Source organism: Rhodococcus sp. MEB032 (assembly GCF_030208925.1).
Taxonomy (GTDB): Bacteria; Actinomycetota; Actinomycetes; order Mycobacteriales; family Mycobacteriaceae; genus Rhodococcus_F; species Rhodococcus_F qingshengii.
The window spans coordinates 115344-172879 of the sequence record NZ_JARVSY010000024.1 but is presented as its reverse complement, the minus strand read 5'-3'; the positions used below and the strand labels follow the sequence as shown (position 1 = coordinate 172879).

The 57536-nt window shown below is 63.9% G+C and carries 51 protein-coding genes, 2 tRNA genes and 1 pseudogene (2 of these 54 cut by a window edge); 36 read left to right on the top strand and 18 right to left on the bottom strand.

What is annotated here, in order from left to right; genetic code table 11:
• Positions 1 to 1288: pseudogene (gene glgX, locus QRN54_RS22835) on the bottom strand (glycogen debranching protein GlgX) (its annotated part extends 755 nt beyond the left edge of the window); the annotation flags it as partial.
• 51 nt (positions 1289 to 1339) lie between these two features.
• Between glgX and QRN54_RS22830 the strand changes: the two are divergent.
• The 5 genes from QRN54_RS22830 to QRN54_RS22810 are packed head-to-tail and all read left to right on the top strand — an operon-like array spanning position 1340 to position 6055.
• Positions 1340 to 2161 (top strand): ABC transporter ATP-binding protein, encoded by an 822-nt coding sequence (locus QRN54_RS22830; RefSeq protein WP_003944728.1) that lies wholly within the window; start codon positions 1340 to 1342, stop codon positions 2159 to 2161.
• 56 nt (positions 2162 to 2217) lie between these two features.
• Positions 2218 to 3036 carry an NUDIX hydrolase gene (locus QRN54_RS22825; RefSeq protein ID WP_003944751.1) on the top strand — a complete coding sequence of 273 codons (819 nt, stop codon included), beginning with the start codon at positions 2218 to 2220 and terminating at the stop codon, positions 3034 to 3036.
• Between the two features lie 10 nt (positions 3037 to 3046).
• A complete protein-coding gene (locus QRN54_RS22820; RefSeq protein ID WP_003944701.1) occupies positions 3047 to 3826 on the top strand; it encodes an enoyl-CoA hydratase/isomerase family protein in 780 nt (259 codons plus the stop codon).
• Positions 3827 to 3879: 53 nt separating this feature from the next.
• A complete protein-coding gene (locus QRN54_RS22815) occupies positions 3880 to 4896 on the top strand; it encodes a class I SAM-dependent methyltransferase (RefSeq protein WP_003944733.1) in 1017 nt (338 codons plus the stop codon).
• Position 4897: 1 nt separating this feature from the next.
• A complete protein-coding gene (locus QRN54_RS22810) occupies positions 4898 to 6055 on the top strand; it encodes a THUMP-like domain-containing protein (protein ID WP_234551334.1) in 1158 nt (385 codons plus the stop codon).
• 1 nt (position 6056) lies between these two features.
• Here the strand turns inward: QRN54_RS22810 and QRN54_RS22805 are convergent, their stop codons facing one another.
• Positions 6057 to 7364 carry an outer membrane protein assembly factor BamB family protein gene (locus QRN54_RS22805; protein ID WP_285183109.1) on the bottom strand — a complete coding sequence of 436 codons (1308 nt, stop codon included), beginning with the start codon at positions 7362 to 7364 and terminating at the stop codon, positions 6057 to 6059.
• Between the two features lie 137 nt (positions 7365 to 7501).
• Here QRN54_RS22805 and QRN54_RS22800 point away from each other — a divergent pair, with 137 nt between their 5' ends.
• Both QRN54_RS22800 and QRN54_RS22795 read left to right on the top strand, forming a co-directional pair.
• Complete coding sequence (locus tag QRN54_RS22800; protein WP_003944741.1) at positions 7502 to 8266, top strand: acyltransferase; 765 nt, start codon at positions 7502 to 7504, stop codon at positions 8264 to 8266.
• Between the two features lie 97 nt (positions 8267 to 8363).
• A complete protein-coding gene (locus tag QRN54_RS22795) occupies positions 8364 to 8999 on the top strand; it encodes a maleylpyruvate isomerase family mycothiol-dependent enzyme (RefSeq protein ID WP_285183108.1) in 636 nt (211 codons plus the stop codon).
• An 18-nt stretch (positions 9000 to 9017) separates the two neighbouring features.
• Here the strand turns inward: QRN54_RS22795 and QRN54_RS22790 are convergent, their stop codons facing one another.
• Genes QRN54_RS22790 through QRN54_RS22780 form a run of 3 tightly spaced genes read right to left on the bottom strand, consistent with a single transcriptional unit; the run spans position 9018 to position 12594 of the window.
• On the bottom strand, positions 9018 to 10262 hold the full coding sequence (locus QRN54_RS22790; RefSeq protein WP_083057491.1) for a glycosyltransferase family 4 protein: 1245 nt from the start codon (positions 10260 to 10262) through the stop codon (positions 9018 to 9020).
• Positions 10259 to 11785 carry a 1,4-alpha-glucan branching protein domain-containing protein gene (locus QRN54_RS22785; RefSeq protein WP_054187795.1) on the bottom strand — a complete coding sequence of 509 codons (1527 nt, stop codon included), beginning with the start codon at positions 11783 to 11785 and terminating at the stop codon, positions 10259 to 10261. Before QRN54_RS22785 ends, QRN54_RS22790 begins: the two co-directional genes overlap by 4 nt.
• 29 nt (positions 11786 to 11814) lie before the next feature.
• A complete protein-coding gene (locus QRN54_RS22780) occupies positions 11815 to 12594 on the bottom strand; it encodes a class I SAM-dependent methyltransferase (RefSeq protein WP_042451468.1) in 780 nt (259 codons plus the stop codon).
• Between the two features lie 271 nt (positions 12595 to 12865).
• Between QRN54_RS22780 and QRN54_RS22775 the strand changes: the two genes are divergently transcribed.
• From QRN54_RS22775 to QRN54_RS22735, 9 genes are all read left to right on the top strand, one after another.
• Positions 12866 to 13666, top strand: coding sequence for an electron transfer flavoprotein subunit beta/FixA family protein (locus QRN54_RS22775; RefSeq protein WP_003944754.1), 801 nt, complete (start codon positions 12866 to 12868; stop codon positions 13664 to 13666).
• 48 nt (positions 13667 to 13714) lie between these two features.
• The gene (locus QRN54_RS22770; protein ID WP_003944698.1) at positions 13715 to 14671 is read left to right on the top strand and encodes an electron transfer flavoprotein subunit alpha/FixB family protein; all 957 of its coding nucleotides are present in this window, start codon (positions 13715 to 13717) and stop codon (positions 14669 to 14671) included.
• A 135-nt stretch (positions 14672 to 14806) separates the two neighbouring features.
• Positions 14807 to 15643 carry a GNAT family N-acetyltransferase gene (locus QRN54_RS22765; RefSeq protein WP_050655130.1) on the top strand — a complete coding sequence of 279 codons (837 nt, stop codon included), beginning with the start codon at positions 14807 to 14809 and terminating at the stop codon, positions 15641 to 15643.
• Entirely contained in the window at positions 15643 to 16542 is a 900-nt protein-coding gene (locus QRN54_RS22760) for a lysophospholipid acyltransferase family protein (protein ID WP_285183106.1), read from the top strand. Before QRN54_RS22765 ends, QRN54_RS22760 begins: the two co-directional genes overlap by 1 nt.
• A gap of 52 nt (positions 16543 to 16594) precedes the next feature.
• On the top strand, positions 16595 to 17824 hold the full coding sequence (locus tag QRN54_RS22755) for a cysteine desulfurase family protein (RefSeq protein ID WP_019747909.1): 1230 nt from the start codon (positions 16595 to 16597) through the stop codon (positions 17822 to 17824).
• Positions 17824 to 18936 (top strand): tRNA 2-thiouridine(34) synthase MnmA, encoded by a 1113-nt coding sequence (gene mnmA, locus QRN54_RS22750; protein ID WP_042447455.1) that lies wholly within the window; start codon positions 17824 to 17826, stop codon positions 18934 to 18936. Before QRN54_RS22755 ends, mnmA begins: the two co-directional genes overlap by 1 nt.
• Complete coding sequence (locus tag QRN54_RS22745; RefSeq protein WP_165638285.1) at positions 18933 to 19955, top strand: uroporphyrinogen decarboxylase/cobalamine-independent methonine synthase family protein; 1023 nt, start codon at positions 18933 to 18935, stop codon at positions 19953 to 19955. Before mnmA ends, QRN54_RS22745 begins: the two co-directional genes overlap by 4 nt.
• 81 nt (positions 19956 to 20036) lie before the next feature.
• Positions 20037 to 22118, top strand: a complete 2082-nt coding sequence (ligA, locus tag QRN54_RS22740; protein ID WP_502944071.1) for an NAD-dependent DNA ligase LigA — start codon at positions 20037 to 20039, stop codon at positions 22116 to 22118.
• Between the two features lie 47 nt (positions 22119 to 22165).
• Entirely contained in the window at positions 22166 to 22654 is a 489-nt protein-coding gene (locus QRN54_RS22735) for a GNAT family N-acetyltransferase (protein WP_058038606.1), read from the top strand.
• Between the two features lie 13 nt (positions 22655 to 22667).
• Here the strand turns inward: QRN54_RS22735 and QRN54_RS22730 are convergent, their stop codons facing one another.
• Entirely contained in the window at positions 22668 to 23318 is a 651-nt protein-coding gene (locus QRN54_RS22730; protein ID WP_003944719.1) for an ACT domain-containing protein, read from the bottom strand.
• Positions 23319 to 23598: 280 nt separating this feature from the next.
• On the opposite strand from QRN54_RS22730, the gene gatC reads away from it, so the two are divergent.
• Both gatC and gatA read left to right on the top strand, forming a co-directional pair.
• Positions 23599 to 23898: an Asp-tRNA(Asn)/Glu-tRNA(Gln) amidotransferase subunit GatC gene (gatC, locus tag QRN54_RS22725; protein ID WP_003944747.1), complete on the top strand. Its 300-nt coding sequence runs from the start codon at positions 23599 to 23601 to the stop codon at positions 23896 to 23898.
• Positions 23895 to 25373, top strand: a complete 1479-nt coding sequence (gene gatA, locus QRN54_RS22720) for an Asp-tRNA(Asn)/Glu-tRNA(Gln) amidotransferase subunit GatA (protein ID WP_030535403.1) — start codon at positions 23895 to 23897, stop codon at positions 25371 to 25373. The genes gatC and gatA overlap by 4 nt, the downstream gene beginning before the upstream one ends.
• A gap of 57 nt (positions 25374 to 25430) precedes the next feature.
• On the opposite strand, the gene QRN54_RS22715 is transcribed toward gatA, so the two are convergent.
• Both QRN54_RS22715 and QRN54_RS22710 read right to left on the bottom strand, forming a co-directional pair.
• Positions 25431 to 26819, bottom strand: a complete 1389-nt coding sequence (locus tag QRN54_RS22715; protein WP_285183104.1) for an alpha/beta-hydrolase family protein — start codon at positions 26817 to 26819, stop codon at positions 25431 to 25433.
• Complete coding sequence (locus QRN54_RS22710; protein WP_030535405.1) at positions 26816 to 27490, bottom strand: hypothetical protein; 675 nt, start codon at positions 27488 to 27490, stop codon at positions 26816 to 26818. Before QRN54_RS22710 ends, QRN54_RS22715 begins: the two co-directional genes overlap by 4 nt.
• A 164-nt stretch (positions 27491 to 27654) precedes the next feature.
• On the opposite strand from QRN54_RS22710, the gene QRN54_RS22705 reads away from it, so the two are divergent.
• The 4 genes from QRN54_RS22705 (at position 27655) to gatB (ending at position 32285) form a co-directional block, all read left to right on the top strand.
• Entirely contained in the window at positions 27655 to 28929 is a 1275-nt protein-coding gene (locus QRN54_RS22705) for a sensor histidine kinase (protein ID WP_285183103.1), read from the top strand.
• Positions 28930 to 28938: 9 nt separating this feature from the next.
• Positions 28939 to 29601, top strand: coding sequence for a response regulator (locus QRN54_RS22700; protein ID WP_007729374.1), 663 nt, complete (start codon positions 28939 to 28941; stop codon positions 29599 to 29601).
• 115 nt (positions 29602 to 29716) lie between these two features.
• Positions 29717 to 30748: an ATP-dependent 6-phosphofructokinase gene (locus QRN54_RS22695; protein WP_019747919.1), complete on the top strand. Its 1032-nt coding sequence runs from the start codon at positions 29717 to 29719 to the stop codon at positions 30746 to 30748.
• Positions 30749 to 30773: 25 nt separating this feature from the next.
• Positions 30774 to 32285 carry an Asp-tRNA(Asn)/Glu-tRNA(Gln) amidotransferase subunit GatB gene (gene gatB, locus QRN54_RS22690; RefSeq protein WP_285183102.1) on the top strand — a complete coding sequence of 504 codons (1512 nt, stop codon included), beginning with the start codon at positions 30774 to 30776 and terminating at the stop codon, positions 32283 to 32285.
• An 88-nt stretch (positions 32286 to 32373) separates the two neighbouring features.
• On the opposite strand, the gene QRN54_RS22685 is transcribed toward gatB, so the two are convergent.
• Together QRN54_RS22685 and QRN54_RS22680 are read right to left on the bottom strand one after the other, a co-directional pair.
• On the bottom strand, positions 32374 to 33420 hold the full coding sequence (locus QRN54_RS22685; protein WP_030535408.1) for an NAD(P)-dependent alcohol dehydrogenase: 1047 nt from the start codon (positions 33418 to 33420) through the stop codon (positions 32374 to 32376).
• A 127-nt stretch (positions 33421 to 33547) separates the two neighbouring features.
• A complete protein-coding gene (locus tag QRN54_RS22680; RefSeq protein WP_209921059.1) occupies positions 33548 to 34678 on the bottom strand; it encodes a PQQ-dependent sugar dehydrogenase in 1131 nt (376 codons plus the stop codon).
• Between the two features lie 90 nt (positions 34679 to 34768).
• Between QRN54_RS22680 and QRN54_RS22675 the strand changes: the two genes are divergently transcribed.
• On the top strand, positions 34769 to 35596 hold the full coding sequence (locus QRN54_RS22675; protein WP_003944742.1) for a DoxX family protein: 828 nt from the start codon (positions 34769 to 34771) through the stop codon (positions 35594 to 35596).
• A gap of 69 nt (positions 35597 to 35665) precedes the next feature.
• Here the strand turns inward: QRN54_RS22675 and QRN54_RS22670 are convergent, their stop codons facing one another.
• The 3 genes from QRN54_RS22670 to QRN54_RS22660 form a co-directional block, all read right to left on the bottom strand.
• On the bottom strand, positions 35666 to 37201 hold the full coding sequence (locus QRN54_RS22670) for an amino acid permease (RefSeq protein ID WP_003944693.1): 1536 nt from the start codon (positions 37199 to 37201) through the stop codon (positions 35666 to 35668).
• Positions 37202 to 37968: 767 nt separating this feature from the next.
• Positions 37969 to 39810, bottom strand: coding sequence for a dihydroxy-acid dehydratase (gene ilvD, locus QRN54_RS22665; protein WP_007729361.1), 1842 nt, complete (start codon positions 39808 to 39810; stop codon positions 37969 to 37971).
• A 72-nt stretch (positions 39811 to 39882) separates the two neighbouring features.
• Entirely contained in the window at positions 39883 to 40404 is a 522-nt protein-coding gene (locus QRN54_RS22660) for a PH domain-containing protein (RefSeq protein WP_039973093.1), read from the bottom strand.
• A 266-nt stretch (positions 40405 to 40670) separates the two neighbouring features.
• On the opposite strand from QRN54_RS22660, the gene QRN54_RS22655 reads away from it, so the two are divergent.
• The 10 genes from QRN54_RS22655 to QRN54_RS22610 all read left to right on the top strand — a co-directional run bounded on the left by QRN54_RS22655 (position 40671) and on the right by QRN54_RS22610 (position 51453).
• A complete protein-coding gene (locus tag QRN54_RS22655) occupies positions 40671 to 42611 on the top strand; it encodes an acetolactate synthase large subunit (protein WP_030535411.1) in 1941 nt (646 codons plus the stop codon).
• On the top strand, positions 42608 to 43111 hold the full coding sequence (gene ilvN, locus QRN54_RS22650) for an acetolactate synthase small subunit (RefSeq protein ID WP_003944718.1): 504 nt from the start codon (positions 42608 to 42610) through the stop codon (positions 43109 to 43111). The genes QRN54_RS22655 and ilvN overlap by 4 nt, the downstream gene beginning before the upstream one ends.
• 53 nt (positions 43112 to 43164) lie before the next feature.
• Positions 43165 to 44166: a ketol-acid reductoisomerase gene (ilvC, locus tag QRN54_RS22645; protein ID WP_030535412.1), complete on the top strand. Its 1002-nt coding sequence runs from the start codon at positions 43165 to 43167 to the stop codon at positions 44164 to 44166.
• A 250-nt stretch (positions 44167 to 44416) separates the two neighbouring features.
• On the top strand, positions 44417 to 46009 hold the full coding sequence (gene serA / locus QRN54_RS22640; protein ID WP_003944758.1) for a phosphoglycerate dehydrogenase: 1593 nt from the start codon (positions 44417 to 44419) through the stop codon (positions 46007 to 46009).
• A gap of 74 nt (positions 46010 to 46083) precedes the next feature.
• Positions 46084 to 47097 (top strand): 3-isopropylmalate dehydrogenase, encoded by a 1014-nt coding sequence (locus QRN54_RS22635; RefSeq protein ID WP_003944691.1) that lies wholly within the window; start codon positions 46084 to 46086, stop codon positions 47095 to 47097.
• Between the two features lie 84 nt (positions 47098 to 47181).
• On the top strand, positions 47182 to 47955 hold the full coding sequence (locus QRN54_RS22630; RefSeq protein WP_003944722.1) for a fumarylacetoacetate hydrolase family protein: 774 nt from the start codon (positions 47182 to 47184) through the stop codon (positions 47953 to 47955).
• 391 nt (positions 47956 to 48346) lie between these two features.
• A complete protein-coding gene (locus QRN54_RS22625) occupies positions 48347 to 49507 on the top strand; it encodes an alkane 1-monooxygenase (RefSeq protein ID WP_030535413.1) in 1161 nt (386 codons plus the stop codon).
• A gap of 73 nt (positions 49508 to 49580) precedes the next feature.
• On the top strand, positions 49581 to 51056 hold the full coding sequence (gene gltX / locus QRN54_RS22620) for a glutamate--tRNA ligase (RefSeq protein WP_047271269.1): 1476 nt from the start codon (positions 49581 to 49583) through the stop codon (positions 51054 to 51056).
• A gap of 156 nt (positions 51057 to 51212) precedes the next feature.
• Positions 51213 to 51284, top strand: a tRNA-Gln gene (locus QRN54_RS22615).
• Between the two features lie 96 nt (positions 51285 to 51380).
• Positions 51381 to 51453 (top strand) — tRNA-Glu (locus tag QRN54_RS22610).
• Positions 51454 to 51592: 139 nt separating this feature from the next.
• Here QRN54_RS22610 and QRN54_RS22605 read toward each other — a convergent pair.
• The 3 genes from QRN54_RS22605 to QRN54_RS22595 form a co-directional block, all read right to left on the bottom strand.
• Positions 51593 to 51790 (bottom strand): DUF5302 domain-containing protein, encoded by a 198-nt coding sequence (locus tag QRN54_RS22605; RefSeq protein ID WP_007729345.1) that lies wholly within the window; start codon positions 51788 to 51790, stop codon positions 51593 to 51595.
• An 83-nt stretch (positions 51791 to 51873) separates the two neighbouring features.
• The gene (locus QRN54_RS22600) at positions 51874 to 52377 is read right to left on the bottom strand and encodes a pyridoxamine 5'-phosphate oxidase family protein (protein WP_285183101.1); all 504 of its coding nucleotides are present in this window, start codon (positions 52375 to 52377) and stop codon (positions 51874 to 51876) included.
• A 55-nt stretch (positions 52378 to 52432) separates the two neighbouring features.
• Positions 52433 to 53134, bottom strand: a complete 702-nt coding sequence (locus QRN54_RS22595; RefSeq protein ID WP_007729342.1) for an IclR family transcriptional regulator — start codon at positions 53132 to 53134, stop codon at positions 52433 to 52435.
• A gap of 158 nt (positions 53135 to 53292) precedes the next feature.
• Between QRN54_RS22595 and leuC the strand changes: the two genes are divergently transcribed.
• From leuC to QRN54_RS22580, 3 genes are all read left to right on the top strand, one after another.
• Entirely contained in the window at positions 53293 to 54714 is a 1422-nt protein-coding gene (gene leuC, locus QRN54_RS22590; RefSeq protein ID WP_003944727.1) for a 3-isopropylmalate dehydratase large subunit, read from the top strand.
• A gap of 28 nt (positions 54715 to 54742) precedes the next feature.
• The gene (gene leuD / locus QRN54_RS22585; protein WP_003944724.1) at positions 54743 to 55351 is read left to right on the top strand and encodes a 3-isopropylmalate dehydratase small subunit; all 609 of its coding nucleotides are present in this window, start codon (positions 54743 to 54745) and stop codon (positions 55349 to 55351) included.
• Positions 55352 to 55508: 157 nt separating this feature from the next.
• Positions 55509 to 56195: an HU family DNA-binding protein gene (locus tag QRN54_RS22580; protein WP_047271271.1), complete on the top strand. Its 687-nt coding sequence runs from the start codon at positions 55509 to 55511 to the stop codon at positions 56193 to 56195.
• 167 nt (positions 56196 to 56362) lie between these two features.
• On the opposite strand, the gene QRN54_RS22575 is transcribed toward QRN54_RS22580, so the two are convergent.
• Positions 56363 to 57289, bottom strand: coding sequence for a bifunctional NUDIX hydrolase/histidine phosphatase family protein (locus tag QRN54_RS22575; protein WP_007729338.1), 927 nt, complete (start codon positions 57287 to 57289; stop codon positions 56363 to 56365).
• A 17-nt stretch (positions 57290 to 57306) separates the two neighbouring features.
• Positions 57307 to 57536 carry the final stretch of an RNA degradosome polyphosphate kinase gene (locus QRN54_RS22570; protein ID WP_003942685.1) on the bottom strand. It continues 2014 nt past the right edge of the window, so 230 of the gene's 2244 nt are visible here — the last part of the coding sequence; the start codon falls outside the window, past its right edge — the gene reads right to left on this strand; it ends in the stop codon at positions 57307 to 57309.

Here is a 57536-nt window from a genome sequence, read left to right as displayed (position 1 = left end):
AACCGGCGAGGCGCGACGCGACCTTCCGGACGCTGGATCCGCCGTTCCAGAACTGGCGAATGGTGCTGCGGTACTTGTCGTTCCATTCGGACCACTGGAGTCCGAAGTTTCCGACCTGGTAACCGTCGGCCGTCGCATCCCACGGTTCGGCGATGAGCTTGCACCGGGTCAGTACCGGATCGGAGGAGATGGCCGACAAGATGGACGCCCGCTGGTCGAAGCCGCCGCCGCGCGGCCTACCCAACGCGCTCGCGAGATCGAATCGGAAGCCGTCGACACCCATTTCGGTGGCCCAGTAGCGGAGGCTGTCGGTGATCATGCGGACGGCGATGGGGGAGCAGGCGTCGACCGTGTTGCCGCACCCGGTCAGGTCGATGTCGCGGCCGTCGCTGTCGAGAAGGTAGTAGCCGGGGCCGTCCAAACCTCGCCAGCTGACGCTGATTCCGTCGACACTCTGCTCGCAGGTGTGGTTGTAGACGACGTCGAGGATGATCTCGATGCCTGCCGCGTGTAGTGCGTCGACCATGATCCGGAACTCGGTGACTTCGCCGCCCGGAGTTGCCGCGTATCCGGGATGCGGGGCGAAGTACGACGCCGTCGAGTATCCCCAGTGGTTGCGCATCCCTCGCTCGCGGACGCTCTGTTCGGTCAGAAACGCCTGTACGGGAAGCAGTTCCACGGCAGTGACGCCGAGTGAGACGAGGTGATCGATCACGGCCGGTGCCGTCAGGCCGAGGTACGTTCCGCGGTGGGCGGCGGGTACTCCTGGATGACTGGCGGTGTACGCGCCCACATGCAGTTCGTAGATGACGCTTTCCTCCCACGGCGTCTCGAGGCGGGCTCCGGCGGGCGCGAGGCCGGGAGTCACCACGGACAGCGGCACGTGGCCGAGCGAGTCGACCGTCGACGGGTCGCCGAAGGGATCGTCGGCGTACGACAGGAGGGCACGGTGATCACCGAGATCCCCCTCGATGCGGCGCGCCCACGGATCGACGAGCAGCTTGTGTGGATTAAGTCTCAGCCCGGCGCGCGGATTCCACGGGCCGGACGCCCGAATTCCGTAACGCTGCCCCGCACCGATCCCGGAGATGATTCCATGCCAGATTCCGTACGTGTGTTGCCGAAGTTCGACGCGATCTTCGTTTCCGTCCTGGTCGATCAGGCAGATCTGGACGCTCGACGCAGCTGGGGCGTGGACCGCGAACTGGGTTCCGGAGTCCACGATGTGGGCGCCGAGTGGGAACGGAGACCCGGGCGTCGGGGTGTGAGTTTCGATGAGAGGCGACACGCAAGATGATCCTGCCGTGAACGGCCGGAGAATGTGCGGGAAGATGTTCGGGTGCCGCTACCTGATCCAGATCTGCTCATCGATTTCGACAACGTACTCATCCGTCGGGGAGGGTCCACTCTCGTGGGGCCCGTCACCTGGAAAGTGGAGCTGGACGAGCGATGGGTGGTGCTCGGACCCAACGGTGCCGGCAAGACCTCGCTGCTGCGTATCGCGGCCGGTGAGACTTTCCCGACCAGTGGTTCTGCCCACCTCCTTGGCGAAGTTCTCGGCAAGGTCGACGTCAACGAGTTGCGCCCGCGAATCGGTTTGTCCTCGTCGTCGTTGGCGAACCGCGTGCCCGGCGACGAGAAGGTCAGCGACCTCGTCGTGTCGGCGGGCTATGCCGTTCTCGGTCGGTGGCGCGAGGAGTACGAATCCATGGACACCTCGCGCGCTGTGGAGATGCTCGAAAGCCTCGGCGCCGAGCACCTGGCGGATCGGACGTACGGGACGCTTTCCGAAGGCGAGCGCAAGCGCGTCCTCATCGCGCGAGCCTTGATGACCGATCCCGAACTTCTTCTCCTGGACGAGCCCGCCGCCGGGCTCGATCTCGGTGGACGTGAGGAACTTGTGGCTAGACTCGCCGAACTGGCTGCCGATCCGGACGCCCCGGCTACCGTTCTGATCACCCATCACGTCGAGGAAATCCCGCCGGGATTCACCCACGCACTCCTTCTCAAGGAAGGGGAGGTCGTCTCTCAGGGCCTTCTGGACGACGTCATCACCGCCGAAAATCTGAGCGCGGCATTCAGCCAGTCCATCAGCCTCGACAAGGCGGACGGCCGATACTTCGCGCGCCGTGCGAGGCCGTCCGGAGCTCATCGCGCGTGAGCTTCAGTGGGACCTGAAATGCGGCCCAGATCACAGATCGCGTAGGTTCGCGAAGCATGGCTAACGAGAATGCAAACGCTGTCCCCGAGCCCAAGGATGCGTCGACCGTCATCTTGGTGCGCGATGCCGAATCCGGGATCGAGATCTTCCTTCTTCAACGAGTACAGGGGATGGCGTTTGCCGGGGGCATGACGGTATTCCCCGGCGGCGGCGTCGACAAGTCCGATGCGACGGCCGAGGTCGAGTGGGCCGGACCGTCGGTCGAATGGTGGGCCGAGCGGTTCAGCACGGATGTGGCTCGAGCGAAGGCTCTCGTCTTGGCTGCGGTGCGGGAAACTTTCGAGGAGTGCGGCGTCCTACTCGCCGGACCGACCGCGGACACCGTCGTCGCGGACACGGCCGGCTACGCACAGGACCGAGTAGCTCTCGAAAAGCACGAGCTGTCGTTCAGCGATTTCCTGAAGAAGGAGAACCTGGTCCTGCGAACGGATCTGCTGCGGCCGTGGGCGAACTGGATCACGCCGGTGGGCGAGACCCGCCGCTACGACACGCGCTTCTTCGTCGCAGCGTCACCGACCGGACAGATCGCGGACGGCGTCACCTCCGAGGCCGCCGAGGTTCGTTGGCAGAGCCCGCAAGACGCGCTGGCGCATTGGCGGGAGGGTGGCAGCATCCTGTTGCCGCCGACGTGGAGTCAGCTGACCGAATTGGCCAAGTTCAGTTCGGTGGCGGAGATACTCGCAGCCGAGCCGGAGATTCCCGTCATCCTGCCTACGTTGATCACCGACGAGGAAACGCTGCGCGTCGAGTTCCCGAACCAGGACGGTTACTACGTCGCCGGGCCGCATCCGTGGTCGGTCAAGGCGGCAAAGTAACCTCTCGACCATGGCTGAATTTGTGACTCTCGAGGTTTCCGAAGGCATCGGCACCATCCGTCTGGCGCGTCCGCCCATGAACGCTCTGAACCGTCAGGTTCAGGACGAGTTGGCTGCTGCCGCACACGCTGCGACCGTCGACAAGGCAGTCAAGGCCGTCATCGTCTACGGCGGCGAGAAAGTCTTCGCAGCAGGTGCCGACGTCAAGGAAATGGCCGAGATGGACTACGGCCAGATCCGTGACGCGATCGGCGGCATGCAGGCCGGACTCGGCGCCGTGGCGTCCATCCCGAAGCCGACCGTTGCCGCGATCACCGGATACGCACTCGGCGGTGGACTCGAAGTTGCACTCTCGGCCGATCGCCGGATCGTCGGAGACAATGCCAAGCTCGGAGTTCCGGAGATTCTGCTCGGAATCATTCCCGGTGGCGGCGGAACGCAGCGTCTGGCTCGTCTGATCGGTCCGGCCAAGGCCAAGGATCTGGTCTTCACCGGCCGTTTCGTCGGGGCTGACGAGGCGTTGGCCATCGGTTTGGTCGACGAGGTCGTCGCTCCCGACGACGTGTACACCGCGGCCCGGACATGGGCCTCGCAGTTCGTCGGGGGAGCGTCACGTGCGTTGGCTGCTGCCAAGGCGGCCATCGACGAGGGTCTGAACACCGACCTGGAATCCGGGCTCAAGATCGAGCAGCATCTGTTCGCCGGATTGTTCGCGACCAAGGATCAGGCGATCGGCATGGAGTCGTTCATCGCCAACGGTCCGGGCAAGGCCGAGTTCACGGGCGAGTAGGCTCCCCTAAACTAGAACTTGTTCATCTCTTACCAGCGAGTAGGATAGCCGCCATGACAGCCAGCCCGAATGACGACGCAACCGTCACGCCGCCCGCCGCTACCGACACCTCGGTAGTCGACCCCGCGCCGCGGCCGCACGCCACGGCCGAAGAGGTCGAGGCCGCTCGTAAGGACACCAAGCTCGCCCAGGTGCTCTACCACGACTGGGAAGCCGAAACCTACGACGACAAGTGGTCCATCTCGTATGACGAGCGCTGCATCGACTACGCACGTGGTCGTTTCGACGCCGTCGCGGGCGATCAGCCGCTCCCGTACGAGCGCGCGCTCGAACTCGGTTGCGGCACCGGATTCTTCCTCCTGAACCTGATGCAGGGTGGAGTCGCCAAGACCGGTTCGGTCACCGACCTCTCGCCCGGCATGGTCAAGGTCGCACTGCGCAATGCCGAAAGCCTCGGCCTTCCGGTCGACGGCCGTGTTGCCGATGCCGAGACCATTCCGTACGAGGACAACACCTTCGACCTGGTGGTCGGCCACGCCGTGCTGCACCACATTCCGGACGTCGAGAAGTCGCTGCGTGAGGTCCTTCGTGTCCTCAAGCCCGGCGGACGTTTCGTCTTCGCCGGTGAGCCCACCACTGTCGGCAACTTCTACGCCCGCTGGCTCGGCCGCGCGACGTGGGAAGCAACCACACGCGTGACCAAGCTGCCGTTCCTCGCAGACTGGCGTCGTCCGCAAGAGGAACTCGACGAGTCTTCTCGTGCAGCAGCTCTCGAAGCTGTCGTGGACATCCACACGTTCGACCCCACCGACCTCGAGAACATGGCGAAGTCTGCGGGCGCCGATCAGGTCCACGCTGCCACCGAGGAATTCGCCGCGGCGCTTCTCGGCTGGCCTGTCCGTACTTTCGAAGCGGCTGTTCCGCCGGAGAAGCTCGGTTGGGGCTGGGGGCGTTTCGCTTTCGGTGGTTGGAAGACACTCAGCTGGGTCGACGAGAAGGTACTCCGCCACGTCGTTCCTCGCGGATTCTTCTACAACGTCATGATCACCGGCGTGAAGCCCGGCAACTGAATTGGGTTATGACTTCACCCTCGGCGACGTCGACTATCTCGGAAGTGATTCCGGCGTAGCTGCCTTGGCCGAGGTGGATCAGCTCGAACTGTCCACGCGTACGCGTCTGGCCGACATCGGCCGGGCGCGTACGCGTTTCCGTGATCACATGCCTGCGCTCGTGGACACCGTCCTGCTTCGACGTAAAGCCGCCGCCAAACTGCCGGGCAGTGAGCAATGGTTGTTCACGGACGACGCGATGCAACAAGCCACTCCCGGCGTTGTCGCGGCCCACCGCGCGCAGCGTCTGATCGGGCGCGACGTCCACGACGTGACGTGCTCCATCGGCGCCGAACTGCATGCCTTGACCGGAATTGCGCATCGCGTGATCGGCAGCGACATCGATTCCGTTCGCCTGGCGATGGCACAGCGCAATGTGCCGAGCGCAGCGTTGCTGCGGGCCGACGCGCTCCGCCCGACGACACGCGACACCGTCGTACTGGCAGACCCCGCACGGCGATCGGGCGGTCGCCGCACTCACGATCCGGCAGCGTTGATGCCACCGTTGCCGGACCTCATCGAGGCGTACTCCGGCCGTGATCTCGCGGTGAAGTGCGCTCCGGGACTCGATTTCGACAATCTGGGCTGGGACGGGGAAGTCGAGGTCGTCTCACTCGACGGCGGCGTCAAGGAAGCCTGCCTGTGGTCGACGGGACTGGCCGAGTCCGGCGTCACGCGCCGAGCTTCGGTCCTTCGCTCCGACGGGAGCGGATGGGCGATCACCGACGCCGAGGACGACGTGATTCCGGAGCAAGCGCCGGGGGAGTGGATCATCGACCCGGACGGAGCGGTGGTACGCGCGGGCCTCGTGCGCCACTACGCGGCCAGACACGGCCTCTGGCAGCTCGATCCACGCATCGCTTATCTGACCGGTGACAGCGTCCCTGAGGGAGTTCGCGGATTCCGGATCCTCGAGCAGATCAAGTACTCCGAGAAACTGCTCAAACAGACACTGTCCAAGCGGGACTGCGGTGTGGCCGAAATCCTGGTGCGAGGAGTCGACGTGGACCCGGCAGTGCTGCGTCCACGGCTCAAGCTCAAGGGCTCGCGTGCACTGAGCGTCGTGATCGTACGGATCGGGCGATCGGCGTCGGCCTTCATCTGTGAGGCATCCCGCTAGCTCACTTGAAGACGAACAGCTCACCGATTGCGCTGGGCGTCAACACTTCGCCCTTGGGTCCGATCGAGGTGCCGACGGTGAAGCCGACCGCGCCAGGCAACGTGTCCTGATCCACCGTCTCACCGGTTTCGGTGTCGAAGGTGATCAGGCTCAGTCCGTTCTCACCCTCGCGTACGACGGTGTATCCGGTGTTGCCGGCGGTCTGCGCCGGAACACCCAGCTGCAGAAGGTCCTTACGCTCCCAGACCAGTTCGGCATGATCTCCCTCGTCGCGCACGGCAAGGAGATGCCCCTTGTCGCCGCCGGCGGGAATGATCAAACCGTCGTCGGACGTCGAGGCACTACCGGCCGAGTTGAAGCCGATGTCGTAACTCCACCTGGTGTCACCGGTTTCGGCGTTCACTGCCCAGAGAGATCCGTTGTTGTCGGTGGCGTAGACGGTCTTGCCGTCCTTCGACAGGTCCGGGCTCGACGCCGTTCCACCGGGAAGCGCGTCGGTGGACCACTCGCGGGTGATGGACGGATTGTCGCCGCCCGTGTACTTCATGGCCACCAGATCGGCTGCCTGAGAACTGGGTCCGTAGAAGGTGAAGTAGAACTTGCCGGTGCCCAGGTCCACTGCCGGGGTATTGGCCACCGGGCAGCCGGACGTGCCGAGGAAGCACTCGTTCAAACCCTTGTTGTCGGGAATGAGTTCTGCATTCGCGCCCTGGTCGATCGACGGCGGCGGGATCAGGTCGAACGACGGAACCACTTTTGCGCCGGTCTGCGGGTTGAGCACGTTGATCTGACCCAATTGGGTGATGAACAACAGGTTTCCGTCGCCGGTGAACTGTGACGAGAGAGGAGTGCCCACAACGAGCGTGCGCCAACGCAATTGACCAGTCTCGGTTAAGGACATCATCGCGCCGCTCTCGCCGACGTAGACATTGGTGGCAGTGTCGACGATGGGCGTCGAGGCGACTACTCCGTCGTTGAGTCGAGCGCACCACTTCTTCCGACCCGAATCCATCTGGAACGAGAAGAGATTGCAGCCGTTCTCGGTGCGCGCGGTGACGAAGCTCTGACCGTTCGCGGCCACCGAGGCGTACGCGGCAACCGGACCGCCGAGAGGGCGTGACCATGCGAACTCGACATCGCGTGATCCGGTGACCGGGCTCGTGTCGCTGTTGCGGGCGTCGGCATGCATGGCCGGCCAACCCGCCGACGCGTACCGGTCCACCCGTCCGTCGTCGCTGCCGCAACCGGCGATCAGGGCCGCAGCGATCGCCGTCGACACCATCACGGACGACCGTAGGACCCGCCGCATCACAATCTCCCTGCCTTCACTTGATCAAGAGCCCTCGGTAACTGCACAAGCCCGGACCAGAGACTATCCCGACCGGGGCAACGTGACGGGGCACACCCCGAGGGTCGGTGAGTCGGCCCCACGTAGGCTGAACACTCATGACGAGCATGTGGGGCGCACCGTTGCGCACTCGATGGCGGGGATCACGCCGAGGCGACAGCGATCAGGCCAAGTTCTTGACGGTCGATTCCCTCAAATGGGTTCTGGCGAACAAGGCGTACACACCCTGGTATCTGGTGCGGTACTACCGTCTCGCCAAGTTCAAGATGGCCAACCCGCACGTGATCCTGCGCGGCATGGTGTTCCTCGGCAAGAACGTCGAAATCCATTCCACCCCCGACCTGTCCCGCCTCGAGATCGGGCGCTGGGTGCACATCGGTGACGGCAACGCGATCCGCTGCCACGAAGGCTCGCTGCGCATCGGCGACAAGGTCGTCTTCGGCAAGGACAACGTCGTCAACACGTACCTCGACATCGAAATCGGTGCGTCGACGCTCGTAGCCGACTGGTGCTACATCTGCGACTTCGACCACCGCATGGACGACATCAACACCCCGATCAAGGACCAGGGCATCGTCAAGGGCCCCGTCCGTATCGGCCCGGACACGTGGGTGGCAGCGAAGGTCACCGTGCTGCGAAATACCCGCGTCGGACGCGGTTGTGTCCTCGGGGCGCACGCCGTCGTCAAAGGCGACATCCCGGACTACAGCATCGCGGTCGGCTCGCCCGCGAAGGCGGTCAAGAACCGCAAGTCCGATTGGGAAGCCGGCGCTGCCGATCGTGCAAAGTACATCGCGGCGCTCGAAGACATCGCGCGCAAGAAGGCCGCCGCAGACGCTGCCGACGCGTCGTCGACGTCGTAGCTCACTTTTTGGCAGAACCAGCGATTACTTTCGGCGCCGCCACCGGTCTGTATCGGTATCGGCGCCGAAAGTCTGCGCCGGTGAAAGGAGTGCCGACATGAGCGAACAGACACCCGAATGGGTCGTGGCGCAGCGCCGCGAACTGGTGGGATTTCTCGAAGGCCTGAGCACGGAGCAGTGGAACGCGCCGACCCTGTGCGAGGGGTGGCGGGTCCGCGAAGTGATCGCGCACATCACCATGCCCTACCGATACTCGGCGCCGCGATTCGTCGTGGAAATGGTCAAGTCACGCGGAAACTTCAACAAGATGTCGAACCGGCGAGCGCTCGCCGATGCGTCCGAAGTCGTTGAGCGACAACTGCTTGCCTCGCTTCGCGACAACGTTGCACACCCGTGGAAGCCACCAGGCGGCGGCTTCGAGGGTGCGCTCTCGCACGACGTGATCCACGGTCAGGACATTCGCGTGGCACTCGGCGACGACTACGTGGTGCCCGAAGACCGGCTCACTCGCGTGCTCAGCGGACTCTCGCCCAAAACCCTGAAGTATTTCGGAACTGACCTCGACGGCGCTCGGTTGCGCGCCGACGACCGAGACTGGACGTACGGTGCCGGCGCCGAGGTTCACGGGGCGGCGCAGGATCTCCTGCTCGTGCTGTGCGGCCGGATGCTGCCACCAGGCCATCTGCTCGGGGATGCGAGTTCTCGTTTCACCGCGCCACTCCCGACCCCCTGAGATCAGCACGAAGTGAGCTCAGCGACCGGGCAGCGGACGCTCGGGGACCTGCGGACGGGCCAACGGCTGCCGCACCCGACGCTTCGCGCCCGCGTAGACGTGAGCAGTCTCCTCGGCGACCTGATGCCAGTCGAAGTCCGATGTCAGGCGTGCGCGGGCGGCCACTGCCCGTTCCTGCGCCCCGGCGGGATCGTCGAGTACCTCGCGGACAGCCGAGGTGAGCCCGGCGATGTCGCCCGGTTGGAAGGACATCCCCGTCACCCCGTCGACGACGGCTTCGCCCAGTCCGCCTGCGGTGGACGTGATCAGCGGAGTGCCGGCCGCCGCCGCTTCGAGGGCGATGATCCCGAACGGCTCGTAGCGCGACGGCAGGACGATGGCGTCCGCTCCGTGCAGCCAGCTGAGCAGTTCCGTGTGATCGAGGTTGCCGAGAAAGTCCACCGCCCGCGCGACGCGATGCGTGCGTGCCTGTTGGTAGAGCCAGGTGAACTGGGTGCCTTCGCCCGCGATCGCGAGGGTCGTGCCGGGGTGGCTACGACGGATTCGGGGGAGTGCTGCGATGGCGTCCTGCACGCCCTTCTCGTATTCCAGGCGGCCGACGAAGAGGAGTTTCGGCGGTCCGGATCGCGGTCCACGTTCGCGAAAGTTCCACGTGGTCACGTCGATTCCGTTGCGGATGACGGTGATCGGCGGCAGCGTCGGGCCGTAGAGCTCGGTCACTTCTTCCTGCATGGACGCCGAACAGGTTATGAGAGAGTCGGATTCGTTTGCCAGCCACCACTCGACGGAGTGGACCTGGCGGTTGATGCGTCCGGAGATCCAGCCGCTGTGGCGACCCGCCTCGGTGGCGTGAAGTGTGGAAACCAGTGGGACATCATAGAATTCGGCCAGGGCGATCGCCGGATGCGCGACCAGCCAGTCGTGCGCGTGCACGACGTCGGGCTGCCAGCCCTCGCCCACTCCTGGCTTGTGCAGCGCCATCCCGGCCCGGACCATCGCGTGACCCATCGCGAGGGTCCACGCGAGCATGTCCTCGCCGAAGACGAAGTGCGCGGGGTCCTCGGCCACTGCGACGACAAGGACGCCCTCGGAAATGTGCGTGATCGTCGGGTGCGTCGACGCATCCGTGCCGGAGGGGCGGCGTGAGAGCACCACGACCTCGTGGCCCGCCGCTGCCAATTCGGTGGCGAGATGGTGGACGTGTCGACCGAGCCCGCCGACGACGACCGGTGGGTACTCCCACGAGACGATGAGAATTTTCACGACGGACTCAGTTCTGTGTCAGGTAGACGGCGAGCATCCAGTCCCGGGAACAACCCGTCGGCGCGATTCCAGCCTTCGGCGAGTCGCACGGCGACGGCATCGCGGCCGGAAACCAGCGCTTCGGAGATTTCCCTGGTCGCATGGGCGTGCTTGTGTGCGCGTTCGCGGGCGTACCCCGCGGCCGAATCCTTGCTCACCATGAATGCCCAATCGCTCGAAACCGTCATCAGTGTCTCGCGAAGTACCTGATCGTTGACCCGGTTTCGCAGTTCCGGTCGTCCGGGTGCGTTGTCGCGTCCGCGAGACTTGTCCACGGTGCCGAGCGCGGTCTCCACCACTTCGGAGTTCAGTTGCACCAGGTCGGACACCTGATCGCCAGCCCAGACACGCCAGTCCTTACCCGATCCCCAGGACGAATCCTCGAGTTGAACGGGTTCGCCGACGTATCCCGATGCCTTGGCGTCGGCGAGGGTGCCGACGCGAATTCCGGCCTCGGGAAGCGCGCGCAGGAGTTTTTCGAGCCACTGCGGACCCTCGTGCCACCAGTGCCCGAACAGTTCGGTGTCGAAAGCTGCGACCACCAGGGCGTCGCGGCCGATGCGGGTGGATTCACTGCGCAGACGCGCCCGAACGGTTTCGACGAAGTCGGCGACATGCTTGTCGACGGCGGCCGCAGCGAGTTCGGGGTCGTACGGCAACTTGTCGGCGGAGTCGACGGTCCGTCCGGTGACTCGCGACGGCTTGAGACCCGTCTCGTGGTCGTAGGTGTGGAAGTCGCGGTAGGCGGCGTGACCCGGATATCCGGACTTGGGGGACCAGACCCGGTAGCTGACCTGCAGGTCGCGGCCGAATGCAACCACGTCGGATTCTCGAACCGGGCGGCCGAGGGACGTGTCGCCGCGCAAGGCGGGGCCGTCGACCATGAAGTGGGTGACGCCCGCTTCGGCGTACCCGCGCTCCATGCCCGGGGTGTACCCGCACTCAGGTCCCCAGATCCCGGTCGGAGTGTGATTCCACCGGGCATGCGCGTCGGCGAGACCTTCGCGGAGGGAGAACGCCCGCAAGCGAGGATCGAGCAGCGGTTGGAACGGGTGGGCCAGCGGCCCGCCGAGAAGCTCGAAGGCCTCGCGATCGATGAGGTCGCGGAACACCGGTGAGGCGCCGTGCTGCCAGTGAGTCTCGAAATCTGCGAGAGCGGCAGCTGACGCCCGGTGTTCGCGCGCGCCGAGTTCGCGGTGCGCCGCGTCCGGCATGCCGGCAGCCTCGTGGGCGCGGATTTGCCAGTTGCCGAGCCAGTGATGCATCCCGGCGAGGCAGTGGGGATCGTCCAACTGGGCCGCGAGTACGGGCGTGATTCCCAGCGTCAGCAGGTGCGATCGGCCCTCGTCGGCCAGGCGTCGTAGCGCGGCGGCGAGCGGAATGTACGACGCAGCCCAGGACTGGTAGATCCATTCCTCGCCGACTGGCCATCTGCCGTGGTTGGCGAGCCACGGCAGATGGGAGTGCAGAACCAGGGCGAACATCCCCGGTTCGGTGACGGGTGTTGCGTTACTCACTCGCCGGTTTCCTTCACGGCAATAGCGACGAGGTCGAGGCTGTCGTCGATGTCGGGTTCGCTGATGCTGAAGTCGTCGACGGTGATGCCCTCGACGTCGCGGGTGAGATCTTCCGGCCAGGGCTCGCCGGCCAACGCGCGGTCGATCTGCGCATTGATGAACGATCCGCCGTGCTTGGCGTCGAGTTCCTTCAGACGTGAACCGTGGTGGACGCCGGTCATCAACTGAACGCGGAATCCGGCGTCTTCGAGCAATTCGGTCATTTCGGAGGCGTTGAGCTCACGAGTGTGGAAAGGGTTGAGCGGCGTGTCGCGGCCGGGGGAGAAGGTGATCCGGTTGGGGGTGCTGATGAGAAGTTCACCGCCGGGAGCGAGAACTCGGAAGCATTCGCGTAGGAACTGACCCTGATCCCACAGGTGCTCGATCACCTGGAAATTGACGACGACGTCAACCGAGTTGTCGGCCAGTGGAAGCTCGGCGAGGTTGCCGTGGAGCATCTCGACGCGGGGGTAGCGGGCACGGACGTGCTCGACCGCGGAGATGTCGTAGTCGAGGCCGGTAACCTTTGTTGCGACGTCCGCAATCATGTTGGCGCCGTAGCCTTCTCCGGAACCGGCCTCGAGGACTCGGCGGTCCGTGCAGCGCTCCAGAAGTGCGCGGTACACCACTTCGTGGCGTCGGAACCAGTAGTTCTCCTCGGGGATTCCTGGCACGGTTCGTTCGCCCGTCAAGGGCAGGGGTGCGTCCTCGTGGTTGCTGACACTCGTTTCACTCACCCGTGCGAGATTAGTGCCATCCGAGTAGAACGTGTTCGCCGTGGTCCAGATCACTGCTGTCAATTCCTGTTCGTGCCGTTATGGTGGACGAGGTTCCACGTTAAGTTACCCACCGGTAACTTAACGTGGGGTAATCTAACGCACAGCCGACGTGAACCGAGAAATTCGCCCGTAGGGAGACCTGTCGGACTCTCTTTTCGGACGCTCGGACTGCGCGAGCACCACAGACGATTTATCAGGTGAATTACACACAGGAGGTCGACGAAGACCCATGACGAATATCGTTGTTTTGATCAAGCAGGTCCCCGACACATGGTCCGAGCGCAAGCTGACCGACGGCGACTACACGCTTGACCGTGAAGCCGCCGACGCAGTCCTCGACGAGATCAACGAGCGCTCCGTCGAAGAAGCACTCCTCATCAAGGAAGCTCAGGGCGGTGAGGTAACGGTGCTGTCCGCAGGTCCCGACCGCGCCACCGACGCTATCCGCAAGGCTCTCTCGATGGGCGCCGACAAGGCCGTCCACATCAACGACCCGGCACTGCACGGCTCCGACGCGATCCAGACCGCATGGACGCTCGCTGCTGCTCTCGGACAGATCACCTTCGAGAACGACGAGCCTGCCGACCTGATCATCGCCGGCAACGAGGCCACCGACGGCCGCGTCGGCGCTGTTCCGGCCATCATCGCCGAGTACCTGGGCATCCCGCAGCTCACGCAGCTGCGCAAGGTCGTCGTCGCCGACGGCAAGATCACCGGTGAGCGCGAGACCGACGAGGGCGTCTTCGGCCTCGAGGCTTCGCTGCCCGCGATCGTCTCGGTCACCGAGAAGATCAACGAGCCGCGCTTCCCGTCCTTCAAGGGCATCATGGCCGCGAAGAAGAAGGAAGTTCTCGTCTACACGCTGGCCGACCTCGGAGTCGACCCGGAGACCGTCGGAGTTGCCAACGCCGGCACCACCGTGACGTCCTCCACCCCCAAGCCCCCCCGTACCGCTGGTGAGCGCATCGTCGACGAGGGAGACGGTGGCACCAAGATTGCCGCTTACCTCGTCAGCAACAAGGTCATCTGATCGCGCCCTTCTAGACATCCAGCAGAAGAACTCAGGGAGAGTTAAGTCATGGCAGAAGTACTTGTGCTCGTAGAGCACGCAGAGGGTGCGCTGAAGAAGGTCAGCACCGAACTCATCACCGCTGCACGCGCACTCGGTGAGCCGTCGGCAGTTGTCGCCGGCCCCGCGGGCACCGCAGCAAAGCTCGCCGACGCTCTGGCAGCAGCCGGCGCCGAGAAGATCTACGTCGCCGAGTCCGACGACATCGACGGCTACCTCGTCACGCCCAAGGTCGACGTTCTCGCCGCTCTGGTCGAGTCCACCAGCCCGGCAGCAGTCATCACCGCAGCCGGCACCGAGGGCAAAGAGGTTGCCGGTCGTCTGGCCGCACGTCTGGGCTCCGGATTGCTGACCGACGTCATCGAGATCAAGGCTGACGGCACCGGCGTCCACTCCATCTTCGGTGGCGCGTTCACCGTCGAGGCCAAGGCCAACGGCGACGTTCCGGTCTACTCGGTTCGTCCGGGCGCAGTCGAGGCTGCTCCGCAGGCCGGCGCAGGCGAGCAGATCACCGTCGAGGTTCCGGCTCAGGACGAGAGTGCCGTCAAGGTCACCTCGCGTGAGCCCATCGTCGGCGGCGACCGCCCGGAGCTCACCGAGGCGTCGGTTGTCGTCTCCGGTGGACGTGGTGTCGGCAGCGCGGACAAGTTCTCCGTCGTCGAAGAGTTGGCCGACTCCCTCGGCGCTGCAGTCGGTGCTTCGCGTGCCGCTGTGGACTCGGGTTACTACCCCGGACAGTTCCAGGTCGGTCAGACCGGTAAGACGGTCTCGCCGCAGCTGTACATCGCGCTCGGCATTTCCGGTGCCATCCAGCACCGTGCCGGCATGCAGACGTCCAAGACCATCGTCGCGGTCAACAAGGACGAAGAGGCACCCATCTTCGAGATCGCCGACTTCGGCATCGTGGGCGACCTGTTCAATGTCGCACCGCAGCTCACCGAAGCTGTGAAGTCCCACAAGGGCTGAAAAGCACAAACTGCTGTGCGCCTTTATCAACCCCCCGCGGTTGATAAAGGCGCACAGTGCTTTATTCACCCGGCCTGCATCGGCATGTCACTTCGTCGATACCGAGACGCCGTTCGCGCTCGATAAACCTTGCGCATGACAATTACGTCAGTCCTTCGCTCCGCGAGTGACAATCTCGGCCGTGAGGTCGCCCAGCCGAGATATTCCCTGATCGTCTCCTCCGACCGCGAGCATCGTGTCGCAGCGCAGCGCCTTCGATACCGAGTGTTCGCCTCCGAGCCAGGCTTCTCCCTCCCGGCCTCGGCCGGGGTCTTCGAACTCGACGCCGACGGCTTCGACGAATTCTGTGACCATCTACTCGTTCGTGACAACATCACCGAGGAGTACGTCGGCTGCTACCGAATGCTGCCGCCGGATTCCGCTGCGGCGGCGGGTGGGTATTACACCGCAACCGAATTCGACATCTCCGCGCTCGATCCGGTGTCGAACAGGATTGTGGAAATGGGTCGCGCGTGCGTCGATCCCGCTCACCGCACCGGATCCGTCCTGAGCCTGATGTGGTCGGGCATCCTGCACTATCTCGAATTGACCGGATACGAGTGGGTGATGGGCTGCGTCTCCGTGCCCGTCTTGCCGAGCCCCGATTCAATCGCCGGCGCCGATGTCCGCGGCGTCCGTGACTTCGTGATGAACAAGCACGCCAGTCCGGGGTCGCGGCGGGTGATCCCACGAAACCCGGTGGTCCTCGGGGGTCTGACGCTCGACGAGATCGCCGCACCGGAACGCGTGACGATGCCGCCGTTGCTCCGTGGTTACTTGCGGATGGGCGCGATGATCTGCGGGGAGCCCGCCCACGATCCCGAGTTCGGCGTGGCCGATTTTGTTGCACTGCAAGGCCTTCACTCGGCCAACAAGCGTTACCTCGAACGGCTGCGATCGGCGGCCGCCGCACACGAGTCGGGGATCGGCTGATGACCGCGGCGGTGCCGTACTGGGTGCCGACGAGCCCCTGCGGCGACGGGTGCCTACCCGCGGACGCACCCGGTGTGTCGAGTATCACCGTGATGGCCCGCGGGGTCATGGTCGGTGCCGCACTGGTGACTGCGCCTGTGCTTTCGGCCGGCTGGCTGCTCCCGCGGACCTGGCGTACTGAGATGCAACGCGGATACTCGCGCGCGTTGCTTCGTTGTCTGGGGATGAAGCTGACGGTCGACGATCAGCGGTTGGGGCGCGCGGAACCTGACGGGGTCATGGTTGTCGCCGGTCACGTGTCCTGGACCGATGTCCTCGTCGCGAGCGCCGTTGCTCCGGCCAACTTCGTCGCCCGCGCCGACCTGCTCGACTGGGCAGTGCTCGGCGGTCTCGCGCGCCGGATGCGCGTCGTCCCCATCGACCGCGCTCGCCTGCGTGAACTCCCCGTAACCGTCGACGTCGTTCGCGAACGCCTGCAGCGAGGTGTCCGGGTGATGGTGTTCCCCGAGGGAACGACCTGGTGCGGGCGGGCGTACGGCGGTTTTCGTCCGGCGATGTTCCAAGCAGCCGTCGACGCCGAATGCCCGGTTCAGCCGATGGCGATCCGCTACGAGAACGCCGACGGTTCCCTGTGCACCGGACCTTGCTTTGTCGGCACCGAAACGATCGGTCAGTCCATCCGTCGGATCCTGCGTCAGAAGAACGTCGAGGTGAAGGTCAGGCTGGCTCCGCTCGAGGAGGCAGGGGAGTGTCGAGCCGATCTCGCGCAGCGATGCGAGAGAGCCGTACGCGGCGTCGACATCATCGATCTGGCAGCTCACGACATCTTCGACCCCGCACCGGAACTCGTGACACAAGCCGTGGGACAAATCGATCCTTCCCCGGCGATGAGCGCTTAGCCTGCTGAGCGAGGCTGGTCGAACTCTCGTGCTGGGCTATCCTTGTCAAGCCATGACTCTGCCTGCACACAGTGCCCACGCCGGATTTCCGGTGTACCTCGATCATGCCGCCACGACTCCGATGTCGGCAGCCGCTATCGAGGCGATGACCGATACCTTCAAAACCGTGGGCAACGCGTCCTCGCTGCACGGCTCCGGCCGTGCGGCCCGGCGCCGCGTCGAGGAATCGCGGGAATCGATCGCCGCCAGCCTGGGTGCGCGGCCGTCGGAGGTCATCTTCACCTCCGGAGGCACCGAGAGCGACAATCTCGCGGTCAAGGGCATCTACTGGGCTCGCCGTGACGCAGACCCGCGACGCACTCGCATCCTGGCCAGCTCCGTCGAGCATCATGCGGTGCTCGACGCCGTCGAGTGGCTCGAGCAGCACGAGGGCGCGCGCGTGACGTGGTTGCCGGTCGACGAGAACGGTGTCGTCGACCCGCAGACCTTGCGCGACGAGCTTTCCGTCCACGCCGACGAGGTAGCACTCGTGACGGTGATGTGGGCCAACAACGAGGTCGGCTCCATCATGCCGATCGTGGAGTTGGCGGAGATTTCGGCTGAGTTCGAGATTCCGATGCACAGCGACGCGGTTCAGGCCGTTGCGCAATTGCCGGTCGATTTCGCGGCGAGCAAGTTGTCCGCGCTGAGCATCGCGGCACACAAGTTCGGTGGTCCGCACGGCGTCGGCGCACTGCTGCTCGGACGCCAGGTTCCGTGTGTGCCGCTCCTCCACGGCGGCGGACACGAACGTGATCTGCGTTCGGGCACTCCGGATACTGCGGGCGTTGTCGGGATGGCTGCGGCGCTGCGCGCAAACGTCGAGAACTTCGATTCCAGCACAAGGGAATTGGCGCAGTTGCGTGACCGTTTGATCGACGGAGTCCTGGAGATTCTTCCCGAGTCGGTGCTCAACGGCCCGACCGGATCCGATCGGCTTCCCGGTAACGCGCACTTCACCTTCCCCGGCTGCGAGGGCGATTCGTTGCTGATGCTGCTCGACGCCGCCGGTATCGAATGTTCCACCGGTTCGGCCTGCACCGCCGGTGTGGCCAGAGCCAGCCATGTCTTGATCGCGATGGGCGTCGAATCGCCCGTCGCGCGTGGCTCACTGAGATTTTCGCTCGGACATACGTCGAGTGTCACCGATGTGGACGCGCTCATCGCTGCGCTTCCACAAGTAGTAGAGCGCGCTCGGGCCGCCGGTCTTGCCGGTGCCGGTTCGCGTGGAGGGGATCGCTGATGCGAGTACTCGCAGCCATGAGCGGAGGTGTCGACTCCGCTGTCGCCGCCGCCCGCGCTGTCGCCGCCGGACACGACGTCGTCGGCGTTCATCTTGCTTTGTCCACGGCGCCGGGCGCATTGCGGACGGGTTCGCGTGGATGCTGCTCGAAGGAAGATGCCGGCGACGCCAGGCGCGCCGCCGACGTTCTCGGAATACCCTTCTACGTCTGGGATTTCGCCGATCGCTTCAAGGAAGACGTGATCGACGACTTCGTGGCGTCGTACGCAGCGGGTGAGACCCCCAATCCGTGCCTGCGCTGCAACGAGAAGATCAAGTTCACCGCACTCGCCGACCGTGCAGTCGCTCTCGGCTTCGACGCCGTGGCGACCGGTCACTACGCGCGCCTCGAAGACGGCGTCCTGCGCCGGGCGGTCGACGCTGACAAGGACCAGTCGTACGTCCTCGGTGTGCTGACGGCTGAGCAGCTTTCGCGAGCGATGTTCCCGATCGGTGACACACCGAAAGAACAGATCCGCGAGGAAGCCGCCGAGCGCGGTCTGGCTGTGGCGAACAAGCCTGACAGCCATGACATCTGCTTCATCCCGACCGGCGATACCCGAGCATTCCTGGGTGCGCGCATCGGCGTTCGTCCGGGAAGCGTCGTCGACGCCGATTCGGGTGAAGTCCTCGCTGCGCACGACGGCGTACACGGCTTCACGATCGGACAGCGCAAGGGTCTCGGCGTCGAAGGTCCGGCGGGTGACGGCCGTCCGCGGTACGTGACCGCGATCGAGCCCGAAACCGGAACGGTCCGAGTGGGTTCGGCCAAGAATCTCGACGTCTGGGCCATCTCGGCGCAGCGTGCGATCTGGACCTCGGGCCAGGCGCCGGAGGGCCCCGTCGAATGCATGGTGCAGGTTCGTGCGCACGGTGGACTGGCGCAGGCCGTTGCGGAGGCCGTCGACGACGGTACTTCAAGCGGCGGTATCTCGATCTCGTTGCGCGAACCACTGACCGGCGTCGCAAAGGGACAGGCCGTCGTGTTGTATCGCCCCGACCGCGAACTGGGTGACCAGGTCCTCGGCAGTGGCACCATCTCGGGTACCGAATCCGAGCCGAACACACTGTGACGCAGCAGGTTTCCATCGGTGGTCTCGTCACTGGAATCGGGTCCTGGCCGGGCGCGGATGCCCGCGAAAGTGCCGCAACCATCCTCGGCGAGCTGGGTGGTTTCCCGCATCTGGTGGAGTTGCCGAGCCGCGGACTCGGCGCTGACATGGTCGGCCGGGCGGGGGCAATTCTGGTCGATATCAACCTCGACGCCTCGACCCGTGCCTATCGAGTCGTGCCTCGGAGGGGCAATGTCGCGAAGCGAGCCGAGGACTTTCTGAATCAGGATCTCGACGCGCTCGAGGAAGCCTGGGAGTCAGCGCGCTTGGTCGGCGAAGACCACGTCGTCAAGCTCCAAGTCGCCGGCCCGCTGACACTCGGTGCCGAGATCGAAGTCGCAAACGGTTCGCGAGTTCTCGTCGACCGCGGTGCGCTCCGCGACGTCGCAGAATCACTCGGTGAGGGTCTCGCGCGTCATGCGGCCGAGGTCACTCGCCGCACCGGCGCCGCAGTGGTGATTCAGTTGGACGAGCCGCAGATCGCGGCAGTTCTGGCCGGTTCGCTGCCTGGGCGCACCAAGATGGAGAGCGTTCCGGCACTGCCGGAACCCGAGGCACTCGCCGTACTCGACTCGACGATCAGCGGTTGCGGACTGCCCACAATCGTCCACAGTTGCGGCACAGACATGCCGTGGGATCTACTGAGGCGAAGCCAGGCGTTCGGCGTGAGCTTCGACATGTCGCTCATCGGCTCACGCGATCTCGACGGTATCGGCCAGTTGTTCGACGCCGGCAAGGAATTGGCGCTCGGTCTGGTTCCGTCCGTGGAGCCGGAAAAGCCGGTGACGTGGAAAGAGTGTGCGATGCCCGCCGTCACACTGGTAGATCGTCTCGGCTTCTCTCGTGAACTCCTGCAGACCCAGGTCGCGGTCACTCCGCGTTGCGGTCTTTCGGGTGCGAACCTCGACTGGGCTCGTGCCGCCCTTCGGCTGTGTACAGACGTCGGCAAGGCATTGGTGGACGATCCGTCGGCGTTCTAGTGTGTGCGTTCCGATGTGGAGTCGTGTGGTGTGTCGGTGTGAACCGATAATCTTCTAGCTGTGACTGAAACCGCGGATGCAATGCAGCCAGCGCCCAACGAGGCGCGCGAGCAGTGGACGGAGCTGGCCGAAGAGGTACGCCAGCATCAGTTCCGCTACTACGTTCGTGATGCGCCCGTCATTTCGGACGGTGCATTCGACACATTGCTCGGGCAGCTCAATGCTCTCGAAGAGCAGTACCCGGATCTGCGAACTCCCGACTCTCCGACGCAACTCGTCGGTGGCGGATTCGCGACGGACTTCACGTCCGTCGACCACCTCGAGCGGATGCTCAGCCTCGACAACGTCTTCGACGAGTCGGAGCTCCGAGCATGGATCGCCAAGGTAGAGCAGGAAACCGGGCCGGAACTGCACTATCTCTGTGAAGTGAAAATCGATGGTGTCGCCCTCAATCTCGTCTACGAGAACGGCAAACTCGTTCGTGCCGCAACCCGCGGTGACGGTCGTACGGGCGAGCTGGTCACGCTCAACGCTCTGACGATCAACGACATCCCGGAGCGCCTTACCGCCACGGACGAGTACCCGATTCCGAGCCTGCTCGAGGTGCGTGGCGAGGTGTTCTTCCGCCTCGAGGACTTCGCAGCACTCAATGCCTCCCTGGTGGAGGAGGGGAAGGCGCCGTTCGCCAATCCGCGCAACTCCGCGGCGGGCTCCCTGCGTCAGAAGAATCCTGCCGTCACCGCGCGTCGCCGCCTCGGAATGATCTGCCACGGGTTCGGGCGCATGGAAGGTTTCGAGCCGGCCTCGCAGTACGACGCCTACGTGGCCCTCGCCGCCTGGGGTCTGCCGGTGTCCACGCACACCTCACGGGTGGTCGGCGCCGACGCCGTGGTCGAGAAGATGAAGTACTGGGGAGAACACCGCCACGACGTCGAGCACGAGATCGACGGATTGGTGGTCAAGGTAGACGAGATGTCGTTACATCGACGTCTGGGCACCACGTCGCGCGCACCACGGTGGGCTATCGCGTACAAGTACCCGCCGGAAGAGGTCACGACCAAGCTCCTCGACATCCGGGTCAGTGTCGGACGTACGGGTCGTGTGACGCCGTTCGCGTACATGGAACCCGTCACGGTGGCGGGTTCCACTGTGTCCTTGGCCACGCTGCACAACGGATCCGAGGTCAAGCGCAAGGGTGTGCTGATCGGCGACACCGTGGTGTTGCGTAAGGCCGGAGACGTTATCCCCGAGGTCCTCGGGCCCGTGGCAGACGTTCGTGACGGTACCGAGCGGGAGTTCGTCATGCCGACGCATTGTCCCGAGTGCGGCACGTTGTTGGCACCCGCGAAAGAGGGCGACGTCGACGTGCGATGCCCCAATCAGCAGTACTGTCCGGCGCAGTTGCGCGAGCGCGTGTTCCACGTCTCGGGGCGCGGTGCATTCGACATCGAGGTGCTCGGGTACGAGGCCGCGACCGGGCTGTTGGAGGCGAAGGTCATCGGTGACGAGGGTGATCTCTTCTCACTCGACGCCGAGAAACTGATCGAAGTTCCGATCTTCCGCACCAATGCGGGATCCCTGTCCGCCAACGGAAAACGCTTGCTGGCCAACCTGGATTCGGCAAAGGACAAGCCGCTGTGGAGAGTGCTTGTGGCACTGTCGATTCGGCACGTCGGACCCACTGCCGCGAGGGCGTTGGCCGGCGAATTCGGCTCGCTGCAACGCATTCGGGAAGCTTCGGTCGACGAGTTGGCTGCAGTCGACGGCGTCGGATCGACTATCGCCGCCGCCGTCGTGGAGTGGTTCTCCGTCGACTGGCACCAGCAGATCGTCGACAAGTGGGCGTCGGCCGGAGTACGCATGGAGGACGAACGCGACGATTCGATTCCGCGCAATCTCGAGGGTCTCTCGATCGTCGTCACCGGTTCGCTCGAGACCTACTCGCGTGATCAGGCGAAGGAAGCGATTCTGGTGCGCGGCGGCAAGGCGGCAGGGTCGGTCTCGAAGAAGACTGCGTTTGTCGTCGTCGGTGAAGCGCCCGGTTCCAAGCACGTCAAGGCGGTCGAATTGGGTGTGCCGGTGCTCGACGAAGACGGCTTCCGGCGGTTGCTCGAAGATGGCCCGGATGCGGTCGCTCCCACCGATTTGGACGAATCAGAGTGACTTTGTCCGATTTCTGAGATTGGTGTGCTGGGTGCGATAGTGACGCCATGATCGAGATTCGTGAAGTTCTACCGGCTGAGTTCGAGACCGTCGGGGAGCTGACTGTGCAGTCGTACGTGGGTGGCGGATTTGTCACCGGCGGATCGCCGTACGCGGAGCGCCTGCGCGACACCGCAACTCGGGTGGAGCAGGGGCGGGTGCTGGTTGCGGTTCTCGGTGACGAAGTCGTGGGCTCGTTGACGATCGCAGAACCCGGCACGCCCTTCGCGGATGTTGCGCAGAAGGGCGAACTCGAGTTCCGCATGCTCGCAGTCTCGCCGCAAGCTCGGGGATCGGGCGCCGGAACCGCATTGGTTCGCGCAGTGATCGCCGAAGCCTACGACCGCGGCGATCACTCGGTGGTCATCTCGACGCAGCCCGAGATGGTCGATGCCCGTCGTATCTACGACCGCAACGGTTTCGTCCCCGATCCCGAGCGGGCGTGGGAGCCGATTCGCGGTATGGAACTGACCGTCATGGTTCGCGGCCTGGCCTGATCAGCCAGCCTGGTCAACCCAGTACCGTCGCCACGATTCCTGCGAGGTAGCCGAGGCGGGCTATCTCCGAAGGGCGGAATTCGGGCCCACCGGGACGACCGAGCATGAGGACTCGATTGCCGGAGCCGAGAGGTGCGGCAGCGAGGCTGGTGTTCATGTCGCGCCATACGTCCGGAACCCAGTCGGCCTCGCCGTCGAGGGCGGTGGGCTTGTCCAGTGGCATCCACGGAATGTCGGTGGCGTGGGTTTCCGGCGCGCCGGCGCTACCGACGACGCGGTACGCACCGTGCTTGCCGATGTCCGCGACGACGCACCAGCCGACTCGCAGTACACGCGGCGCGCCGTCGACGAGGACCTGTAGTCGATCGTTTCGGGCCGTCGCAACGGAATCTATGAGTTCGAGCTCGCGGTGAGTGTCGAGAATCCCGGCGTAGGGGCGGATCGAATCGACCAGCACGTCCGGTAGATGCTCGGCAGCGGTGATCAAGGTGTCGGGCAGCGCGCCCGGTTCGACGTCGACCACGAGGTCGTCGATGGCAAAACCGTCACCTCGTTCCACGACGTCGAGGGAGAGGATGTCTGCGCCCACGGATCCGAGAGCTACGGCGAGCGCGCCGAGGCTGCCTGGTCGATCGGGCAGTTGGACGCGAAGCAGGTACGACACGTGCGTGCCTTTCGCTGATCGGTTCTCGCCCGGATCACGTCGACCCGGGCCTGACTCATCTTTGCACTTGCCCAACCTGCGATGGTGGGCGCCGCGGCGGCGTCACGCCGGATGCACATGCTTGTCACACGAGCGAAACACACCGCGGGCATCCGGCGTGGCGATCGACACAGTGAGCGTGCTCGTCGTTCGATACAGCAGGCGTGCTTACAGGTCTGTCGCGGCGAGCAACTAGGCTGGACCGGCAATGTTCACGTCCTCTTCCGAAAGGGGCCCCGCGGTGCCTGCCATCTCCCGTGACGAGGTCGCGCACCTCGCGCGGCTGTCCAGACTCGCCCTGTCCGATGCCGAACTCGACGAGTTCGCCGGTCAGTTGGATTCGATTCTCAACCACGTCAAGGTGGTCACCGAGGTTGCGGCCGACGACGTCCCGCCCATGGCGAATCCCAATGCCGTCACCAACGTGACGCGCCCCGACGTGATCGTGCCCGGGTTGACCCCCGAGCAGGCATTGTCCGGAGCACCCGCAGTCGAACAGGATCGCTTTGCGGTTCCGCAGATCCTTGGAGAGGGCGAATGACCGATCTGACCACGCTGGACGCCGCTGAGCTGGCCGGCAAGATCCACTCGCGTGAGGTGTCCTCGGTAGAGGTCACGCAGGCGCATCTCGACCGCATCGCGGCCGTCGACACCGAGTACCACGCCTTCCTGCACGTTGCAGGCGAACAGGCTCTCGAAGCCGCCGCAGCAGTGGACAACTCGCTCGCAGGCGGAAACGAACCCGCTTCGGCACTCGCCGGCGTTCCGATCGCGTTGAAGGACATCTTCACCACGACGGACATGCCGACCACCTGTGCGTCGAAGATTCTCGAAGGCTGGGTCGCGCCGTACGACGCGACTCTGACCTCCAAGCTGCGCGCTGCCGGCATCCCGATCCTCGGCAAGACGAACCTCGACGAGTTCGCGATGGGCTCTTCGACCGAGAACTCGGCCTTCGGCCCGACGCGTAACCCGTGGGACGTCACCCGCATCCCCGGTGGTTCGGGCGGCGGCAGTGCGGCTGCGCTCGCGTCCCGTCAGGCCCCGCTGGCCATCGGCACTGACACCGGCGGTTCGATCCGTCAGCCCGCTGCGGTCACCGCGACAGTCGGAACCAAGCCGACGTACGGAACCGTCTCGCGCTTCGGACTCGTCGCGTGCGCGTCCTCGCTCGATCAGGGCGGCCCCTGTGGACGCACCGTGCTCGACACCGCTCTGCTGCACGAGGTCATCGCCGGACACGATCCGCGTGACTCCACGTCCATCGACGCCCCCGTGCGTCCGGTCGTCGCCGCCGCACGCGAAGGTGCAAACGGCGACCTGCGCGGCGTCAAAGTCGGTGTGGTCAAGGAACTTCACTCCGACAGCTACCAGCCCGGCGTCATCGCTTCCTTCGATGCTGCCGTCGAGCAGCTCAAGGCACTCGGTGCCGAGGTTGTCGAGGTCTCGTGCCCGAGCTTCGAGCACGCGCTCGCGTCGTACTACCTGGTGCTGCCCAGTGAGGTCTCGTCCAACCTGGCTCGCTTCGACGCGATGCGCTACGGACTGCGTGTCGACGACGGCAACATGAGTGCCGACCAGGTCATGGCGGCAACCCGCGCCGCCGGTTTCGGTCCGGAGGTCAAGCGCCGCATCATGATCGGTACCTACGCACTGTCCTCGGGCTACTACGACGCCTACTACGGTTCGGCGCTCAAGGTTCGTACGCTCATCGCGCGCGATTTCGACAAGGCCTACGAGAAGGTGGACGTACTGGTCTCGCCGACCAGCCCGTTCACGCCGTGGAAGTTGGGGGAGAAGGTCGGCGATCCGTTGGCCATGTACCTCTCCGATCTGTGCACGCTGCCGACCAACCTGGCCGGACACTGCGCGATGTCGGTCCCATCGGGTCTGTCCGCGGACGACAACCTGCCGGTGGGCTTGCAGATCATGGCGCCCGCCATGGCTGACGAGCGCCTCTACCGTGTCGGTGCGGCCTACGAAGCAGCTCGCGGCCCGATCGCGACTGCAGTCTGACCTGTTTGCTGTGCGCCTTTATCAACCCTCCGCGGTTAATAAAGGCGCACAGCAGTTTCAGGAGCAAGTCCTCAGGGCCGTCCCCTGATCGGTTCCGTAGCGATGGCCGTGACCGGCGGGGACACCGAGAGAACCGAGCATGTCGACGGTGGTCTGCAAGAACGTGACACCCGGGATCCACTGCGGGATCGGTGCATCTTGCACGGCACGGCTCAGATCCGGTTTCTGTGTCGCGAGGGCAGGCGACCACCACACCACCGGGTCGGACGTGTTCGCTAGGACGGTTGCGCCGTCCGTCCGTGTCGCGCCGGCCGGGGGACCTGCCCACAACACGTCGCACGGGACGATGGGACTGCCCTCGGACAGTGCGGCGCTGCCGCCGACGGCGCCGAGGCTCTGTCCGTAGAGGAACAGGTCCGGTCGATCCTCGGCGGGCATAGCGGCAATGTGGCTGCCGACGGCGGTGAACAGAGCGGTTGCCGATTCTTCGGCGTCGTCGCGGCTGAACAGGAATGTCGCCCAGCTGGGTGCGTCGGAGTATTGCTGCCCGACTATTGCGACGTCGCCGCCGAACCGTTGCTCGATACCGTCGACTGCATGCGTGTCGATCCACCCTGATCCGGTCGGAACGGCCACTACGACGCTGTTGCGGGCAAAGCCGCCGACGCGATCGAGTTCGCTCACCGCGAGCGCGGCACGTGATGCAGTGTCGGGTGCCGAATCCAAACCGGCGTAGACGCGCACCGAGTCTTCGCCTGCTGCGACGAACTTGCGCCCCTCCGCGCCCATCGACGTCCACGAGATGAGCGATTCGGAGCTGCCTGTCGCGGAGGCCGAAAGTGGCTGTGTCAGAGCGGTGTCGATGTACGCGTTGGACTTGTCGAACGAATCGGAGAGACCGTTCCACACGGCGGGACCGACTACCAACTGCACTCCGAGAACACCCATGACCAGTGCGCCGACGCTCCGCGCGAAACCCATCCACCGCAGCGCCTTCGAAATTCCGATCCCGATGCCCCAGAGACCAAGTGCGGTCAGTGCTGCAATGCAACCCGCCTCCGCCCAGTGGAGAAGTCCGGCAGACGGTGCGCCCATTGCCGCTCGCAACGAGTTCTGCCAACCGGCGGCGGCGAACATCGCAACTGCGGTGCCGGCAGTCGACAACCCGAACGCGGTGATGCGCCAATGACGTTCGTCGAATCGGGCCTTGACCCGGTCGGGGACGAGCCGACGGGCTACCGCGGAGAACGCCCACATCGCCAGTAGTCCGGCCGCGACGAGCAGACCGCTGAACACCCCTTGTAGTACGGCTGATCGCGGCAGGAGTCCGGGAGCCAGCGAGATGGCGGACATCGCTGCCACGGCGACGCTCGTGGACACACGGGGGAGTGCGAGCGCCCCGACTCGGGCGAGGACGGGGGTCCGTGACGCATTCAGAACGCTCATGCTGCAATCGCTTTCGGGGAGTAGGAGAACTCGTTCGACGGGTCGAGGCGCCGCGATCGCATCAGGGTGAAGCCGAAGGCGGAGACTGCCAGAACACCGGCCGTGCCGTAACCGAATCCCGATTCGGCGACCGGCGTCAGATAGCTTTGGCGCCAAGAATTTCCGTTCACAGCCGTGACGGCTACATCGGCCATCGCGAAGCAATACCCTCGTGAGAGAAAGGACGTGCGGTCTTCACACGCGGCATGCATTCGCTGGTCGAGCTGACCGTCGAGGACCTGACGTGCCCACGGCCCCAGTTCCGTTCCGTGCGAATGCGCGTAGCGGAGTAGGTCGTAGCCGAGATCGTGCGCTTTGCAGGCCGAGTCGAATTCGTCGGGAAGTGGGACCGGCGACGAGCAGTCGCCGTGGGGATTGGCGAGGTATCCGTCGACGACGGCGGGGGTGTAACCGGCGAATGCCGCAAAGTCCGCCGGGATGGTGGTCGCAGCGTCAGCGGCATCCGCAGTAGTCACGGTGGCGATCGCCCTGGATGCGTTCGAATTCTCGGTGCGGGGCGACTGGGCTCCGCTCGCTCCGGCAGTGACAGTGATCGCTGCCGTTGCAGCCAGCGCCAGGGCAGCCCAGGTGCCGGCGCTTCGAGAGAGGTCTTTCACCCGTGTGATCCGCATGCCGTTCACGCTATGAACGGACAATCCTGACGGTCATCGCTCTGTGGAGGGGTTCTCCGACGCGCATTCGGGTGAGAATTCCCTCCCCTGTGATACCTCGGAGGTAGGGGGATCTCACTCTGCAGTATGAGGACTTTCGGGGTTCGCCTTCATAGGCTTGACGAGTGATCAAGGTCCGTAGGAAGAACAAGGGTGCACCGGATGTGCCCGCGCCGACATACGCCACCGCCGGGTCGATGCTGTCCGGCCTCGACGGGGCGGTCGTTCATTCGGAGAAAGTGCGTCGGGCAACCAGTTTCGTGGCCCGCGGTCAGTTCTGGAACATCGTCATCGTAGCGATCACTCTGATCCTCTATTCGATTGCCTGGCCGACACTGCAACTGACGCATCATGTTTCGCCGCCGATCATGCCCTTCGTCGCCGCGTTGGCTGCATTTCCGTTCGTCCTGATCCGGATCAACGCTCCGTTGGGGTGGGCGGTGTCGGCGGTCTCGGCGTTGATCATCCCGTTGGTGTTCGACAACACTCCCGGTTACGACTACCCGTGGCAGGTCGTCCACATCATCGTGCTGATGTCGTTGCTGGCCGCAGTGAGTCTGCGGGCGCCCATTCAGGTTGTCGGTGTCGCCTGGATCGCCACAGTGCTGCTCTTTCTCGGCAACGCCCCGGGAAGCGACGGCGCCGGTTGGGCTGTCGGGCTGAGTGCCCTGGTCGTCTTCTGCCTGTTGATCCGCTGGTTGGTTCTCTCGCGCCGCCAGTTGGCCAAGCAGGAGGAAGTCAGTGAGCTCGAGCGCACACGGCGCACGATCCTCGAGGAGAAGGCGCGGATCGCCCGCGACTTGCACGACATCGTGGCCCACCACATGTCGATGGTGGTCGTGCAAGCTCAGAGTGCGCCGTACAGACTCGATGCAGTCACTCCGGAGATCCGAACCGAATTCGAATCGATAAGTGAGACAGGGCGAGCAGCGCTCAACGAGATCCGTGGCCTCCTCGGAGTCCTGCGCAGCGACGGGGACACCGTGGTGACGGCTCCACAACCGGGCGTCGACCAGTTGGACGAACTGTTGCTCGGCAGTACCCGTGCCGGTTTGCCGGTATCGTGGCGAGTCGACGGCGATCGAGCGTCGGTCTCGGAATCCACGGGCCTTGCGCTCTACCGGATCATTCAGGAGTCGATCACCAACGCGGCCAGGCATTCGCCAGGCGGACCCATCGATGTCGCCGTGGCCTTCGGTCCGCAATCGGTGAGCGCGCTCGTGAACAACGGACCTTCGCCATTGGGTGGCAATCAGCACTCGGCGTCGGAAACCACTGGTGGCAACGGAATCCGCGGAATGCGAGAGCGGGCTTCGGCGGTGGGCGGCATGCTGCTGGCAAACCGGCGACAGGACGGAGGGTTCGAGGTCCGGGCCGAGTTGCCGTCGATGCCCGCCTAGGCTGTCCGAGTGCCCATCACAGTATTCATCGCAGATGACCAGGCGATGGTTCGACAAGGGTTCGGAGCCCTACTCTCCGCCCAGCCCGACATCAGTGTGATCGGCGATGCGCCGGACGGCAAGATCGCCGTCGCCGAGGTCGCGCGATTGCGTCCGGATGTGGTCTTGATGGATGTTCGCATGCCCGAGATGAACGGACTCGACGCTGCCCGCCAGATTCTGTCCGCCGGATGGGAACCACCGGTGCGAGTCCTCATGCTCACCACTTTCGACATCGACGACTACGTCTACGAGGCACTGAGCGTCGGGGCGAGCGGTTTCATGCTCAAGGACGCACCGGCTGAGGAGCTGATTCGGGCGGTACGCGTCGTTGCCGAAGGGCAGGCCTTGCTGGCGCCGACGGTGACTCGGCGTCTGATTGCCGATGTGACCAGCCGGCGGGCGGCCCCGCGCGCACGGCCCGCAGCGCTGGACGCCCTGACCCCGCGTGAGCGCGAGGTACTCGAACTGATCGCCCGCGGATTGTCCAACGTCGAGATCGCCGAGCGGCTGTTCGTCGCCGAGCAGACCGTCAAGACCCATGTCGGGAAGGTGCTGTCGAAGCTCGATCTGCGCGATCGCGCCCAGGCAGTCGTGTTGGCGTACGAAAGCGGGCTCGTCACGCCAGGTTAGGGGTCCCGTGCGGCGCGGCGTTGCGGCTCGGCAACGCCGCTATCCTGCGGCAATACCGTGACTGGGGGAAGATGGACACCAAGATCCACAATCCGGTCACGAGAGGTGCTGCACTATGCGAATCGGAATCCTCACGGGCGGCGGCGACTGCCCGGGCTTGAACGCGGTCATCCGCGCCGTCGTACGTACGTCGGCCGGTCGTTACGGCAGTACCGTGGTCGGATTCCGGGACGGCTGGCGAGGATTGCTCGAGGACCGCAAGGTCCCGCTCGACTCCGATGACCGCATCAACCGCATCCTCACCCGCGGTGGCACGATCCTCGGCACCGCTCGCGTGAACCCCGACAAACTCCGTGCGGGCCTCGATCAGATCAAGCAGACTCTCGACGACAACGGGATCGACGTCCTGATCCCGATCGGCGGCGAAGGCACTCTCACCGCGGCCAGTTGGCTTTCCGAGAGCGGCGTACCCGTGATCGGTGTGCCCAAGACGATCGACAACGACATCGATTGCACTGACGTGACTTTCGGTTTCGACACCGCCTTGGCTGTCGCCACCGACGCCATCGACAGGCTCCATACAACGGCCGAATCGCACCAGCGCGTCATGCTCGTCGAGGTCATGGGCCGGCATGCGGGCTGGATCGCGCTGCAGGCCGGACTGGCGTCGGGGGCACACCTGACTCTGGTTCCGGAACAGCCGTTCGACGTCGACGAGGTGTGCGCGATGGTCAAGAAGCGCTTCCAGCGTGGCGACTCCCACTTCATCTGCGTCGTGGCTGAAGGTGCGATGCCCGATCCCGCGTCGATGACCCTGCGCGAAGGTGGCATAGACGAGTTCGGCCACAAGATCTTCACCGGTGTCGCGCAGCAGCTCGGAAACGAGATCGAGCGCCGGATCGGCAAGGAAGTTCGCACCACCGTCCTCGGGCACATTCAGCGCGGTGGCACCCCGACGCCGCACGACCGCATCCTCGCCACTCGCTTCGGCGTTCATGCCACCGACGCAGCTCACCGCGGAGATTTCGGTCAGATGGTCGCGTTGCACGGAACGTCCATCGACCTCGTTCCGCTCGCCGAGGCGACCCGCAAACTCAAGACGGTGCCCAAGGAGCGCTACGAGGAGGCAGCCGCATTCTTCGGCTGAGCCGCAGACGCATAAACTGATCACCATGACTGCTGTCGATGCGCCCGACATCCTCGATTACGACGAAGTACTGACCAAGTACGAGCCTGTGATGGGTATGGAGGTGCACGTAGAACTCGGCACCGCGACCAAGATGTTCTGCCCGTGCCCCACCGAGTTCGGTGCCGAACCCAATACCCAGGTGTGCCCGGTCTGTCTGGGCATGCCCGGTTCGTTGCCGGTGGTGAACGCAGCCGCTGTCGAGTCCGCGATCCGGATCGGCCTTGCGCTCAACTGCTCCATCACGCCGTGGGGCCGATTCGCACGCAAGAACTACTTCTACCCGGATCAGCCGAAGAACTACCAGATCTCCCAGTACGACGAGCCGATCGCAACCGAGGGTTACCTCGACGTGATCCTCGACGACGGCACGACGTGGCGCGTCGAGATCGAGCGCGCCCACATGGAGGAGGACACCGGTAAGTCCCTCCACGTGGGTGGCGCTACCGGTCGTATCCACGGTGCCAGCCATTCGCTGCTCGACTACAACCGTGCGGGCGTTCCCTTGGTGGAGATCGTCACCAAGACCATCCACGGTGCCGGTGAGCGCGCCCCCGAGGTTGCTCGCGCGTACGTCACGGCGCTTCGTGATCTGCTGAAGTCCCTCGACGTCTCCGACGTCCGCATGGATCAGGGATCGATGCGCTGCGACGCCAACATCTCCCTCATGCCGATCGGTTCCACCGAACTGGGGACCCGCACCGAGACCAAGAACGTCAACTCCCTCAAGAGCGTCGAGGTCGCAGTTCGCTACGAAATGCGCCGTCAGGCAGCAGTTCTCGACGCCGGCGGTGAGGTCATCCAGGAGACCCGCCATTTCCAGGAAGGCGACGGCACCACCGCAGCGGGACGCCGGAAGGAAACGGCCGAGGACTACCGCTACTTCCCGGAACCGGATCTCGAGCCCGTCGCTCCGAGCGCCGAGTGGGTCGAAGAACTGCGCGGTACCTTGCCGGAGCTTCCCTGGATTCGCCGTGCGCGGATCCAGAAGGACTGGAGAATCTCCGACGAGGTCATGCGCGACCTCGTCAATGCCGGTGCCATCGATCTGGTGATCGCGACCACCGAGGCCGGTGCTTCGCCCGAGGCAGCGCGCTCCTGGTGGCTGTCCTACCTGTCACAGCAGGCGAACACCCGTGGCGTCGAACTCGGTGCTCTGCCGATCACCCCGGCGCAGGTTGCGCAGGTCGTAGCTCTCATCGACAGCGGCAAGCTCAACAACAAAGTGGCTCGCCAGGTCGTCGATCACGTCCTCGACGGCGAGGGTGACCCGGAGCAGGTTGTCGCGGCCCACCCGGAGTTGGTCGTCGAACGTGACGAAACCAAGCTCAAGGCAGCCGTCGACGAAGCGCTCGCAGCGAACCCCGACATCGCGGACAAGATTCGCAGTGGCAAGGTGCAGGCCGCCGGAAAGATCGTCGGCGATGTCATGAAGGCCACTCGTGGACAGGCAGACGCGGCTCGTGTGAAGGAACTTGTCATCGAGGCGTGCAGCTAGCGCACACTGAATTTCTGACACTGATGCCCGGCCGAATCGAATTCGGCCGGGCATCAGTGTTTTTCGCTGTCGTTTTGCCGCTGTCGGTCTACAGACCAGGGACCACAACCGCGCGGCCGCTGAGCGTTCCGGCGGCCAGTCGTCGATACGCTTCGGCGCCGTTGTCGAGACTGAAGGTCTCCACCGCGATGTCGAAGATGCCGGCGTGCGCCAGGTCGATCAATTCGATCAGCTCGTTGCGGGCACCCCAGTACGGAACTGTCACCGAAGCCTCGTAAGGACTTTGGAAGAACCCGACTTTGGCATGGGCCTGCCCGTCGCCGATCCCGACGATGGTGACGTCCGATCCGACGCCGGCGACAGCCATCGCGGTGTCGATGGTGGGCTGATAGCCGACGAAGTCGAGAACCAGTGCGGCGCCCTGACTTCCGGTGATACTGCGGACGTTCTCGGCCGCGTCCTTGTCGGACAGAACCACTTCGTGAGCGCCTACCTTGGTTGCCAGTTCGAGCTTGTCCGCGCTCACGTCGAGTGCGATGACGGTTGCTGCCGAGAGGTGGCGGAGGAGTTGGATGGCGACATGGCCGAGACCGCCGGTACCGATGACGACGGCGTACGAGCCACCGCGAAGTTTCGGCAGTGAACGCTTGATCGCGTGGTACGGCGTCAGACCGGCGTCGGTCAGTGGCACCGTCTTGACCGGGTCGAGGTCGCCGATCGGGACGAGGTGGCGAGGTGAATCGACGATCATGAATTCGGCCAACGCGCCGGGTGCACCGAGACCAGGAGGATTGATGCCGAGTTCTTTTGCCCGAGAACAGTAGTTTTCGAGTCCTTGCGAGCAGTGCCAACAGCTGCCACAGCCCCAGGGTCCGTAGACGACGACATTGGTTCCGATGTCGAGTCCTTCGACGCCCTCGCCGACGGCGGCGACCCGGCCGGCGCCCTCGTGGCCGAGCGTGAGAGGAAGGCCGTAGGTGTACTGCTCCTCGGGCAGGCTCATGATGAAGTCGTCCGAGTGGCAGACGCCGGCAGCGGTGACTTCCAGGAGCACTTCACCTGGACCGGGCTCGGGTTTGGGAATCTCCGTGAGTTCGGGTTCTGCGCCGATTCTCGTGTACTGGATTGCCTTCATACCGACTCCTTTGTCGTGGTTGGGCCAACCGGTCCTGGCAAATGCGTGGTGTTTAGCCCCGCTAACAAAAGAGTACGCATCTGTGCATGTTCGGTCACGGGATCCGTGACCGAACAGACATGGCGGCTCAGTCGATCCCGCCGCTGCCACTCGGCATCGGGATCTTGACCACCTTGTCGTCGTTCGGACCCGGCTCGCCCGCGGATTTGTTTATCGTGCTCGCCCACATCAAACCGTCGGATCCGAGTGCCAAACCGCCCAGCTGGCCGTACGTGTCTTTCGCCACTGCCGACGGCGCGGTCGTAACTGCTCCTGTTCCTGGATCTGCGGCCAGCGCCGAGATCGCTTTGCCGGCCCCCAGCGCGACAGCTACCACTCCCTGCGCCGCGATGCACCCGCCGACTCCGGGTCGGTCGGGCCACGTCCACGCGGGGGATGTCACCGTGCCGTCGGCGCCGACGCGTTGGAGGCGATCCTCGAGAGTGGTTCGGTCCGTGACCCACGTCGCGATTCCCGGATCGACGCACACGCCGCCGCCGTTTCCGATTCCGGACAGAACAACTTCCGGGCGAGGCGGCGCAGCGTTGGGTGTCAGCGATCGGACCCGCAAGAGTTTCCCCGCCAACGAGGCGGGATCCTGAGCAACCGCGGGGTTTCCGGTATCGCCTGTCAGAACCATGAGCTGGTCCGGGGCCGCGAACTCCAGTGACCCGCCGTTGCCGCTCGCGCCGCGCGGGATTCCACCGAGTACTTCCTTGGCGGTGTCACCCGGAGCGATGCGGACCACCCGGTTGTCCGTTCCGGTGGTGACGTAGGCATAGATCAGGTTGTCTTCGACAAACGTGGGGGAGAGTGCGATGTCGAGCAGGCCGCCGTCACCGCTGCCGTCGACGTCGATCTTGGCTACCTCGACCGGTGTCGTGTTGGGAGCTACCTGCATGATCCGGCCGGTCCGCCGTTCGGCGACCAGTCCGGAGTTCCCATCCGGGAGTGTGACGAGCCCACCCGTGGTGTCGAGACAGGTTGCGATCACGGCGGTGTCGGCATCCTGACACGGTCCGAGGGGGCCGGTCCGCGGCGCCGGCGGCGTGGTCGACGGCGGCGGGTTCTCCGGCTGCACTTCCGCGCTGGCCTGGTTGGTCGGTTCGGGTGTGAACGGCGAGGCAGTCGATTCGTCGAAGTCGGCGCAACCTGCGAGCAACGATGTCCCGAGCACCAGCGCCAGTGCGCCCAGCGCTGCATGCCTACCCGTAGTCATGCCCAAGACGTTACGTAATGCACGGCAGATGCCGCCACGCCGGACCAAGGTTCCCCGTCGAGTTCGTGAATCGGTCATAGGCTCACCTACGTGACTGACGAGCGAAAAGATCCCAGCGAGTTGTCGGATGCGGACAAGCCGACGGGCAATGTGTCCAGTCCGTATGATTCGCCCACCGAACAATTTCCGACGGTGAGCGCCAAGAATCCGTTGCCGCGGACCGACGACGATCTCGATTTCGGTTCCACGAACGCCAACTCCCTGACCGAACAGATACCGACATACCGAGCACCTGGCGCGGATCAGCCGACCGTGGCTCTCGAGCGTGAGACGGCGTACGACGCTCCGATCGCCGCCGTCCCCACCGCCGAAGCCGTGGCAGGTACAACTGAGTCTCCGCGGGGCCGAGGCACTCTCGACCTCGGGTTGCTTGCACTGCGATTGGCCGTCGGTGGAACTGCGTTGGTGCACGGTCTGCAGAAGTTGACCGGTATCTGGAACGGGCCGGGGCTGAACGGGTTCGAGTCGATGCTGGCGGACGCCGGGTTCCAGCAGGCGAAGTGGATGGCGATACTCGGCGCCGTCGGTGAAGTCGCAGGTGGCGCCCTCCTGATCCTCGGGTTGCTGACTCCCGTTGCGGCAGCGTCGGTTCTGGCGGTGATGATCAATGCGTGGGCGCTGCGTCAGGCGAGCGCACCCGGCCTGGAGTACTTCGCCCCGGCCGGGACCGAGTACGAGATGCTGCTCGGAATCTGTGCGGGCGTCATCATTTTGACGGGACCAGGTCGTATTGCGCTCGACGGTCGTCGTGGCTGGGCAACTCGTCCGTTTATCGGATCGCTCGTGGTTTTGATCCTCGGTATCGCTGCCGGCGTCTGCACCTGGATCTTCCTGAACGGTGCCAATCCGCTCATCTGATACTCGCGCCGTCGAACAAAACGAACCGCCGCTCTCCGAATCGGAGAGCGGCGGTTCGTTTATGAAGGATCAGTCCTTGACGAGTACCGGGTCGGCGTTCGCGGACGGGATGGCGGTTCCGTCCTTGAGTTTGCGACCGAGGACCGACTTGCGGTGACCGTAGGCGAAGTACACGAGCACACCGATGGCCATCCAGACGAGGAACCGGATCCAGGTCTCGACCGAGAGGTTGAGCATCAGCCAACCGCAGGCGAGCACGGCGACGATCGGAACGAACGGCACCAGCGGGACGCGGAATCCGCGCGGCAGGTCGGGGCGGGTGCGGCGAAGGACGATGACACCGACACAAACCAGGACGAAGGCGAACAGCGTTCCGATGTTGACCATCTCTTCGAGCGTGCCCATTGGGAAGAACGCTGCCAGGACGGCAACGATGCCACCGACGATCAACGTGATGCGCATCGGGATGCCCTTGGCGTTGGTCTTGGCCAGGCTGCGCGGCATGAGGCCGTCACGGGACATGGCGAAGAGGACGCGGGTCTGGCCGAGCATCATGACCATGACAACTGTCGTGAGGCCGGCCAGGCCACCGAAGTTGATGGCGGTTTGTGCCCAACCAATGCCGTTGGCCTCGAATGCGGTTGCGAGGGTGGCGCTGGAATCGCCGACCAACGGACTGCCGTCCTTGAGTTCGGTGTACTTGACCATGCCGGTCAGTACGAGCGTGACGGCAACGTAGAGAACCGTGACGATGGCGAGCGAGCCGAAGATTCCTCGCGGCAACGACTTCTGCGGGTTCTTGGTTTCCTCGGCGGTGGTGGCGACGACGTCGAAACCGATGAAGGCAAAGAACACGAGGCTGGCTGCGGCGAGCAATCCGTAAGCGCCGTAGCTACTTCCGCCTGCGCCGGTCAGCCAGGAGAACAGGGTCTGATGGATTCCGCTTGCAGAACTCTCGGTTCCTTCGGACGGCGGGATGAAGGGGGAGTAGTTCTCCTTCTTGATGTAGAACGCGCCCACGACGATGACGAGCAGGACTACTGCGATCTTGATCGCGGTGATGATCGCGGAGACTCGCGAGGAAACCTTGGTGCCGATCGCGAGGATCAGCGTGATCGCGCCGATGATGAGCAGAGCGCCCCAGTCGAAGCTGATCGAACCGATGTGGGCGGTGGTGCTTCCGCTGGCCCCGATGACGTTGCCGAGGTACAGCGACCAGCCCTTGCCGACGACGGCGGAGGCGAGAGCGAACTCGAGAATGAGGTCCCAGCCGATGATCCAGGCGGCGAACTCCCCGAACGTGGCGTAGGAGAACGTGTATGCGCTGCCTGCGACGGGGACGGTGGAGGCGAACTCCGCGTAACACAGCGCGGCGAGGCCACAGGCGATGGCAGCGAGAACGAATGCCAGTGAAATGGAGGGTCCTGCGACATTGCCTGCGGTTCGAGCAGTCAGCGTGAAGATGCCTGCGCCGATGACGACGGCGACTCCGAATACCGTGAGGTCCTTCGCGGTCAGTTCCTTCTTGAGCTTTGTCTCAGGCTCGTCGGTGTCCGCGATCGATTGCTCGACGGATTTGGTGCGCCATATGCCGACTCCGGGCATGTATTGCTCCTTGGTTGTTTCCCGTCGACCTTGTGGGTGACGGGCGGTGGCTGACTGTCGTCGTTGTGATGTGCGTCTCAGCGACCTGATGAGGGAACCACTGGTGAGCGCCGTGTGCAAGTCGGCTCGCTCGAACTGACCGAAATGATCACCTGACTGAAAGTCATCCCCCCTCATGTATCTGAATTGATCAGCTGGTGTCTGAAACCCTACGTCCAAGTGAATTCGCTCACGAGCCGGACGCGCGATTCGGTCTGAAATGTCTGATAGCTCATATCGTTCCGTTGGTGCTCCGCGTGTCGCCCGGTTATTCGGTACCTGTCGGTCGGTCTTGCTGTCGATGAGTTGCACTGTCGCTGTGCCAGCACGTCCCATTTCACCCGTATCGGGGCGGTAGGCGAGAGGACCACCGCGTACCTGGATGCACTCGAGCGTCGATCACGCGTCGTGGCAGAGTGTGTCGGCGACGGGATGATCGGATTAGGTTGTGGTTCAAGCTCATACAACACCGGAGGAAGTATGGCGTGTTCGGACGCAGTCGGTCCCACGTTCTTCTCCGAGGTGACATGAACCCGACTCTGTCGACCCTCTGTCGTGGCCCGTTGGCGAGCATTCTCGTGGAGCTGAGTTGGTTGCCGCACGTGCGGCTGCCCGAAAACCTTGTGTGACTGTCACATCGGCTACGGGCGTCTCGAGCCGCACGAGCGCTGACAGAAAAAATCCCCGGCCGAAAAGCGGCCGGGGATTTTTTCGATTCGTGGCAGAACTTACGGAACGTAGCGAACCGCGCCTTTGTCGGCGGACGTCGCCAGAGCGGCGTAGGCGCGCAGTGCTGTCGTCACGGTGCGCTGACGATCGACCGGCTGCCACGGGCGCTCCGAGGCCTCCATCTTCGCGCGTCGCTCGGCGAGGACGTCGTCGTCGACCAGGATCTCGAGCGTGCGCGAGGCGACGTCGATGCGAACCTGATCGCCGTTCTGGACGAGACCGATGATTCCGCCTGCGGCAGCCTCGGGGGAGATGTGACCGATGGACAGCCCGGAGGTTCCGCCCGAGAAACGACCGTCGGTGATCAGCGCGCATTCCTTACCGAGGCCTGCGCCCTTGAGGAAGGCAGTGGGGTGCAGCATTTCCTGCATGCCGGGGCCACCCTTGGGGCCTTCGTAGCGCACGACGAGAACGTCGCCGGCCTTGATCTTCTTCTGCAAGATGACCGAGACGGCTTCTTCTTGGGATTCGACGACGAGCGCCGGGCCCTGGAAGGAGAACAGTTCCTCGTCGATGCCAGCCGTTTTGAGTATTGCGCCGTCGAGTGCGATGTTGCCACGCAGGACAACCAAGCCGCCTTCGACGGTGTAGGCGTTCTCGACGTCGCGGATACAGCCGCCGGCCGCATCGGTGTCGAGGGCAGACCAACGGTTGTCCGTGGAGAACGGTTCGATGGTGCGCACGCCGCCGGGAGCCGCGTGGAAGAGTTCGATTGCCTCGTCGGTTGCCTTGCCGGAGCGGATGTCCCAGTCGTCGAGCCACTGGTCGAAGCTCTTGGTGTGCACGGTGGACACGTCGGTTTCGAGGAGTCCGCCGCGGCGAAGCTCACCGAGCAGGGCGGGGATTCCGCCGGCGCGGTGGACGTCTTCCATGTGGTAGTCCGAGTTGGGAGAGACCTTGGACAGGCACGGAACCTTTCGGCTGATCGCGTCGATGGTGTCGAGGTCGAAGTCGACCTCGCCTTCCTGCGCCGCAGCCAGCGTGTGCAGGACGGTGTTGGTGGAACCGCCCATGGCGACGTCGAGAGCCATCGCGTTGCGGAACGCTGCCGGGGTCGCGATGTTGCGTGGCAGCACCGACTCGTCGCCGTCGCGGTAGTACTTGAGGGCAGCCTCGACCACGGTGGTGCCCGCACGAGAGAAGAGTGCGTGACGAGCCTTGTGAGTTGCCAGCGTGGAGCCGTTGCCCGGCAATGCGAGGCCGAGGGCCTCCGTCAGGCAGTTCATGGAATTGGCGGTGAACATTCCGGAGCAGGACCCGCATGTCGGGCACGCGCTGCGCTCGACCTCGTCGAGGCCCTCGTCGGACACGGCATCGTTGGCAGAGGCGGAGATCGCGGTGATGAGGTCGGTGGGGGCTTGGGCCACGCCGCCGACGACCACTGCCTTACCGGCCTCCATCGGACCACCGGAGACGAAGACGGTCGGGATGTTGAGACGCATTGCAGCGTTGAGCATGCCGGGAGTGATCTTGTCGCAGTTGGAGATACACACCAGTGCGTCGGCTGTGTGGGCGTTTGCCATGTACTCGACCGAGTCGGCGATGATCTCGCGGCTCGGGAGCGAGTAGAGCATTCCGCCGTGGCCCATTGCGATGCCGTCGTCGACTGCGATGGTGTGGAACTCACGAGCGACGCCGCCGGCCGCACTGATGGCCTCGGCAACGATCTCGCCCACGTTCTTGAGATGCACGTGGCCGGGTACGAACTGGGTGTACGAGTTCGCTACGGCGACGATCGGCTTTCCGAAGTCGGAATCCGTCATTCCTGTGGCGCGCCACAGGGATCGGGCTCCGGCAGCATTACGTCCGATGGTGGTGGTGCGTGACCTCAACGGGGGCATGGGCGTGTTCCTTATGTGATCGTTGCTGGTCCACTCAAATAGAAGCGAGGGCCTTTCAACGCTACTCGCGTGCTACGGGCGCTTCTCTTCGGGCTGGTCCTGTGTGTTCTCGACGAGCTCGGATTCTGCTTCTGCTTCTGCAGCTGCTTCTTCCTCTTCGGCTTCCTTGGCGGCGAAGGCTTCTGCGGCGGATGCGTAGGGATCGGTGATGCGGCCGCCGCTGGCGATCGCGATCTCGGGAAGCCTGACGAAGCTGACCGCAGGCAGGGTCACCTCGGTTCCGTCGGTGAGTTCCGCGCGCGCCCAACTCCGCTTCGGGAAGCGGAAACCCTTGACGTCGTCCCAGGCGAGGGTGCGCTTGGAGAACGTCGAGCGGACCTCGAGGCCGTCAGGGCTGACGGTGGTGCGCAGTCGCGCGACGAGATAGACGGCGATGATCGGAAGGATCAGCAACCAGCTGAAGGCGACGGGCCACCCGAAGATCGGGAAGCTGACCGCGAACAGAAGGAACGCGCACGCCATGTAAGCGAGCTGCGAAATGCGGATGACGTGCCGAAGTGGTTTCGGCGTGTGGGATGATTGAGCCGGTGGCACGGGCTGCTGCGAAGTTGACACCTCTACATCTTCGCATTGCAGCCGATGTATCTCAGATTCTGGGACGGTCGACTCACCAAGTTTGCCGTTCGCGACTAGCGCCTCTACTGTCGAGTGCGTGAAACAGAATGAGTTGCTCGTAATCGGCCGGCGCGTCGTCGCCTGAGTCGATTTTTCAACTCACCAGATAACGACGCGCCACCCTCGCTCAGCAGATGCTGACGGGGGTTTTTTGTTGCCCGGAGCCAGAATCAGAGGATTTCCCAGTGAGCGCACCAACAGCACGGCCTCAACCCACGCCGCGCAAGTCAGGGACACCGAGCCCGACAACCGCGGCTGCCGCAACCCAGACGGCCAACCGTCGCCAGCTCCCGCCTGAGCGGGTAACCGGCGCGCAGTCTGTGGTTCGAGCCCTCGAAGAGCTCGAGGTCGACACGGTATTCGGCATTCCCGGCGGTGCCGTGCTCCCGGTTTACGACCCACTCTTCGATTCGGTCAAGGTCCGCCACGTGCTCGTGCGCCACGAGCAGGGTGCAGGCCACGCTGCCACCGGTTACGCCCAGGCGACCGGCAAGGTCGGCGTCTGCATGGCCACCTCGGGTCCCGGTGCGACCAACCTGGTCACGCCGCTGGCCGACGCGCAGATGGACTCCGTTCCGATCGTCGCGATCACCGGGCAGGTGGCGCGCTCGCTGATCGGTACCGACGGCTTCCAGGAAGCCGACATCTCAGGCATCACGATGCCGGTCACCAAGCACAACTTCCTGATCACCGACGCGATCGACATCCCGCGCATCATGGCCGAGGCCTTCTACCTCGCGGCCAGCGGTCGCCCCGGCGCCGTCCTGGTCGATATCCCCAAGGACATCCTGCAGTCGCAGACCACGTTCTCGTGGCCGCCGGAGATGCGTCTGCCGGGCTACCGCCCGGTGACCAAGCCGCACGGCAAGCAGGTTCGTGAAGCTGCACGTCTGATCGCCGACGCCAAGTCGCCGGTTCTGTACGTCGGTGGCGGCGTCATCAAGTCCGACTCCTCGCCGGAGCTGCTCGAATTGGCCGAGCTGACCGGTATCCCCGTCGTCACCACGCTGATGGCCCGCGGCGCGTTCCCGGACAGCCACGACCTCAACTGCGGTATGCCGGGAATGCACGGCACCGTTGCCGCAGTCGCCGCTCTGCAGCGTAGCGATCTACTGATCACCCTCGGTGCGCGTTTCGACGACCGCGTCACCGGTCAGTTGAATTCCTTCGCGCCCGACGCCAAGGTCATCCATGCCGACATCGACCCGGCCGAGATCGGCAAGAACCGCTACGCGGACGTCCCGATCGTGGGCGACTGCAAAGAGGTCATCACCGAACTCATCGAGGCGATCCGTGCCGACATGGCCACGGGCACCACGTTCGACCTCACCGAGTGGTGGGCGTACCTGAACGACATCCGTCGTACGTACCCGCTGAGCTACGACCGTCCCACCGACGGTCAGCTGAGCCCGGAGTACGTGATCCAGACCGTCGGCAAGCTCGCCGGACCGGATGCCATCTACTGCGCCGGCGTCGGTCAGCACCAGATGTGGGCCGCGCAGTTCGTCGGCTACGAGAAGCCGCGCACGTGGCTCAACTCGGGCGGGCTCGGCACCATGGGGTACGCGGTTCCCGCAGCCATGGGCGCCAAGATGGGTATGCCCGACACCGAGGTGTGGGCGATCGACGGCGACGGCTGCTTCCAGATGACCAATCAGGAACTCGCAACCTGCGCACTCGAAGGTATTCCGATCAAGGTTGCCCTCATCAACAACGGCAACCTCGGCATGGTGCGCCAGTGGCAGACACTCTTCTACGAAGAGCGCTACTCCAACACCAACCTCGGAACGCACGGCGCCATCCGCATCCCGGACTTCGTGAAGCTCGCAGAAGCATTGGGCTGCCACGGAATTCGTGTCGAGCGTGAAGAAGATGTCGAAGCTGCGATCCGTGAGGCGCAGTCCATCAACGACAAGCCTGTCGTGATCGACTTCATCGTCACCGCCGACGCACAGGTGTGGCCGATGGTCGCTGCCGGAACGAGCAACGACGAAATCATGGCGGCCCGGGGCATCCGGCCGCTGTTCGACGACGACGAGGCAGTTGCCGAGCCCGCCGTCATCCACGAAGCCATGTCACGCGAGCAAGCCGGACCCGCCGCGGGCACAGGGGAGGATCAGAAGTGAGCACCAGTCACACCCTCAGTGTTCTCGTCGAGGACAAGCCAGGCGTGCTGGCTCGCGTCTCCGCACTTTTCTCCCGCCGCGGATTCAACATCGAATCCCTTGCGGTGGGCGGAACCGAGATCCCCGAGATCTCACGTATGACCATCGTCGTCACGGTCGACGAGTTCCCTCTCGAGCAGGTGACGAAGCAGCTCAACAAGCTGATCAACGTCATCAAGATCGTCGAGCAGGACGGTGAAGCATCCGTCGCTCGCGAGCTCGTGCTCATCAAGGTGCGCGCTGATGCAAGCGTGCGCACGCAGGTCATCGAAACGGTGAACCTGTTCCGCGCCAAGGTGATCGACGTCTCTCCGGAGTCCGTCACCATCGAGGCGACCGGTACTCGGTCCAAGCTGGATGCACTGCTGCGGATGCTTGATCCGTACGGTATCCGGGAGATCGTTCAGTCCGGGGTCGTGGCAGTCGGTCGAGGGCCGAAGTCGATCACGGCCACCCGCTAGTACTTTTAGACACGTAAAAATCCAAGGAGAGGTTGAGAACTGTGGCAGTCGAGATGTTCTACGACGACGATGCCGATCTGTCGATCATTCAGGGCCGCAAGGTTGCTGTGATCGGCTACGGAAGCCAGGGCCACGCCCATTCGCTGAGCCTGCGTGACTCGGGCGTCGATGTGCGCATCGGCCTCAAGGAAGGCTCGAAGTCGCGTGAGAAGGCTGAAGAGCAGGGGCTGACGGTCGGTACGCCGGCAGAGGTTTCCGAGTGGGCCGACGTCATCATGGTGCTCGCACCTGACACCGCTCAGGCGAGCATTTTCACCAATGACATCGAGCCGAACCTCAAGGACGGCGACGCGCTGTTCTTCGGTCACGGCCTGAACATTCACTTCGACCTGATCAAGGCTCCGGAGTTCGTCACCGTCGGCATGGTCGCCCCCAAGGGCCCCGGCCACCTGGTGCGTCGTCAGTTCGTCGACGGCAAGGGCGTTCCCGCGCTCATCGCCATCGACCAGGATCCCAAGGGTGAAGGCCAGGCTCTTGCTCTGTCCTACGCCAAGGGCATCGGCGGAACCCGCGCAGGCGTCATCAAGACCACGTTCAAGGAAGAGACCGAGACGGACCTCTTCGGCGAGCAGGCCGTGCTCTGCGGCGGCACCGAGGAACTGGTCAAGACCGGTTTCGAGGTCATGGTCGAGGCCGGCTACGCACCCGAGATGGCGTACTTCGAGGTTCTGCACGAGCTCAAGCTCATCGTCGACCTCATGTACGAGGGTGGCATCGCCCGCATGAACTACTCGGTGTCCGACACCGCTGAGTTCGGTGGATACCTCTCCGGCCCGCGCGTCATCGACGCCGACACCAAGGAGCGCATGAAGGCGATCCTGGCCGACATCCAGTCCGGCGAGTTCACCCGTCGTCTGGTTGCCAACGTCGAGAACGGCAACACCGAGCTCGAGGGCCTGCGCAAGGCCAACGCCGAGCACCCCATCGAGGTCACCGGCAAGAAGCTGCGCGACCTGATGAGCTGGGTCGATCGTCCGATCACCGAAACCGCGTAATTCGCAGTTTCACGCTCCACGTCTCCACTGGCCTGATGCCGCGCCGGTTCAATTACGTTGAACCAGCGCGGCATTGGGCCGGAGTCGTTTTCCGGGTCGTCTGAGTCCGGATTCATATTCCATCGAGAATTTGCCCGCGAAAGTGTCCACTATGTGGTATTGCCTACCGCGTTGTGGATTCCAAGTGAGCGCGCACTAAACTATCGGTGGTTAAACCACCTTCACACCCACCTAATCAGGGAGTTTGCACGTGAGCCAGCCTGGCCGTCCCGTTGTTCTGATCGCCGACAAGCTCGCGCCGTCCACAGTCGAGGCGCTCGGTGACGGTGTGGAGGTGCGTTGGGTCGACGGACCCGACCGCCCGGCGCTGCTCGCCGCGGTACCCGAGGCCGACGCGATTCTCGTCCGTTCCGCCACCACCGTCGACGCCGAGGTTCTGGCTGCCGGCACCAAGCTGAAGATCATCGGCCGCGCCGGTGTCGGCCTGGACAACGTCGAGATCCCCGCAGCCACCGAGCGCGGCGTGATGGTCGTCAACGCACCGACCTCCAACATTCACTCCGCTGCCGAGCACGCTGTCGCGCTCCTCATGTCGACCGCTCGCCAGATTCCCGCAGCAGACAAGACTCTGCGTGAGAACACCTGGAAGCGAAGCAAGTTCAACGGTGTCGAGATCCTCGGCAAGACCGTCGGTGTCGTCGGACTCGGCCGCATCGGCCAGCTCTTCGCGCAGCGTCTCGCTGCGTTCGAGACCACGATCATCGCGTACGACCCCTACCTGCCCGCAGCGCGCGCAGCGCAGCTCGGCATCGAACTGGTCACCATCGACGAGCTCGTCGAGCGCGCCGACTTCATCTCCGTGCACCTGCCCAAGACCAAGGAAACGGCCGGCCTGATCAACGCCGAGCGCCTCGCCAAGGCCAAGGACGGCGTCATCATCGTCAACGCCGCTCGCGGTGGTCTGATCGACGAAGATGCGCTCTACGACGCACTCGTCTCCGGCAAGGTCCGCGGCGCCGGTCTCGACGTGTTCAGCACCGAGCCGTGCACCGATTCCAAGCTCTTCGAGCTCGACAACGTCGTTGTCACCCCGCACCTCGGAGCATCGACGTCCGAGGCTCAGGACCGCGCAGGCATCGACGTGGCGAAGAGTGTTCTCCTCGCTCTGGCAGGCGAATTCGTTCCCGAGGCTGTCAACGTCTCCGGCGGCCCCGTGGGCGAAGAAGTTGCTCCGTGGCTCGAGCTCGTCCGCAAGCTCGGTCTCCTCGCTGCGACGTTGTCGCCCGAAGCTGTGCAGACCGTGCAGGTTGTCGCCACCGGCGAGCTGTCTGCCGAAACCGTCGACATCCTCGGCCTGGCTGCACTACGCGGCGTGTTCTCCGCCAGCAGCGATGAGGCCGTCACGTTCGTCAACGCTCCGGCACTGGCCGAGCAGCGCGGCGTGACCGTGTCGGTCGAGAAGCACTCGGAGGCTCTTGCTCACCGCAGCGCGGTCGAGGTGCGTGCAGTTGCCGCCGACGGCACGGTCACGTCGGTCACGGGCGCACTCACCGGTCTGCAGCAGGTCGAGAAGATCGTCAACATCAACGGACGCAGCTTCGACCTGCGCGCCGAGGGCCACAACATCGTCGTTCACTACAGCGATCGCCCGGGCGTTCTCGGTGTCCTCGGTACCGTCCTCGGAAACGCGGGCGTCGACATCCTCGCAGCAGCACTGAGCCAGGATGCCGAAGGCGAAGGCGCAACTGTCATCTTGCGCGTCGATCGCGTCGTCGGTGACGCCGAGGTCGAGGCAATCGTCTCGCAGCTCGACGCTCGCGTCGCCCAGGTCGACCTTTCCTGATTGTTTTTGCTGTGCGCCTTTATCAACCGCCCGCGGTTGATAAAGGCGCACAGTTCTACTGAGATGAGGACTCCATGAAGCTTGCGGTCATTCCGGGTGACGGAATCGGCGTCGAGGTCACAGCCGAAGCGCTCAAGGTGCTCGGCAAGTTGGTTCCGGATCTGGAAACCACCGAATACGATCTCGGTGCCCGTCGCTACAACGCCACCGGCGAGTTGCTCCCGGCGGACGAGCTGGACCAGATTCGTCAGCACGACGCAATCCTGTTGGGCGCCATCGGTGATCCGCGGATCGTCGCACCCGGCATCCTCGAGCGTGGTCTGCTGCTGAACATGCGCTTCCAGCTCGATCATCACGTGAATCTTCGCCCCGCACAGCTGTATCCGGGTGCGCTGTCGCCGTTGGCGGCCCAGCCGGAGATCGACTTCGTCGTGGTTCGTGAAGGCACCGAGGGTCCGTACACCGGAAACGGTGGAGCGATCCGCGTCGGCACCGATCACGAGATCGCAACCGAGGTGTCGATCAACACCTGGTTCGGGGCCGAGCGCGTGGTGCGTTACGCATTTGCCTTGGCGCAGACCCGGTCCAAGCACCTCACCTTGATTCACAAGACCAACGTGCTCTCCAACGCGGGCGCAATCTGGACGCGTGCAATCGAGACCGTCGGTGCCGAGTTCCCGGACGTCGAAACCGCGTACTGCCACATCGACGCGGCCACGATCTACATGGTCACCGACCCGTCGCGCTTCGACGTGATCGTCACGGACAACCTCTTCGGTGACATCATCACCGACCTCGCCGGCGCCGTAACCGGTGGCATCGGTTTGGCCGCAAGCGGAAACATCGATGCCTCGGGTACCAACCCGTCGATGTTCGAGCCCGTTCACGGCAGTGCTCCGGACATCGCCGGCAAGGGAATCGCTGATCCCACCGCCGCGATCCTCTCGGCCGCACTGCTTCTTCGCCATCTCGGACGCGAGGACGACGCCGCTCGGGTAGAGGCTGTGGTCGCTGCCGACCTGGCTACCCGCGGCGAAGGTCCCATCTCCACAACGGAGATCGGCGACCGGATCACTGCAGCGCTGTAAGGAATTCTTTCACGAGACTGACGCGCGTGAGCCTTTCGGCTTGCGCGCGTCAGTCGTTTCCGGCACCCCGATAGACTGGCCGGCATGCGTCTTGGTCGAATTGCCAGTCCCGATGGTGTTGCGTTCGTCAGTATCGAAGGTGAAGAGGATGCCCTCGTCGCCAAGGAAATTGCGGAGCACCCGTTCGGGAACCCCACATTTACCGGCCGAAGTTGGCCGCTCGCCGATGTCCGTCTGCTGGCTCCGATTCTCGCCAGCAAGGTGATCTGCATCGGCAAGAATTATGCAGATCACATCGCGGAGATGGGCGGAGAGGCTCCCGCGGACCCCGTGATCTTCCTCAAGCCCAACACGTCCATAGTTGGCCCGGGTGCCCCGATCGTCTTGCCTCCCACCTCGAACGAGGTGCACTTCGAGGGTGAACTCGCGGTCGTCATCGGTCAACCGTGCAAGGACGTTCCGGCGGCGAAGGCGTTGAGCGTGGTCCTCGGTTACACGATCGCCAACGACGTGTCGGCGCGAGATCATCAGCGTCACGACGGGCAGTGGACGCGCGCGAAGGGCCACGACACTTTCTGCCCACTCGGCCCCTGGATCGAAACCAGTCTGGATGCGTCCGACGTCGACATCAAGACCGAGGTGAACGGTCAGGTCAAGCAGGACAGCAGCACGGCTTTTCTCCTCCACGACATTCCGAAGATCATCGAGTGGATCTCGGCGGTGATGACTCTCTTGCCTGGCGACGTCATCCTCACCGGCACCCCCGCCGGAGTAGGCCCGATCGTCGACGGCGATTCCGTGTCGGTCACGGTCTCGGGGATCGGCACGCTCACGAACCCGGTGACCGCCAAGAGCTGATCCTGACCCGGTTCGTTCAGTCACGCGACTACGGAGGCCCCATCCAACCGGATGGGGCCTCCGTCGTGGTGTGAGGTCGAGAGGTGTCTGTCGCAGAAAAGTTGCAAGATGGTAACTATCGCCAGTGGATTGATCGGGATTGCCAACCGACTCGAAGAAATCAGGCTCCGGGACTGACCTGCGGGTTTCATGACCCAGGCGAAGCTTCGCCTCTGATCCTCCTGGCGTTATGTCGGATTTGGCCAGGTTGGGAGAGTTCGCCATACGGTTTGCTGTCGCGGCCCGTAACAGACCAAATTCCCTGAAATGTAACGCTGAGCAGTAGGGTGACCGATAACTGGATAGAAGCCGATGGGGCAATCGAGTGGATTGCGCAGAAACGTGGTGATACATGACGACCTTCGCGGAAGCCTCCCGGACAGCGGCAGGGCAAGCGCGGAACGGGCAGCGGCCGGTGTGGCGAGACAAGAAGCGCTACCTGTGGCCACTGGGTTTGCTGGTTCCTCTCAGCCCGTTCGCTGCGTGGTTCCTGGTCGACAAATTCAGTCTCGGGCTCTTCTGGGCCATCGGGGCGTGGCTGATCGTCATCGTCATTCCCCTGATCGATCTCCTGGCGGGCGAGGACGGTAACAGCCCACCGGACGAAGCGATCCCTGAATTGCAAGAGGATCGTTTCTACCGCTGGTGCACGTACTTGTTCCTGCCCCTCCAATACGTCGGGCTGGTGTTCGTCGCGTGGTGTTGGGTGAACGCGCCGATGGCGGCGGGGGAGAAGTTCGCGCTCGCGATGACTGCCGGCGTGGTTGCCGGTGTGGGGATCAACGCGGCGCATGAATTGGGGCACAAGAGTGAGAAGCTCGAGAAGTGGCTCGCGAAAGTAGCGCTCGCGCAGTCCTTCTACGGCCATTTCTACGTCGAACACAACCATGGTCATCACGTCCGCGTCGCGACGCCGGAGGATCCGGCCAGCTCGCGGTACAAGGAAAACTTCTGGTTCTTCTTGCCTCGCAGCGTCATCGGCGGCCTGCGCTCGGGATGGCGGATCGAAAGCGCTCGTCTGAGGCGTCAGGGGAGACGGACGTGGAGTTACCGCAACAACATCCTGAACGCGTGGGCGATGAGTGTGGTTCTGTTCGGCAGTCTGATCGCCGCGTTCGGCTGGGAAATTGCGCCGTGGCTCGCCGTTCAGGCAATTGCAGGCTTCACGTTCCTCGAGACCGCCAACTATCTCGAGCACTACGGCTTGCTACGTGCGAAGCGGCCTGACGGCTCGTACGTCCGGTGCTCGCCCGAGGACAGCTGGAACAGCGACCACGTCGTCAGCAATCTGTTCCTCTATCAACTTCAGCGTCACAGCGACCATCACGCGAATCCGCGTCTGCGGTACCAGAGCCTGCGAAGTGCGGCCGAAGCGCCGCAACTTCCAGCGGGTTACGCAGTCATGATCGTCTGCGCGTGGGTGCCGCCGCTGTGGCGAAAGGTCATGGACAAGCGACTGCTGGCCTACTACGACGGCGACATGACACGCATCAACGTCCTGCCGGGTAAGTGATCGGCCGGATGGAGGAAGGGCTGCCGGACTAACCTGTAGTACGACCATCCATCATCGCCGAGCCAAGTGAGCCATGACCAACAGCGAAGTACGCGTCCGTTTCTGTCCGTCACCCACCGGAACCCCGCACGTGGGTTTGGTGCGCACCGCCTTGTTCAACTGGGCATTCGCACGACACCACGGCGGCACATTCGTGTTCCGTATCGAAGACACCGATGCGCAGCGCGACAGTGAAGAGTCCTACCAGGCCATCCTCGACGCCCTCCGCTGGTTGGGGCTCAATTGGGACGAAGGCCCGGAGGTCGGTGGGCCGCACGCACCGTATCGCCAGTCCGAGCGTCGCGACCTGCATCTCGACGTTGTTGCCAAGTTGCTGGCCGCGGGCGAGGCCTACGAGTCCTACTCGACGAACGAGGAGGTCGAAGCGCGACACAAGGCGGCCGGACGCGATCCGAAGCTCGGATACGACAACTTCGATCGCGAGCTCAGCGACGAGCAGCGCGCTGCCTACATCGCCGAGGGGCGCAAGCCCGTCGTCCGCCTCCGGATGCCCGATCATGATCTGACCTGGAACGACCTGGTGCGGGGCGAGACCACGTTCAAGGCAGGCACCGTTCCGGACTTCGCGCTGACTCGCGGCAACGGCATTCCGCTGTACACCTTGGTCAACCCGGTCGACGACGCGTTGATGAAGATCACCCATGTACTGCGCGGCGAAGATCTGCTGTCCTCGACTCCGCGTCAGCTCGCGTTGTACGAGGCATTGATTCGTATCGGTGTCGCCGATTTCACACCGTCGTTCGGGCACTTGCCTTTCGTGATGGGTCAGGGCAACAAGAAGCTTTCCAAGCGCGATCCCGAGTCCAACCTCTTCATCCACCGCGATCGGGGCTTCATTCCCGAGGGATTGCTGAACTACCTGGCTCTGCTCGGGTGGAGCATCGCCGACGATCACGATGTCTTCTCGCTCGACGAGATGGTTGCGGCCTTCGACGTCTCCAAGGTCAACTCCAATCCTGCCCGCTTCGACCAGAAGAAGGCCGACGCGATCAATGCCGAGCACATTCGTCTGCTCGAGCCGGCCGACTTCGCCGGTCGTCTGAAGTCGTTCCTGGTGGAGCACGGACACATCGGCGCCGACGTCGACGAAGCGACGTTCACTGTTGCGGCGGACCTCGTGCAGACGCGCATCGTCGTCCTGTCCGACGCGTGGGATCTGCTGAAATTCCTGTTCGTCGACGAGGCGTCGTTTGCTCTCGATCCGGCCGCGACGGCAAAGAACTTGAAGGAAGATGCCGGTCCGGTTCTGGACGCGTCTCTTGCGGCGCTCGATGCCATCTCAGAGTGGTCGGCGGCCAGTATCGAGGAAGCACTCAAGAAGGCCCTCATCGAGGATCTGGAGCTCAAACCGCGTAAGGCCTTCGCTCCGGTTCGGGTCGCGATCACGGGCTCTCACATCAGCCCTCCGCTGTACGAGTCGATGGAATTGCTCGGTCGTGAGGTCTCGCTCGCTCGGTTGCGCGCCGGTAGGGCAGCGGTAACCGCCTAGATCGGACGGTCTTCCGGCCGAAAATGAAGCAAAAACCTCCTGTGACCATACGATTTGGTATTTGGGGCAGGGGTACTGGTAATCTTCTTTTCGGCCGGAGACGAGCCGCCGAGCACAACAGCGAAGCGGATCGAGCAAGGCTGGTGAGCAAGACCTTGGGGTATGGTGTAATTGGCAACACAGCGGTTTCTGGTACCGCCATTCTAGGTTCGAGTCCTGGTACCCCAGCGGAAATCCGGTCGATTTTGTGGCCGGACTCAGACAAGCTAAGCTTGCTGAGCATCCAAGAGCAAGACTGAAATACCACGTTTAAAAGCGTGTCCTGGCCCCGTCGTCTAGCGGCCTAGGACGCCGCCCTCTCAAGGCGGTAGCGCGGGTTCGAATCCCGTCGGGGCTACAAAGGAAAGACCCTCCGATCATTGATCGGGGGGTCTTTTCGTATGTGCGGGAAATGTTTCCGGCGATGCGAAAAACGATCACCCCCAGTCGAATTCGACTGGGGGTGATCGTCATCTCACTCTGTTGTCCGCGATCGGTTATCCGCTCTTACGGCGGAACTCTCGCTTGTGATCGGCCGGGCCATGCGTGTTGTGGACCTTGGACTGTCCGTCGCGATGGTCGGTCGATTTGGCGTTCTGATGATTCTTCCGTTCGAGGGCCTCACGGAACTTTCGTTTGGTTTCCTCCGATTGGGATTCGGGTTCGGACGGGGTGTTGCTGTCGAGATCGCTCATATGCTCACTCCTTGTTGTTGGGCCTGTTGGTGAAACTACGCCGGCCCGAATTCGATTGCTCGTGATTTTTCCGCTCACGAACCTCAGGGCTGCGGCGGCGGTGCGGTAGAGCCGGAAAGAGGCATCGCAGGCATCCCGAGCTTGCGGTGATCCCACGAACGAGTTCGATCGGGAACGAACCGTACCGCGACGCGCTTGTGGAGCATCGCGTCGACGGCCGGGCGGAGATCGTCGGTGTACGGGCCCGTGTACCGCTCCCAGACGCTGATTCCCACAGCGAAGAGGGCTTCCGGATCTTCGACGATGACCCCGGAACCCTCCATCGAGACTCCTCGGAGCGTGTCGTACGTCTGACCGTCTTCGATCAGGACGGACATTCGGGCGTCCCGGCGAAGATTGACGGCCTTCTGCGACTTGGCTTTGGTCTCGAACCAGATTTCGCCGTCGACTATCGCGAACCACATCGCGATCAGGTGAGGCATTCCGTCGGCGCTCAACGTCGCCATCGTTGCCGTACGGCTCTTTTCGACGAAGCTCGAGATTTCGGCCTCGGTCATCGTGATCTGACTACGCTGCTTTCCTGCCATGGTCGCGTCGTACTCCTACGTGCTCGAGGATCTGAAGGCCTTACTGTGTCACGAATTACAGACGCTTGTGGAGCGCTTCGGCAGCTGCGAGAAGGTCCGCCGCCCAGCGGGCTCCCGGTCGTCTACCCATCCGATCGATGGGGCCGGAGACCGAAATCGCGGCAATGACAGCGCCTGCCGAGTCTCGGACGGGAGCCGCGACGCTGGCGACACCGGGCTCACGTTCGGCCGCGCTCTGTGCCCAGCCGCGCCGGCGAACCTCGAGGAGCACTCGTTCGCCGAACGACGCATCGGCGAGGACGGTCCGTTGGGTTTGTGGATCTGCCCATGCGAGAAGGACCTTGGCGCCGGATCCGGCGTTCATCGGCAGTCGGGCTCCGACGAGCACCGTGTCACGCAGGCCGGTCGGTGGTTCCATCGACGCGACGCAGATGCGTTGTGTGCCTTCGCGACGGTACAGCTGGACGCTTTCGCCGGTGATTTCGCGAAGGCGGGGGAGGATGAGTCCGGCCGCAGCAATGAGTGGATCATTAGCGGTGGCAGCGAGTTCGGCGAGTCCGGGCCCTGGGCACCACTGACCGTCCGAGTCGCGAGTGAGGAGTCGATGGACTTCGAGACCGACGGCGAGTCTATGGGCGGTCGCGCGCGGCAAACCGGTTCGTGCACAGAGTTCGGTGAGGCTGCACGGTTCCTCAGCTACTGCATGAAGCACGCCCATTGCTTTGTCCAGGACGCCGATGCCGCTATGCTGTCTCATAGGTCGATACCAGATTCTCGCATAGTGGGATGCTACCGCATTTCCTGGAGGGATAGCGCATTTCCTCGGGACAGTCTGCATCTGCTGTGAAGGCTGGGGACCTACTTCACGCGCGGCGGGCCAGCCCGTAGTCCGCCGACGCGAGGCTACGTACAGAGGTGGAAGACATGGCACAGAAAGCACGCACTCTCGCCGAGAAGGTGTGGGACGACCACGTTGTCGTGAAAGGGGAGGGGCAGGATCCCGACCTCATCTACATCGATCTCCACCTCGTTCACGAAGTGACGAGCCCCCAGGCATTCGACGGACTTCGCCTGGCGGGACGCCAGTTGCGCCGTCCCGACCTGACGATTGCCACCGAGGACCACAACGTTCCGACGATCGACATCGACAAGCCGATCGCAGATCCTGTGTCCAAGACTCAGGTCGACACCTTGCGCCGAAATTGCGAGGAGTTCGGAGTTCGCTTGCACCGCATGGGCGATCTCGACCAAGGCATCGTGCATGTGGTCGGACCGCAGCTCGGCCTGACGCAGCCCGGAACCACCGTGGTGTGCGGCGACAGTCATACGTCGACGCACGGCGCATTCGGTGCGCTCGCAATGGGAATCGGCACCAGCGAGGTCGAGCATGTGATGGCAACGCAGACATTGTCGTTGCGCCCCTTCAAGACCATGGCGATCACGGTCGACGGCGAGCTGCCTCCCGGCGTCACGAGCAAGGACTTGATCCTCGCAGTCATCGCCAAGATCGGCACCGGCGGCGGCCAGGGCTACGTACTGGAGTACCGCGGCGAGGCCATTCGCAAACTGTCGATGGAAGCTCGTATGACCATCTGCAACATGTCGATCGAGGCCGGAGCCCGCGCGGGCATGATCGCACCGGACGAGACCACTTACGAGTTCATCAAGGGCCGTCCGCATGCACCGTCCGGCGCAGAGTGGGACGAAGCCGTCGCCGCGTGGGAGTTGCTCAAGACCGACGAGGGCGCGGAATTCGACAACGAGGTTCACATCGACGCAAGCGCATTGACGCCTTTCGTCACGTGGGGAACCAATCCGGGACAGGGTGCGCCGCTCGGCGACCGTGTGCCTGATCCCGAACTGATCGTCGACGAGAGCGAGCGTCAGGCAGCCGAGAAGGCGCTCACCTACATGGGTCTCGACGCCGGTATGCCGCTTCGGGATGTTTCTGTCGACACCGTGTTCGTCGGTTCGTGCACCAACGGACGCATCGAAGACCTGCGCGCAGTGGCGGAGGTGCTCGAGGGTCGCCATGTGGCAGAGGGCGTTCGGATGCTCATCGTTCCCGGCTCGATGCGGGTGCGGGCTCAAGCCGAAAGCGAAGGTCTCGGTGAAATCTTCACAGCGGCAGGGGCTGAATGGCGCCAGGCCGGTTGCTCGATGTGCTTGGGAATGAACCCTGACCAGCTTGCTCCCGGCGAGCGTTCGGCATCGACGTCCAACCGGAATTTCGAAGGCCGACAGGGTAAAGGCGGCCGGACCCATCTGGTTTCCCCGCTCGTCGCGGCTGCCACGGCGGTCCGCGGAACGCTCTCGGCACCGGCCGATCTGGTCTGACCCACTTACCATCTCGAGGAGAATTTCGATGGAATCCTTTACCACGCACAAGGGTATCGGCGTCCCGCTGCGACGCTCGAATGTCGATACCGACCAGATCATCCCTGCCGTGTACCTGAAACGGGTGACGCGCACCGGATTCGAGGACGGACTGTTCGCAGGCTGGCGTACCGACCCCAACTTCATTCTCAATCTGGCTCCGTACGACAAGGGAAGTGTCCTCGTGGCCGGTCCCGATTTCGGCACGGGCTCTTCGCGTGAGCATGCCGTGTGGGCTCTCTCCGACTTCGGATTTCGGGTCGTCATCGCTTCCCGGTTCGCCGACATCTTCCGCGGAAACGCCGGAAAAGCCGGTCTCGTAGCGGCACAGGTCGAGCAGAGCGACGTCGAATTGCTCTGGAAGTTGCTCGAAGAGCAGCCCGGATTGGAATTGACAGTAGATCTCGAGAATCGGACCGTCAGCGCCGGAACTACGGTGGTGCCGTTCAATATTGACGACTACACACGGTGGCGTCTGCTGGAGGGTCTCGACGACATCGGACTGACATTGCGGCAGGTAGACGCGATTTCCGAGTTCGAAAAGTCAAGGCCTTCATGGAAACCGACTACCCTTCCAGCCCGAATTTCGCAGGGCTGAACCGAAATCCGCAACTCCGCGCGGGAAGAGAAATAGGTCACCATTTCGCAGTCACGTTGAATGAGAATTGGCGTGGCACATAGACTCTTGCCGTTATCAGGTTTACCGTGGTTCTCAGTCGGTCCGACGGTGGACCACAATTAGCGGAGGAATTTCAATGAACAAGGCAGAGCTCATCGATGTTCTGACTGAAAAGCTGGGTTCGGACAGGCGCACAGCGACCGACGCAGTGGAGCACGTCGTGGACACCATCGTCCGCGCCGTCCACCGTGGCGAGAGCGTGACCATTACCGGCTTCGGAGTCTTCGAGCAGCGTCGTCGTGCAGCACGTGTTGCACGCAACCCGCGTACGGGCGAGACCGTCAAGGTCAAGCCGACGTCGGTTCCGGCTTTCCGTCCGGGTGCGCAGTTCAAGGCTGTTATCGCTGGTGGACAGAAGCTTCCGGCCACCGGCCCGGCAGTCAAGCGTGGCGTAGCAGCACCGGCCACCAAGGCTGCAGCCAAGAAGGCTGCTGCCAAGAAGACCGCAGCCAAGAAGGCTCCGGCCAAGAAGGCTCCGGCCAAGACCGCAGCCAAGAAGACGGTTGCCGCGAAGGCTCCCGCCAAGAAGGCTCCCGCCAAGACCGCAGCCAAGAAGACGGTTGCCACCAAGGCTCCCGCCAAGAAGGCTCCGGCCAAGACCGCAGCCAAGAAGACGGTTGCCACCAAGGCTCCCGCCAAGAAGGCTCCGGCCAAGACCGCAGCCAAGGCTCCGGCCAAGAAGGCTCCGGCCAAGAAGGCCCCCGCCAAGACCGCAGCCAAGAAGGCTCCGGCCAAGAAGGCTCCGGCCAAGCGCGCAAAGTAGTCGCGTTCGGGTGAAAAACCCGATGCCGTAAGACAAAGAGGTGCAGCCGCGGATCAGATCCGCGGCTGCACCTCTTTTTTGCTGTCTGGGAGAAGTGTGAATTCTCCTGTGTTTCAGTGCTTTGCAAAACTACCGAATCGAGCTGGGTGTCGGTTGGTCCAAATCCCTCAGGAGTTGGCGACTTTGGGGAGCGGGCTGTCGAGGTGATCCGCGGCGACCAGACGGCCGTCGAGGAACGAGAGCACCCAAGTGCTCGCCTTACGGTTGCGCGCCGAGGGCAGTGTTACACCGGCCGTATCAGCCCACCAGCGCATCAAATCGGGGATGACGCCTCCTTGGCTGCAGATTACGGGAGTGCCCTCCAGTGCGGCGATCTGCAGCGCACGCGCCCTGGCGGCGTCGGGATCGGCCTCGTAACCTTCTTCGGTCAGAAGAGGTTCCGTCGAAATCTCTACACCCAATGCCTCCGCCAATGGCATCACAGTGTCGATGCAGCGCGTACGGTCAGCCGCGAAAACCGAATCGGCTCCGAAGATTTTCAGCTGTTCGACCAAGGCGGCGGATTGCTCTTTGCCCTTGGCGTCGAGTGGACGCACGTTGTCGTCGCCCTTGTATCGCTTACGGCTTCCAGCTTTTGCGTGGCGGACGAGTAATACCGTTTTCGTGTCAGGCCGAAGGGAAACGAAGCGGCGAAGAATCATTCGATCCATCGGGTAGGAAAGATGATCGGCGACCTCGGTGACCGGAAGCCAATAGAGAACATCCACTTCGCTATTCGGCCCGAAATCTCCGTCCACTGCTTCGGCCGACCAGTATTCGACCCGTTTGAGTTTGCGATGTCCCGGGATCGGGTACGTCACGCCACCGAGGTGCCTTCCGAAACGTCCGGTGATCGAGGTCTCTTCGCGGACCTCGCGAACTGCTGCGGTCAAGAAGGTTTCGCCGGGATCGAGCTTTCCTTTGGGGAATGACCAGTCGTCGTACTTCGGTCGATGTACGACGGCGATCTCGATGGCGGAAGGATCCTGAGGAGCCTTCCGCCACAGAACCGCGCCTGCGGCAAAGATGTTGGCTTTGACCGGCTTGTCGCTCATTGTGTGATCCGAGCCCGTCAAGACCCGCTGGCGGTGCGGCTGCGCATCAACGACTGTTGATGCTCACGTACGTCCTCACCGCGTTCGGGGGCAGCGACCCAACTCCCGTCCGGATGCAGTACCCAGCAGCGAGTTCGGGGATCGAGCGCGGAGTCGAAGATGTCACCGAGTTGCTTCGACAGTTTCGGGTCCTTGACCTGCACCATGACCTCGACGCGGCGATCGAGGTTGCGGTGCATCATGTCTG

Coding starts and splice junctions, on each gene's coding strand:
- QRN54_RS22820 (WP_003944701.1), top strand. CDS start 3,047: ATGGCTGAATTTGTGACTCTCGAGGTTTCCGAAGGCATCGGCACCATC.
- QRN54_RS22695 (WP_019747919.1), top strand. CDS start 29,717: ATGCGAATCGGAATCCTCACGGGCGGCGGCGACTGCCCGGGCTTGAAC.
- QRN54_RS22735 (WP_058038606.1), top strand. CDS start 22,166: ATGATCGAGATTCGTGAAGTTCTACCGGCTGAGTTCGAGACCGTCGGG.
- QRN54_RS22785 (WP_054187795.1), bottom strand. CDS start 11,785: ATGTTCGCCCTGGTTCTGCACTCCCATCTGCCGTGGCTCGCCAACCAC.
- QRN54_RS22670 (WP_003944693.1), bottom strand. CDS start 37,201: ATGCCCGGAGTCGGCATATGGCGCACCAAATCCGTCGAGCAATCGATC.
- QRN54_RS22710 (WP_030535405.1), bottom strand. CDS start 27,490: ATGCGGATCACACGGGTGAAAGACCTCTCTCGAAGCGCCGGCACCTGG.
- QRN54_RS22685 (WP_030535408.1), bottom strand. CDS start 33,420: ATGAAGGCAATCCAGTACACGAGAATCGGCGCAGAACCCGAACTCACG.
- gltX (WP_047271269.1), top strand. CDS start 49,581: ATGACCAACAGCGAAGTACGCGTCCGTTTCTGTCCGTCACCCACCGGA.
- ilvC (WP_030535412.1), top strand. CDS start 43,165: ATGTTCTACGACGACGATGCCGATCTGTCGATCATTCAGGGCCGCAAG.
- ligA (WP_502944071.1), top strand. CDS start 20,037: ATGCAGCCAGCGCCCAACGAGGCGCGCGAGCAGTGGACGGAGCTGGCC.
- gatA (WP_030535403.1), top strand. CDS start 23,895: ATGACCGATCTGACCACGCTGGACGCCGCTGAGCTGGCCGGCAAGATC.
- QRN54_RS22625 (WP_030535413.1), top strand. CDS start 48,347: ATGACGACCTTCGCGGAAGCCTCCCGGACAGCGGCAGGGCAAGCGCGG.
- QRN54_RS22680 (WP_209921059.1), bottom strand. CDS start 34,678: ATGACTACGGGTAGGCATGCAGCGCTGGGCGCACTGGCGCTGGTGCTC.
- mnmA (WP_042447455.1), top strand. CDS start 17,824: ATGCGAGTACTCGCAGCCATGAGCGGAGGTGTCGACTCCGCTGTCGCC.
- leuD (WP_003944724.1), top strand. CDS start 54,743: ATGGAATCCTTTACCACGCACAAGGGTATCGGCGTCCCGCTGCGACGC.
- QRN54_RS22595 (WP_007729342.1), bottom strand. CDS start 53,134: ATGAGACAGCATAGCGGCATCGGCGTCCTGGACAAAGCAATGGGCGTG.
- QRN54_RS22825 (WP_003944751.1), top strand. CDS start 2,218: ATGGCTAACGAGAATGCAAACGCTGTCCCCGAGCCCAAGGATGCGTCG.
- QRN54_RS22805 (WP_285183109.1), bottom strand. CDS start 7,364: ATGCGGCGGGTCCTACGGTCGTCCGTGATGGTGTCGACGGCGATCGCT.
- gatB (WP_285183102.1), top strand. CDS start 30,774: ATGACTGCTGTCGATGCGCCCGACATCCTCGATTACGACGAAGTACTG.
- QRN54_RS22605 (WP_007729345.1), bottom strand. CDS start 51,790: ATGAGCGATCTCGACAGCAACACCCCGTCCGAACCCGAATCCCAATCG.
- QRN54_RS22815 (WP_003944733.1), top strand. CDS start 3,880: ATGACAGCCAGCCCGAATGACGACGCAACCGTCACGCCGCCCGCCGCT.
- QRN54_RS22575 (WP_007729338.1), bottom strand. CDS start 57,289: ATGAGCGACAAGCCGGTCAAAGCCAACATCTTTGCCGCAGGCGCGGTT.
- QRN54_RS22775 (WP_003944754.1), top strand. CDS start 12,866: ATGACGAATATCGTTGTTTTGATCAAGCAGGTCCCCGACACATGGTCC.
- QRN54_RS22630 (WP_003944722.1), top strand. CDS start 47,182: ATGCGTCTTGGTCGAATTGCCAGTCCCGATGGTGTTGCGTTCGTCAGT.
- QRN54_RS22800 (WP_003944741.1), top strand. CDS start 7,502: ATGACGAGCATGTGGGGCGCACCGTTGCGCACTCGATGGCGGGGATCA.
- QRN54_RS22715 (WP_285183104.1), bottom strand. CDS start 26,819: ATGAGCGTTCTGAATGCGTCACGGACCCCCGTCCTCGCCCGAGTCGGG.
- QRN54_RS22770 (WP_003944698.1), top strand. CDS start 13,715: ATGGCAGAAGTACTTGTGCTCGTAGAGCACGCAGAGGGTGCGCTGAAG.
- QRN54_RS22635 (WP_003944691.1), top strand. CDS start 46,084: ATGAAGCTTGCGGTCATTCCGGGTGACGGAATCGGCGTCGAGGTCACA.
- QRN54_RS22765 (WP_050655130.1), top strand. CDS start 14,807: ATGACAATTACGTCAGTCCTTCGCTCCGCGAGTGACAATCTCGGCCGT.
- ilvD (WP_007729361.1), bottom strand. CDS start 39,810: ATGCCCCCGTTGAGGTCACGCACCACCACCATCGGACGTAATGCTGCC.
- QRN54_RS22580 (WP_047271271.1), top strand. CDS start 55,509: ATGAACAAGGCAGAGCTCATCGATGTTCTGACTGAAAAGCTGGGTTCG.
- QRN54_RS22760 (WP_285183106.1), top strand. CDS start 15,643: ATGACCGCGGCGGTGCCGTACTGGGTGCCGACGAGCCCCTGCGGCGAC.
- QRN54_RS22755 (WP_019747909.1), top strand. CDS start 16,595: ATGACTCTGCCTGCACACAGTGCCCACGCCGGATTTCCGGTGTACCTC.
- QRN54_RS22795 (WP_285183108.1), top strand. CDS start 8,364: ATGAGCGAACAGACACCCGAATGGGTCGTGGCGCAGCGCCGCGAACTG.
- QRN54_RS22600 (WP_285183101.1), bottom strand. CDS start 52,377: ATGGCAGGAAAGCAGCGTAGTCAGATCACGATGACCGAGGCCGAAATC.